The organism is Methylolobus aquaticus, assembly GCF_054172105.1.
This window is the reverse complement of the sequence record NZ_JBSYXP010000005.1, coordinates 115,343-173,013: the sequence shown is the minus strand read 5'-3', so window position 1 is coordinate 173,013 and position 57,671 is coordinate 115,343. Positions and strand designations below refer to the sequence as shown.

At 61.9% G+C, this 57,671-nt stretch carries 44 protein-coding genes and 1 riboswitch (1 of these 45 cut by a window edge); of the genes, 31 read left to right on the top strand and 13 right to left on the bottom strand.

The features are described 5' to 3' along the window. Window positions 1-367, bottom strand: partial view of a cyclic pyranopterin monophosphate synthase MoaC gene (gene moaC, locus ACW73L_RS08410; protein ID WP_498921303.1) — the 5' portion only. 125 nt of this gene lie to the left of the window's left edge; 367 of the gene's 492 nt are visible here — the first part of the coding sequence; it begins with the start codon at window positions 365-367; its stop codon lies beyond the left edge, outside the window. Window positions 368-431: 64 nt separating this feature from the next. Between moaC and ACW73L_RS08405 the strand changes: the two genes are divergently transcribed. The 11 genes from ACW73L_RS08405 (at window position 432) to ACW73L_RS08355 (ending at window position 11,728) form a co-directional block, all read left to right on the top strand. Then, window positions 432-932, top strand: a complete 501-nt coding sequence (locus ACW73L_RS08405; protein WP_139557260.1) for a flavin reductase family protein — start codon at window positions 432-434, stop codon at window positions 930-932. After that, on the top strand, window positions 929-1,888 hold the full coding sequence (locus ACW73L_RS08400) for a nucleotidyltransferase domain-containing protein (RefSeq protein WP_498921301.1): 960 nt from the start codon (window positions 929-931) through the stop codon (window positions 1,886-1,888). Before ACW73L_RS08405 ends, ACW73L_RS08400 begins: the two co-directional genes overlap by 4 nt. 93 nt (window positions 1,889-1,981) lie before the next feature. After that, window positions 1,982-2,260 (top strand): hypothetical protein, encoded by a 279-nt coding sequence (locus ACW73L_RS08395; protein WP_498921299.1) that lies wholly within the window; start codon window positions 1,982-1,984, stop codon window positions 2,258-2,260. 10 nt (window positions 2,261-2,270) lie between these two features. Beyond that, entirely contained in the window at window positions 2,271-2,984 is a 714-nt protein-coding gene (locus ACW73L_RS08390; protein ID WP_498921298.1) for an HAD family hydrolase, read from the top strand. A gap of 67 nt (window positions 2,985-3,051) precedes the next feature. Next, a complete protein-coding gene (locus ACW73L_RS08385; protein WP_498921296.1) occupies window positions 3,052-3,351 on the top strand; it encodes a hypothetical protein in 300 nt (99 codons plus the stop codon). 78 nt (window positions 3,352-3,429) lie between these two features. Further along, window positions 3,430-3,550: riboswitch (TPP riboswitch) on the top strand. A 52-nt stretch (window positions 3,551-3,602) separates the two neighbouring features. Further along, a complete protein-coding gene (thiC, locus tag ACW73L_RS08380) occupies window positions 3,603-5,477 on the top strand; it encodes a phosphomethylpyrimidine synthase ThiC (RefSeq protein WP_498921294.1) in 1,875 nt (624 codons plus the stop codon). 167 nt (window positions 5,478-5,644) lie between these two features. Next, window positions 5,645-6,271, top strand: coding sequence for a DUF2238 domain-containing protein (locus ACW73L_RS08375; RefSeq protein WP_498921292.1), 627 nt, complete (start codon window positions 5,645-5,647; stop codon window positions 6,269-6,271). Window positions 6,272-6,445: 174 nt separating this feature from the next. Beyond that, window positions 6,446-6,724: an RNA-binding regulator gene (gene rbp / locus ACW73L_RS08370; protein WP_498921291.1), complete on the top strand. Its 279-nt coding sequence runs from the start codon at window positions 6,446-6,448 to the stop codon at window positions 6,722-6,724. 435 nt (window positions 6,725-7,159) lie between these two features. Then, window positions 7,160-8,284: an efflux RND transporter periplasmic adaptor subunit gene (locus ACW73L_RS08365; RefSeq protein ID WP_498921289.1), complete on the top strand. Its 1,125-nt coding sequence runs from the start codon at window positions 7,160-7,162 to the stop codon at window positions 8,282-8,284. Window positions 8,285-8,287: 3 nt separating this feature from the next. After that, a complete protein-coding gene (locus tag ACW73L_RS08360) occupies window positions 8,288-11,392 on the top strand; it encodes an efflux RND transporter permease subunit (RefSeq protein WP_498921287.1) in 3,105 nt (1,034 codons plus the stop codon). 15 nt (window positions 11,393-11,407) lie between these two features. Then, entirely contained in the window at window positions 11,408-11,728 is a 321-nt protein-coding gene (locus ACW73L_RS08355) for a P-II family nitrogen regulator (protein ID WP_498921286.1), read from the top strand. Between the two features lie 2 nt (window positions 11,729-11,730). Here the strand turns inward: ACW73L_RS08355 and rlmM are convergent, their stop codons facing one another. Beyond that, a complete protein-coding gene (rlmM, locus tag ACW73L_RS08350) occupies window positions 11,731-12,837 on the bottom strand; it encodes a 23S rRNA (cytidine(2498)-2'-O)-methyltransferase RlmM (RefSeq protein ID WP_498921285.1) in 1,107 nt (368 codons plus the stop codon). Between the two features lie 113 nt (window positions 12,838-12,950). Here rlmM and ACW73L_RS08345 point away from each other — a divergent pair, with 113 nt between their 5' ends. The 4 genes from ACW73L_RS08345 (at window position 12,951) to ACW73L_RS08330 (ending at window position 20,142) form a co-directional block, all read left to right on the top strand. After that, on the top strand, window positions 12,951-14,165 hold the full coding sequence (locus ACW73L_RS08345; RefSeq protein ID WP_498921283.1) for an ABC transporter ATP-binding protein: 1,215 nt from the start codon (window positions 12,951-12,953) through the stop codon (window positions 14,163-14,165). Window positions 14,166-14,183: 18 nt separating this feature from the next. Continuing rightward, the gene (locus ACW73L_RS08340; protein ID WP_498921281.1) at window positions 14,184-14,666 is read left to right on the top strand and encodes a M67 family metallopeptidase; all 483 of its coding nucleotides are present in this window, start codon (window positions 14,184-14,186) and stop codon (window positions 14,664-14,666) included. A gap of 289 nt (window positions 14,667-14,955) precedes the next feature. Beyond that, a complete protein-coding gene (locus ACW73L_RS08335) occupies window positions 14,956-18,738 on the top strand; it encodes a PAS domain-containing hybrid sensor histidine kinase/response regulator (protein ID WP_498921280.1) in 3,783 nt (1,260 codons plus the stop codon). A 96-nt stretch (window positions 18,739-18,834) separates the two neighbouring features. After that, complete coding sequence (locus ACW73L_RS08330; RefSeq protein ID WP_498921279.1) at window positions 18,835-20,142, top strand: lytic transglycosylase domain-containing protein; 1,308 nt, start codon at window positions 18,835-18,837, stop codon at window positions 20,140-20,142. A 22-nt stretch (window positions 20,143-20,164) separates the two neighbouring features. Here the strand turns inward: ACW73L_RS08330 and ACW73L_RS08325 are convergent, their stop codons facing one another. Beyond that, on the bottom strand, window positions 20,165-20,644 hold the full coding sequence (locus tag ACW73L_RS08325; RefSeq protein ID WP_498921277.1) for a response regulator: 480 nt from the start codon (window positions 20,642-20,644) through the stop codon (window positions 20,165-20,167). A gap of 425 nt (window positions 20,645-21,069) precedes the next feature. Between ACW73L_RS08325 and ACW73L_RS08320 the strand changes: the two genes are divergently transcribed. Together ACW73L_RS08320 and ACW73L_RS08315 are read left to right on the top strand one after the other, a co-directional pair. After that, entirely contained in the window at window positions 21,070-22,599 is a 1,530-nt protein-coding gene (locus ACW73L_RS08320) for an OmpA family protein (RefSeq protein WP_498921276.1), read from the top strand. A 119-nt stretch (window positions 22,600-22,718) separates the two neighbouring features. Then, entirely contained in the window at window positions 22,719-23,408 is a 690-nt protein-coding gene (locus ACW73L_RS08315; RefSeq protein ID WP_498921275.1) for a hypothetical protein, read from the top strand. Window positions 23,409-23,481: 73 nt separating this feature from the next. Here the strand turns inward: ACW73L_RS08315 and ACW73L_RS08310 are convergent, their stop codons facing one another. Beyond that, window positions 23,482-24,843: a sigma-54 interaction domain-containing protein gene (locus ACW73L_RS08310; RefSeq protein ID WP_498921274.1), complete on the bottom strand. Its 1,362-nt coding sequence runs from the start codon at window positions 24,841-24,843 to the stop codon at window positions 23,482-23,484. Window positions 24,844-25,259: 416 nt separating this feature from the next. On the opposite strand from ACW73L_RS08310, the gene ACW73L_RS08305 reads away from it, so the two are divergent. From ACW73L_RS08305 to ACW73L_RS08285, 5 genes are all read left to right on the top strand, one after another. Then, window positions 25,260-26,534 carry an NAD(P)/FAD-dependent oxidoreductase gene (locus ACW73L_RS08305; RefSeq protein ID WP_498921273.1) on the top strand — a complete coding sequence of 425 codons (1,275 nt, stop codon included), beginning with the start codon at window positions 25,260-25,262 and terminating at the stop codon, window positions 26,532-26,534. 220 nt (window positions 26,535-26,754) lie between these two features. Continuing rightward, window positions 26,755-27,396, top strand: coding sequence for a hypothetical protein (locus tag ACW73L_RS08300; protein WP_498921271.1), 642 nt, complete (start codon window positions 26,755-26,757; stop codon window positions 27,394-27,396). Continuing rightward, complete coding sequence (locus ACW73L_RS08295; RefSeq protein WP_498921270.1) at window positions 27,397-28,173, top strand: HAD-IC family P-type ATPase; 777 nt, start codon at window positions 27,397-27,399, stop codon at window positions 28,171-28,173. 163 nt (window positions 28,174-28,336) lie between these two features. Further along, complete coding sequence (locus ACW73L_RS08290) at window positions 28,337-28,837, top strand: DUF1269 domain-containing protein (RefSeq protein WP_498921269.1); 501 nt, start codon at window positions 28,337-28,339, stop codon at window positions 28,835-28,837. 38 nt (window positions 28,838-28,875) lie between these two features. Further along, on the top strand, window positions 28,876-29,352 hold the full coding sequence (locus ACW73L_RS08285) for a ferritin-like domain-containing protein (RefSeq protein WP_498921268.1): 477 nt from the start codon (window positions 28,876-28,878) through the stop codon (window positions 29,350-29,352). 252 nt (window positions 29,353-29,604) lie between these two features. Here ACW73L_RS08285 and ACW73L_RS08280 read toward each other — a convergent pair whose 3' ends face one another. The 4 genes from ACW73L_RS08280 to ACW73L_RS08265 all read right to left on the bottom strand — a co-directional run bounded on the left by ACW73L_RS08280 (window position 29,605) and on the right by ACW73L_RS08265 (window position 33,315). Continuing rightward, entirely contained in the window at window positions 29,605-30,549 is a 945-nt protein-coding gene (locus tag ACW73L_RS08280) for an alpha/beta fold hydrolase (protein WP_498921266.1), read from the bottom strand. A gap of 40 nt (window positions 30,550-30,589) precedes the next feature. Beyond that, complete coding sequence (locus tag ACW73L_RS08275; protein WP_498921264.1) at window positions 30,590-30,994, bottom strand: pyridoxamine 5'-phosphate oxidase family protein; 405 nt, start codon at window positions 30,992-30,994, stop codon at window positions 30,590-30,592. Between the two features lie 113 nt (window positions 30,995-31,107). Beyond that, window positions 31,108-32,235, bottom strand: coding sequence for a MalY/PatB family protein (locus ACW73L_RS08270; RefSeq protein WP_498921262.1), 1,128 nt, complete (start codon window positions 32,233-32,235; stop codon window positions 31,108-31,110). A gap of 195 nt (window positions 32,236-32,430) precedes the next feature. After that, window positions 32,431-33,315, bottom strand: coding sequence for a sterol desaturase family protein (locus ACW73L_RS08265; RefSeq protein WP_498921261.1), 885 nt, complete (start codon window positions 33,313-33,315; stop codon window positions 32,431-32,433). 161 nt (window positions 33,316-33,476) lie between these two features. On the opposite strand from ACW73L_RS08265, the gene ACW73L_RS08260 reads away from it, so the two are divergent. Both ACW73L_RS08260 and msrQ read left to right on the top strand, forming a co-directional pair. Beyond that, the gene (locus ACW73L_RS08260) at window positions 33,477-34,475 is read left to right on the top strand and encodes a MerR family transcriptional regulator (RefSeq protein ID WP_498921260.1); all 999 of its coding nucleotides are present in this window, start codon (window positions 33,477-33,479) and stop codon (window positions 34,473-34,475) included. Between the two features lie 86 nt (window positions 34,476-34,561). After that, complete coding sequence (gene msrQ / locus ACW73L_RS08255; RefSeq protein WP_498921258.1) at window positions 34,562-35,206, top strand: protein-methionine-sulfoxide reductase heme-binding subunit MsrQ; 645 nt, start codon at window positions 34,562-34,564, stop codon at window positions 35,204-35,206. A gap of 245 nt (window positions 35,207-35,451) precedes the next feature. Here the strand turns inward: msrQ and ACW73L_RS08250 are convergent, their stop codons facing one another. Next, the gene (locus ACW73L_RS08250; RefSeq protein WP_498921256.1) at window positions 35,452-35,988 is read right to left on the bottom strand and encodes a hypothetical protein; all 537 of its coding nucleotides are present in this window, start codon (window positions 35,986-35,988) and stop codon (window positions 35,452-35,454) included. 593 nt (window positions 35,989-36,581) lie between these two features. On the opposite strand from ACW73L_RS08250, the gene ACW73L_RS08245 reads away from it, so the two are divergent. After that, a complete protein-coding gene (locus ACW73L_RS08245; protein ID WP_498921254.1) occupies window positions 36,582-39,080 on the top strand; it encodes a DUF937 domain-containing protein in 2,499 nt (832 codons plus the stop codon). A 286-nt stretch (window positions 39,081-39,366) separates the two neighbouring features. Beyond that, complete coding sequence (locus ACW73L_RS08240; protein ID WP_498921252.1) at window positions 39,367-41,784, top strand: arylsulfatase; 2,418 nt, start codon at window positions 39,367-39,369, stop codon at window positions 41,782-41,784. 39 nt (window positions 41,785-41,823) lie between these two features. On the opposite strand, the gene ACW73L_RS08235 is transcribed toward ACW73L_RS08240, so the two are convergent. Then, window positions 41,824-42,036, bottom strand: a complete 213-nt coding sequence (locus tag ACW73L_RS08235) for a helix-turn-helix domain-containing protein (protein WP_498921562.1) — start codon at window positions 42,034-42,036, stop codon at window positions 41,824-41,826. Between the two features lie 183 nt (window positions 42,037-42,219). Between ACW73L_RS08235 and ACW73L_RS08230 the strand changes: the two genes are divergently transcribed. The 5 genes from ACW73L_RS08230 (at window position 42,220) to ACW73L_RS08210 (ending at window position 52,820) form a co-directional block, all read left to right on the top strand. Beyond that, a complete protein-coding gene (locus tag ACW73L_RS08230; protein WP_498921250.1) occupies window positions 42,220-42,660 on the top strand; it encodes a glycosyltransferase in 441 nt (146 codons plus the stop codon). Then, window positions 42,587-43,297 carry a hypothetical protein gene (locus tag ACW73L_RS08225; protein WP_498921248.1) on the top strand — a complete coding sequence of 237 codons (711 nt, stop codon included), beginning with the start codon at window positions 42,587-42,589 and terminating at the stop codon, window positions 43,295-43,297. The genes ACW73L_RS08230 and ACW73L_RS08225 overlap by 74 nt, the downstream gene beginning before the upstream one ends. 1,203 nt (window positions 43,298-44,500) lie before the next feature. Beyond that, entirely contained in the window at window positions 44,501-49,438 is a 4,938-nt protein-coding gene (locus ACW73L_RS08220) for a glycoside hydrolase family 99-like domain-containing protein (protein WP_498921247.1), read from the top strand. Between the two features lie 67 nt (window positions 49,439-49,505). Continuing rightward, complete coding sequence (locus tag ACW73L_RS08215; protein ID WP_498921246.1) at window positions 49,506-50,282, top strand: sulfotransferase family 2 domain-containing protein; 777 nt, start codon at window positions 49,506-49,508, stop codon at window positions 50,280-50,282. Between the two features lie 450 nt (window positions 50,283-50,732). After that, the gene (locus ACW73L_RS08210) at window positions 50,733-52,820 is read left to right on the top strand and encodes an acyltransferase family protein (protein ID WP_498921245.1); all 2,088 of its coding nucleotides are present in this window, start codon (window positions 50,733-50,735) and stop codon (window positions 52,818-52,820) included. A gap of 65 nt (window positions 52,821-52,885) precedes the next feature. On the opposite strand, the gene ACW73L_RS08205 is transcribed toward ACW73L_RS08210, so the two are convergent. From ACW73L_RS08205 to ACW73L_RS08195, 3 genes are read right to left on the bottom strand one after another with little or no spacing between them, the layout of a single operon-like run. Further along, window positions 52,886-53,866 (bottom strand): glycosyltransferase family 2 protein, encoded by a 981-nt coding sequence (locus ACW73L_RS08205; RefSeq protein WP_498921243.1) that lies wholly within the window; start codon window positions 53,864-53,866, stop codon window positions 52,886-52,888. Then, window positions 53,859-54,626, bottom strand: a complete 768-nt coding sequence (locus ACW73L_RS08200; RefSeq protein ID WP_498921241.1) for a hypothetical protein — start codon at window positions 54,624-54,626, stop codon at window positions 53,859-53,861. The genes ACW73L_RS08205 and ACW73L_RS08200 overlap by 8 nt, the downstream gene beginning before the upstream one ends. Next, the gene (locus tag ACW73L_RS08195) at window positions 54,623-57,391 is read right to left on the bottom strand and encodes a glycosyltransferase (RefSeq protein WP_498921240.1); all 2,769 of its coding nucleotides are present in this window, start codon (window positions 57,389-57,391) and stop codon (window positions 54,623-54,625) included. Before ACW73L_RS08195 ends, ACW73L_RS08200 begins: the two co-directional genes overlap by 4 nt. Between the last annotated feature and the right edge of the window lie 280 nt (window positions 57,392-57,671).

The window sequence follows — 57,671 nt, the reverse complement described above, 5'->3', positions numbered from 1 at the left end:
CGGCTGTCAGCGCCTCGATCTCCACGCCCGTCGGACCCACGGTCTTGACGGTCGCCCGGCAGTGCACTCGGGAAGCGACGCCGTCGGTATCGAAGTCGATGCCGACATGCGTCAGCGCCAGCGGATGGCATAGCGGGATCAGATCGGCCGTCCGCTTGCTGGCCATGATCCCGGCGATGCGGGCGATCCCGAGAACATCGCCCTTTCGGTGACCGCCGTCGACGATCAAACGCATGGTTTCCGGCGCCATTCCGATGTAGCCTTCCGCGATGGCGACGCGCTCGGTGGCGTTCTTGGCCCCGACGTCGACCATGTGTGCGGCGCCGGCTTCGTTGAAATGAGTCAGGACGGGTGGCTTGTCAGCCATGATCGAACTCGCTCGCTGGGGGTCAAAACCGTGTACCGAGTCATTTTAAGCAGAGAGTGAAGCAATGAGCGTCGAAATTGCCGAAATGTTCCGGCGAGTCAGCCATGGTGTCTACGTCATCGGTGTCGCCGCGGGTGAGCGAAGAAATGCCTTCACGGCAGCCTGGGTGATGCAGGTCTCCTTCAAACCGTTGATGCTGGCCGTCAGCATCAACCCCGGCCATTCCTCCTACGGCCTCCTCAAAGAGGGCGGGCGGTTCTCGGTCGCCGTGCTGGCCCGCGATCAGTTTGATCTGGCCCTCCATTACGGCCAGTCCGCGGGGATCGACAAACTCGAAGGGCAGGCCTGGCATCCGAGTCCGCATGGCGTGCCGATGATCGACGCCGGAATCGCGCAATTCGAATGCGTGTTCGAGAGCGAGTGCACGGCGGGGGATCACCGCGTCATCGTCGGGCGTGTGATCGATGGGGCCTTGCTCGACAAGGACAAGCCGGTGCTGATCTACCGGGATACGGGAGATGCGGACGGCGCTGCGATGTTCTTTCCGGACGACTTCGACGCGTGAGCTCACGGATCCGGCCCCGCGACTTCGTCGAAGTCCCCGAGGGCCTGATTTTCGCCGTTGTCGATCCGGAGCCGGAGGACGGTAAGGTGCTCTGCTGGCTACGCTACCGGCGGGAGGGCAGGACGTCCCGGCCGGTCAAGCTGGAAACCGGGGGAGCCATGGAGTTGCTGAGGACAACCGCACCGCAGTACCTGCACCATTCCCCCCGCTTTGATGCCTGGGTACATGGCGTGCCGACGGACCACATCAGCCGGCACCACAGCGCCGCTGCGCGCTGTGGTGCCCTGCTGACCTCGGGTGGTGCGGAGCCAATCGAGGCTCGGTTATGCCGTCTCGTGGGATACTTCGTTGCCCGAGGCGTCCCGGCCGATCAACTCGGTGTGACGGGGTCGCTGCTGATCGGCGCCCAGACCGCGAATTCCGATCTGGATCTGGTCAGCTATTCGCGTGCCGCCTTTGCCGACTTGCGTCGGCTCATCGTGGCGGGTGTCGCCATCGGCGATCTCGCTGCGCTGGACGCCGTTGCATGGCGCGACGTCTGGGAACGTCGCGGATGTGACCTCGGTCTCGACGACTACGTCCGGCATGAGCGCCGCAAGGCGAACAAGGCCCTCTTCGAAGGTACGAAGTTCGACGTCACGCTGGCAGTCGGAGCCGCTGTCAGTGCGGCCGTTCGGAAATTGGGCGCCCGAAGGCTCCACTGTGTCGTCGTCGACGACACGGCGGCCTACGACTACCCGGCGCGCTACCGGGTCGATGATCCTGAGGTCGGTGAGATTCTCGTCTTCACGCACACCTATGTGGGCCAGGCTGCCAGGGGGGAAGTTGTCGAGGCGACCGGGCAACTCGAGGAAGATGCGTCGGGCCGTCTCCGCCTGGTCATCGGGTCGAGCCGGGAGTCGCCGGGGGAATACCTGCGCGTCGAGCGGCACGTTGCGGCGCACGGTCCCGCCTGACCGGCTGGGCCACGCTTGCGCATGGCGATGCTCGTGTGAGTTTGCTAGAGTCCGGGCCACGAAAACGATAGAAGTCGAGTGAGGAGGTGTGCGATGTTCGGAGGTCTGATTGCGGCGCTGCTGTGCTACTGGTTCTACCAGACGGCGATCAGGGTCAAGCTCAATCCGCTGCAATGGGTCATCGGCGCGCTGGTCATCTTTTATGCGGTGCGCTTCGCGTGGACCTTCGCCGTGTTGAAGCCGCTGATGGGGGCTGCGTTCAAGGCGCACGGCATGGTTTCCGGCGTCATGATCGAGCTTTCAGGTGCGGTGATTGCAGCGGCCGTGGTCGCGCTGTTCCACAAGAAGGTGATGTTGAAGCAGGCCCGCTGAGCCAGCCCTCATGATTGTTTCCCCTAACCCGACCGTGGGACTGGCGGAAGGGCCCATACTCCCCGCCTTCCGTGCCGTGGTGATGGATATGGATGGGCTGGCGCTGGACACCGAGGCCACGTACTGTGACGCCTGGCGCGCGGCTGCCGCCGCCCTGGGTTGCCAATTGAGTGAAGCGTTCTGCCACGGTCTGTTCGGACGGCATGCGGACGACGTCTATGCCGCCCTGGCGGAAGCCTGCGGCGAGGGTTTCGATCTACGGCGTTTTTTCGTGCTCGCCGAAGAGTTCTGGCACGTCCACATCCGCACCAACGGCGTCGCCAAGATGCCGGCGCTGGACCGATTCATCGGCCTGTTGAGGCAGCGCGAACTGCCCTATGCGCTGGCGACGAACAGTGACTCACCCTATGCCCGGGAGGTGCTGGAGCAGGCCGGAGTCCGGGACCTGTTTCCGATCGTTGTGACCCGGGACGAGGTCGCGCTGGGCAAGCCGGCGCCGGATCTCTTTCTGGAAGGTGCCCGCCGTCTGGGCGCCGACCCGGCTGAATGCCTGGGGCTCGAAGATTCGCTCGTGGGCCTGCAGGCCTGCCAGCGCGCGGGCCTGATTCCGGTGCTGATTCCATCGCGGGCGGCCAGCGCCTCCCGGCCTCCGGACGGAACCTGGGTCCTGCCGAGTCTGGGCGCGCTGGCGGACTGCATCGAGCGAAGCGGCGACGCCTCATGACGGGCGCTTTCCCTGAAGCCAGGTCGCGCGCCGGACACCCAATCCCGAGCCCCAACGAGGTCGAATCATGCTAGGCGCACTCGCCATTCTCGCTATTGCCGTTTGGTTCTACCGGACCGCCGAACGTCATTCCCTCCCCCCGCTGGCCTGGTGCGTCAGCGGTGTGATCGTCTACTACGGTGGGTTCGCGTTCTGGATGTATCTGGTCATGCGCCCGTTGCTGGGCGACGCCTTTCGGAACCATAGCCTCTGGCTGGGCCTGGGCCTGGACATCTCGTCCGTGTTCGTCGGTGTGGTTTGTGCGACGTTCTTCCGCGCGCTGGTCATGCTGAAACGTGGAACGCCCCCACAGCAGCGGACGTTTTGAGGCGCCCCATCGGGCGTCAGGCCGTTGCCCCGCCCGCCAAACTTGAAAAACCCAGCGTGATGCATTAGTTTTAATGCCCTCAGAGGCTAGGGGTGCCCCCTCCCGCTCATCGTGTTCGATGTGGCTGGCGCGGGGCTGAGACACACCCTTCGAACCTGATCCGGCTAACACCGGCGTAGGAAAGCCGCCCCGATTCGTTACTGCCGGGCCCCGATTCCTCCGCCTTTACAACGTCCACGAAGGTGAGAGCGATGAGCGCGATTCCCAAAGACTTTCTCCACGACGCGGTCCAGGAAAAGATCGCTTCGATCCAGCCCTTCGACAAGTCCGAGAAGGTCTACGTCACGGGCAGCCGACCGGACGTTCGCGTGCCGATGCGGTGCGTGTCGCAGTCGGACACTCCGGTAGCAATGGGGGCGGAAACGAATCCGCCAGTATTCATTTACGACACGTCCGGTCCGTTCACCGACCCGGCCGAACGTATCGACCTGCGCGAGGGCCTGCGGCCCTTGCGGGCCGCCTGGATCGAGGAACGCAGGGATACCGAGGCGCTGGACGGGCCGACCTCCGAATATGGCCGACTCAGGCAATCCGACCCTGCCCTGGCGCATCTGCGCTTCGAGCACCTCCGCGCGCCGCGCCGGGCGAAGGCGGGTGCCAACGTAACCCAGATGCACTATGCACGACGCGGCATCATCACGCCGGAAATGGAGTTCATCGCGATCCGGGAAAACCAGAGGCTCGAGGCCTGCCCCGACATCTACCGTTTCCAGCACCCGGGTGAGTCCTTCGGCGCGGCCATTCCGCCGGTGATCACGCCGGAATTCGTCCGGCAGGAAGTCGCCCGCGGTCGGGCGATCATCCCGGCCAACATCAACCACCCGGAATCCGAGCCGATGATCATCGGTCGGAATTTCCTGGTGAAGATCAACTGCAATCTCGGCAACTCGGCCGTGTCCTCTTCGATCGAGGAGGAAGTCGAGAAAATGCTGTGGTCGATCCGCTGGGGCGGCGACACCGTCATGGACCTGTCGACCGGCAAGCATATCCACGAGACCCGAGAATGGATCATCCGCAACTCGCCGGTTCCAATCGGAACCGTGCCGATCTACCAGGCGCTGGAGAAGGTCGACGGCAAAGCCGAGGAACTGACCTGGGAGATCTTCCGGGACACGCTGATCGAGCAGGCCGAGCAGGGCGTCGATTATTTCACGATCCATGCCGGCATCCGTCTGGCCTATATCCCGCTGACGGCAAAACGGCTGACGGGCATCGTGTCGCGCGGTGGTTCGATCATGGCCAAGTGGTGTCTGGCTCACCATCGGGAGAGCTTCCTGTACACGCACTTCGAAGAGATCTGCGAAATCATGAAGGCCTACGACGTGTCCTTCTCGCTCGGTGACGGCCTGCGCCCCGGGTCGATCGCGGACGCGAACGATGCGGCGCAATTCGCGGAACTGGAGACGCTCGGAGAATTGACGCAGGTCGCGTGGAAGCACGATGTCCAGGTCATGATCGAAGGCCCCGGGCATGTGCCCATGCACATGATCAAGGCGAATATGGACAAGCAGCTTGCGGTCTGCGACGAAGCGCCGTTCTACACGCTGGGGCCGCTGACCACCGATATCGCTCCCGGTTACGACCACATCACCTCGGCTATCGGCGCCGCGATGATCGGCTGGTTCGGTACGGCGATGCTGTGTTACGTGACGCCGAAGGAACATCTCGGCCTGCCCAACAAACAGGACGTGCGCGACGGCATCATTGCCTACAAGATCGCCGCGCATGCCGCCGATCTCGGCAAAGGGCACCCGGGCGCCCAGAGCCGCGACAACGCGCTGTCCAAGGCCCGTTTCGAGTTCCGTTGGCAGGATCAGTTCAACCTGAGCCTCGATCCCGAGAAGGCGCTGGAGTTCCACGACGAGACCCTGCCGCAGGAGGGTGCCAAGCTCGCGCACTTCTGTTCGATGTGCGGGCCGCACTTCTGCTCGATGAAGATCACGCAGGACGTGCGCGACTATGCGCGATCTCACCAGCTCTCGGAAGCCGAGGCGCTAGAGAAGGGCATGGAGGAGAAATCCCAGGAGTTCGTCGAAACGGGCGCGGAACTTTATCGGCGCACGTAGCGCGCCGCGAAGTCGTGGCCGGGCCGAACGGGGGGCTGCGATCGCCCCGCTTCCGTCGGTGTGACCAGTAGCCGCGACGTGCGACCGCGCCGTGACCCGGCCATGATCCGAATCCGAGTGTCGCCGATTCGGCCCTCAAGGTTCCCATGAGTCCAGGCTGGCATGCCTTGATCTGGGCGGCGGCGTTGTGGTCAGGATGGGCGCCGGCCGACCGGCTGACCTGGTCTCTGGAAGCCGCGCCCGCCCTGGTCATTTATGTCACGCTGATCGCCTATGGCCGCCGCTTCCGCCTGACGCCTCTCGCCGCCTGGCTGTGTCTGGCGCTGATGCTCGTCATTTTCGTCGGCGGCCATTACGGCTTCGCGGCAGTCCCCGGCTTCGAGGGGCCGCGATCGATTCCGGGGGGCGCCGGCCACCGCAACGAATTCGATAAATTCGCGCATTTCTTTCAGGGGCTGGTCCCGGCCATCGTGTTTCGGGAACTGCTGATCCGCTTTCGGGCGATAACCCTCCCCTCGTTGCTGCCGGTCGCCGTTCTTGCCCTGACGCTCTCGTTGAGCGCCTTGTATGAATTGTGCGAATGGGCAAGCCACCTCGTGCTCGGCGCACGCGCCGATGCCTTCATCGCGTCCCAGGCCGATCCATGGGATGCCCAAAGCGACATGGCGATGGCCCTTTTGGGGGCATTGGGCGCGCTGTGTGCCCTGTCCCGCCGTCACGACGCGGCGCTCGCCGCCCTCGCTCACGACCCCGCCGCGAAAAATTCATTTGACAAGGCGGCTATTCGCGGTTAATTGTTTTTCCATCGTAGGCGCAACTTGATTCACGTCGGTGGTGCTTCCCTCGATGGCCTGCGACGCGGTGAAAGCGATAGACCTGCTACGATCATCAGTTCTTGATACCTGTGCCATTGATTGAGCTGCTGATGTTGACGAGCGAAATGGCACGATTTCGAGCACGGGTCCGTTATGAATATCTATGTAGGGAATCTGTCGTATCAATTATCCGATGATGAATTGCGCCAGGCCTTCGAGGCTTTCGGCGAGGTGTCTTCCGCCACCATCATCATGGACAAAGCAACTGGACGCTCCAAGGGTTTCGGATTCGTCGAAATGCCCGATCAGGCTTGCGGCGAGGCGGCCGTCAAGAATCTGGACGGCGCGGATCTGAAGGGCCGCAACATTCGGGTTAATGAAGCCCGTCCCCGGACAGATACGCAGCCGATGCGTCGCACCCGCCGTTTCTGAACCGTCACCGGGCCGTCGGCCTCCCGGCTGACGGCCCGCTTCTCGTCCCCGGAACATCCGCGCCACCGATTCGGTGGTGCCGCCTTGGACATGTGCCCTGTCGCTGACCCATGCACGAGGGGTTACCGGCTAGTGGCATGTGTGTACTCACCTGGCATCTCGGTTGCCTCGTCCGGGGAGACACACTCGCTACCACGCCGGTTCGCGAGAATCGGCGGCAAATGGGAATCGGCCTGTTACAATCGGGCTTGATGAATCGAACCTACCCCTAATGCCCGGCTTCGCTGCTGAGCCGCGAACAAACGGAGCGTGGATGCCGATCCGGTCGTCATCCGCATCGTGCACCGTGATCGACGCGTTGACCACCGCTTGCCGCCCTCGAAAGCCACTCGCGTCGAACCGTCGCGCGTCGCCGCTGATCCGTCCCTTCCACGTATGAAAACTCCGACGTCATTGCCGTTCTGGCTGTTGTCACTGTTACTGCTGCTGAGCGCTCCGCTGGAGGCTGCAGACACATCCCCGCCTGCGGTTACGGCAAATGCCGCGCTGCTGGCAAAATTGAAGATCGTCGTCGTTGGCCAGACCGAGTTGCGTGACTCCTTGCGGGTCCCGGCGCGGGTCGAACTCGATCGACGTCGGCTGGCCCATATCGGCGCGTCGGTCTCCGGTCGGGTCGTCGAGATCCGGCGCTCGCTCGGCGATGACGTCAAGAAGGGCGATCTGTTGGCCGTGCTCAACAGCGCCGAGTTGGGCACGGCCCAGTCCGACTATCTGAAGGCGATCTCCAAACTCAAGCTCCGGCAGTCGGCCTACAACCGCGCGAAGCAGTTGTACGAAAACGGGATCATCGCGGTGGCGAACCTGCAGCAGCGCCAGAATGAACTGTCCGAAGCCGAGGTGGACCTGGATACCTCGCGCGACCAACTGAAGGTCATGGGCATGAGCGAGCCCGCGATCACGGACCTGGGCGCACGGGGTACGATCAAGTCGCTGTCGCCGATCACGGCGACCCTCACCGGCACGGTGATCGAACGGAACATCACGCTCGGTCAGGTCGTGCAACCGTCCGACGCGTTATTCACCGTGTCGGACCTCTCCCATGTGTGGCTGGTGGCCGATGTGTCGGAGCGCAATGCCCAATGGGCGCGCGAGGGCGATGACGCCGAGGCCGAAATCGCCGCCCTGCCGGGCAAACGTTTCGTTGGGCGCTTGATCTACATCGGCGACGTGATCGACCCGGATACACGGACGATGACCGTGCGCATGGATCTGCCGAATCCCGCGGACATCATCAAGCCGAACATGCTGGCAACCCTGATGATCCGCAAGCCGGCCACGCAGGAGGCGGTCATTCCGCTCGAAGCGATCGTGCGCGAGGGCGACAAGGACCATGTGTTCGTGGCGATCGGCAAGGATCAGTTCGCGCTGCGCCCCGTCACGCTGGGCGACCCGGAAGGGGGCGTGCGGCCGCTCATCTCGGGTCTGCAAGTCGGAGATAAGATCGTGACGAACGGGTCGTTTCATCTGAACAACGAGCGCCTGCGCTCGCAACTGGAATAGTCGATGATCTCGGCTCTGGTTCGCGGTGCGCTGCGACAGCGCATCGTCGTGGTCGTGCTCGCGGTGGCCCTGCTCGGCTTCGGCATGAAGGCCTTGCAGGCACTGTCCGTCGATGCCTTTCCGGATGTGACCAATATTCAGGTCCAGATCGCGACGGACGCCCCCGGGCGCTCGCCGGAAGAGGTCGAGCGCTTCATCACCGTCCCGCTCGAGATCGCCATGACCGGCCTGCCCGGCCTGACCGAGATGCGGTCGCTGATCAAGAACGGGCTCTCGATCATCACACTGGTTTTCACCGACAAGACCGATGTGTATTTTGCCCGGCAGCTGGTCATGGAGCGCTTGATGGAAGTTGCCGAGCGGATGCCAGAAGGAATCCGGCCCATCCTCGGGCCCGTTTCGACCGGGCTGGGCGAGGTCTATCAATACACGCTGGACCACCCGGACGACGGACGGCGGGAGCTCTCCCAAGACGAGCTGATGTATCGCCGCGAGATCCAGGACTGGGTGGTCCGCCCCCTGTTGCGCGGGATTCAGGGAGTCGCCGAGATCAACTCCCAGGGGGGCTACGTGAAGCAGTACCAGGTCCTGGTGAATCCGGACCGAATGCGGCACTACGGCCTGAACCTGGAAGCCATCTACCAGGCGGTGGCCCGTAACAATGCCAACAGCGGCGGCGGCGTGCTGCCGCATTATGCCGAGCAATACCTCATCCGCGGCATTGGTCTGATTCGCAACGTCGAGGATCTGGGGAATATCGTCCTGAAGGAGGAAGAAGGTATCCCGGTGCATCTGCACGATGTCGCCAAGGTCAAGATCGGCCACGAGGTCCGCGTCGGTGCCGTCATCAAGGATGGGTATACCGAGTCGGTCGGCGGAGTCGTGATGATGCTGCGCGGCGGCAACGCCAAGCGGGTCGTCAGCGAGATCAAGGCACGCGTGGCGGAGATCAACGGGAGGGGCATGCTGCCCGGCGGTCTGCAGATCGTGCCGTATTACGATCGGAGCGAACTGGTCGATGCGGCTCTGCACACGGTCACCAAGGTGCTGCTCGAGGGGGTCGTGCTGGTGGTCGTGATTCTGTTCCTGTTCCTGGGCGATGTCCGGTCCGCCCTGATCGTGGTCAGTACCTTGTTGCTGACCCCGCTGATGACCTTCATGGCCATGAACTATTTCGGCCTGTCGGCCAATCTGATGTCGCTGGGCGGGCTGGCGATTGCGATCGGGTTGATGGTCGACGGTTCGGTCGTCGTCGTAGAGAATGCGTTCACCCTGCTCGGCGAACGCCGCGGCCGCGGATACAGCCGCGTTCGGGTGATCAATGACGCGACCGCGGAAGTCGGGACACCGGTGCTGTTCGGCGTGGGCATCATCATCATGGTTTTCCTGCCCCTGATGACGCTGCAGGACATGGAGGGCAAGATGTTCTCGCCGCTCGCATTCACGATTGCGATTGCCCTGTTCATCTCGCTGGTCCTGTCGATGACCCTGACCCCCGCCCTGTGTTCCCTGTTCCTCACGGGCGGTGCCGATCACGACACCTGGATCATCGCGAAAATGAAGGCGCCGTACCTGCGACTGCTGCACTTCGCGGACCGGAATCCCAAGAGCGTCGTGATCGCGGCAATCGGCCTGTTGTGCGGAACCCTGGCGTTGATCCCATTGCTCGGCACTTCCTTCATTCCGGAGATGAAGGAAGGGTCCATCGTTCCGGGCATCAACCGTTTTCCCAACATCTCCCTCGATGAGTCGATCAAGATGGAGTCGGAGGCGATGCGCCTGGTCATGGAGATTCCGGGCGTCAAGAGCGCGGTGTCCGGCGTCGGGCGGGGCGAGAGCCCGGCTGATCCGCAGTCCCAGAACGAATCGACGCCTATCGTCAGCCTGAAGCCCCGGGATGAATGGCCCGATGGCTGGACCCAGGACACGATCGCGGACGCGATGCGGGAGAAGCTCGCCGCCGCGCTCCCGGGCGTGCAGCTGGTCATGGCCCAACCGATCTCGGATCGCGTCGACGAAATGGTCACCGGTGTGCGGTCGGACGTCGCGGTCAAGGTCTTCGGCGACGACCTGACAGCGCTAAGCGAGAAGGCGGCCGAAATCGCCCGCGTGGCCGGTACGATTCGCGGCGCCCAGGATATCCGGGTCGAGCGGATCACCGGGCAGCAGTATCTTGCGATTACCGTCGATCGCGACGCCATCGCGCGGCATGGCCTGAACGCGTCGGACATTCACGACATCATCGAGACAGCGATCGGTGGGAAAGTGGCGACCGAGATCTACGAAGGCGAACGGCGTTTTTCGACTGCCGTGCGCTTTCCTCAGGGTTTTCGGAACAGCGTGGAGGCGATCGGTAACATCCTCCTGACCTCGCCCAACGGCGCCCTTGTACCACTGAGCGCCGTGGCTGAAATTCGCCTGCAGGATGGCCCGGCGCAGATCAACCGCGAGACCGCGCGCCGCCGTATCGTCGTGGGCGTCAACGTCCGCGATCGCGATCTTGGCAGCTTCGTGGCCGAATTGCAGCGCGTCGTCGCCGAGAAAGTCACGATGCCGGAAGGCTACACGCTGGTCTGGGGCGGTCAATTCCAGAACATGGAGCGCGCACTGGGTCACTTGCAGATCATCATCCCGATCACGATCGCCGCGATCTTCTTTCTGTTGTTCCTGCTGTTCAACTCCCTGCGCTTTGCAGCCCTGATCATTCTGGTGCTGCCCTTTGCATCCATCGGCGGCGTGGTTGCGCTGTTCGTGACCGGCGAGTACCTTTCCGTACCCGCGTCGGTCGGGTTCATTGCGCTGTGGGGTATCGCCGTCCTGAACGGCGTCGTGTTGGTGTCGTGTATCCGAGGCCTGCGTGACGACGGCCTTCCTCAGGCCGAAGCGATCATTCAAGGCTGCGAGCAGCGGTTTCGGCCGGTCATGATGACCGCCACCGTGGCGATGCTCGGTCTGGTGCCGTTTTTGTTTGCCACAGGGCCTGGGTCCGAAGTCCAGCGCCCCTTGGCAATAGTCGTCATCGGCGGGCTGATCACCTCGACGCTGCTGACTCTCGTGGTCTTGCCGACGCTGTACCGTTGGTTCGAAGCAAAGCGCTACGAAGCGTGAGTGGGTTGTCGTGCAATGAAAGAAATCAAGGCCATCATCCAGCCGTCAAAGCTCGCGAAGATTCGCGAAGCGTTCAGCCACATGCGACAGTTTCCGGGCATGAGTATCTGCAAACTCGAGCGTTGCAGCTATCACGAAGACATCGTTGTCCCGACCAGTGTCCAGGACGCTCTGACCGACTCCTGGCCTCACGTGCGCTTGGAGATCGTCTGCCCTGACGATCAGGTCGACGAGTTGATTCGCATCATCGCCGACGTTGCTGAAGCTGGCAGGTCAGGAGATGAGTTGGTCTGGGTCACTCCGGTGGATTCGTTCCGGCGGTTCGGAAAGAATTAGGTTCAGCGCCTCGTCGACCGCGTGCCCGGCTCCGGCAGCCGCTGCAGATAGCCGGTCACCTCTTCCCGATCGTGATAGAGCTGTTTGATCCGCAGTCGATAGGGGCAGCCGGCGTCCTCGAGTGTCGTTGCGATCAGTTCCTGGCAGCGCAGCACTTCGTCGCGGCGCTTCTTCATCGGCAGCTTCAGATTGAAGACGCAATGTCGACACCAGCCTTCCGCGAGCCACCGGGCCACCAGTTGCGCGATGCGGATCGGTTGCTCGACGACATCGCAGACCATCCAGTCCACCGGTTTCGCGGGCCGGAAGCGAAACGCATCGGTACGGCGGTGCTCGACCAGTCCCGAGTCGAGCAGTTCGGCCTGCATGGGCCCGTTGTCGACAGCCGTCACCCGGAGGTGGCGGCGCACCAACTGCCAGGTCCAGCCGCCGGGTGCAGCGCCCAGATCGACCGCCGTCATCCCGGGTTGCAGCGCCTCGGGTGCGCGTTCGAGGAAGGTCAAGAACGCCTCTTCCAACTTCAGCGTGGAACGACTCGGAGCCCCGCGCGGGAACTTGAGACGCGGTATGCCCATCGGCCAGGGCGACCCATTGTCCTCCGGGCTCAGGCCGACATAGGCCTCCGTGGCACTCAGAAAGAACAGATGCAGCCGCGGCAGCTGGCTGCCTTCCGCGATGAGATTCCGACCTTCGGCGGCACGCCGCAGCGGTACCGCGAGTTTCCGCGTGAAGGTCGACAAGGCCTTGGCCTCGTTCGTATCGGCGGTTTCGAGCAGGATGTCGGAAAAACGGCGGGCAATGCTGAGAGCCTGCTCGAGTAGCGGGGTGATGCGATCCTCCGGTGGCAGCGGACCCGTGAGGCTGGCGGACTGGACCAACTGGCGCGCAAAGATCAGCTCGCCGAACTCGATGCCTCCGGCATCACTTAACCCAGCCGATTCCTGATACGGATGAAAAACAACGAATCCCGAACCGTCCGACGTCTTCGCGTAGCCGGCGTGGCCGCTGCGGTGGGCACAGGCGCTGATCTCGGCGGCACATTCCTTTTCGAAGCCGGCACGGCAGTAAAGGAGCAGGGCGTGGGTCGTGTGCGTGAGGCTGCTGTTCAAGGCCGGGGCAAACGCTGTGCGGTGGCAGGATACCGGGGTTTCGGAAGGAGCGCCCGGCAGGGCGTCAGGCGAGAGGACGGAAGGATTCTACGCGAATATTGGGGGCCGCCGTGATGGACGTCATGATCCGCATGGACGCGGTCGGCAAGACATTCTGCCGGTCACGGCACCATGCGCTATGGTACGGTGTCGCCGACGCAATCCGCCAGGCGCTCGGGCGACCCCGCCGTCCGGCCCCGCGCGCTCACGAGTTCTGGGCACTCGATGGGGTTTCCATCACCGTGCAGCGCGGCGAATGCCTCGGCGTCATCGGGCCCAACGGGGCAGGCAAGAGTACGCTGCTGAAGCTTATCGCCCGCGACTATCGTCCCGACCGGGGCAGCGTAGACTCGCGGGGACGCCTGCAGAGCCTGGTGCGGCTGGGTTCCGGCCTGCAGCCGATGCTGACGGGACGCGAGAATGTGTACGTGAAGTGTTCCCAGCTTGGCCTCAGTCCGTCCGAGGTGGACGCGCGCCTGTCCGGCATCGTCGATTTCGCCGGTTTGCACGAGGCAATCGACCGGCCGGTGCGGCAGTACTCGGATGGAATGTACGCGCGCCTCGACTTCGCGATCGCGACCTCCGGGCCCGTCGATGTGCTGCTCGTCGACGAGGTCCTGGCGGTTGGCGACATTGCCTTCCAGAAGCGCTGCCTCGATCGGCTGAACGCGCTCAAACGCGCCGGGACGGCGGTCGTGCTGGTGTCGCATGCGGAGATGAACGTCCGCTACGTGGCCGACCGCTGTCTGCTGCTGCTCGCTGGCAAGCCGGTCGTCTTGGGTGACCCTGAGGCAGTGATTCGGAAGTACCACGAGGCGGTCGGTTACCTGAACGCCCAGGGCGTACCCTTCGCGTTCGCCGACGAGCCTGCGTTCGACGTCGACGGTGCGGCGGCGATCACCCGTCTGCAGATCGGCCCCGCGCCCGTGTTGCCTGGCGACGCCATCCGTTGGCTGCTGGAGTATCGCTGCGCCGCAGACGAGTCCTCCCTGGAGTTGGTCCTGCAGTTCTGGAACACGGCCGATCTGTTGGTCGCGAGCATCGACAGCCGATACTCGGGCCGGTTGTCTTTGACGTGCGGAGCGGGCCGTCTTATCGTCAGCCTTCCGTTTCTGGGTTTGGCTCCAGGCAGGTATCGTGTCGCGGGCGGGTTCGTCGGCGCCGACGGCTTTGTCAGTTACGGTACGGCGCTGGCGGAGCTGCATGTGGCGGACTCGGACTACCGACGCTATGGCGGACTCACCGTGATGCCCGCCGCCATTACGCCGCCACCGCCGGGTTTGGACTGATTTTTCGAGAAGGCTCCAATGGCTATCCCTGCTCCCACCCTGTTTCCACGCGCGCTGATCAACAGGATCCTGCACCATGCCCAGGCGCAGGCAGCATGCGAAGTGTGCGGTCTGATTGGCGCCCGGGAGGGAACGCCAACGACGGTCTATCCGGTCGACAACGTCGCCGAGCAGCGCGAATCTCGATTTGCGCTGGACCCGCAACAACAGATTGCGGCGATGCGCACCATGCGCGAGCGCGGCGAAGTTCTCTTCGCCGTCTTCCATTCCCACCCGGCCGCACCGGCTGAGCCGTCGACGCTGGATCTGCAGCAACTGGGGTACCCGGACGCATTGCATCTGATCATTTCGCTAGGCACGCGCGGTGTCCTCGAACTCCGCGCTTTCCGCGCGCTGCCCGCGGGGGGCTGCGCGGAGGTTCCGCTGTTGCTGCAGCCGGAGCGTGAGCCCGACGCCATCGGGCGGCCTGGCGACACCGGCGAGCGCAGCGGTGGCGCTTGAGCGCCCGCCCGACTAGGCAGAAATACCGGCTTGCGAATTCCGCGGCGAATCCTTGACAATCGAACAATGGTTCATTCTTCGTCGGAGATCGCCTGATGACTAATCCAGGAGGGACGCAGGTCCGCTGGTTGTCCGGCTCCTTGGTCTACCCAGCCCAGTCGTCGCACCTGATGCGGCGCAATCGTCGCCCGCGTGCCGCGTCGCCGGTCGCTCTGGCCCTATGCGCGGTCCCGCCGTTGTGACCGCCCCCGTGGGTCACCCGGAGGGTGCGGAGCCCGCCGAATCGACCATGGCAGACCCGTATCGCGAACTCCTGGGGTTACTCCGGGAGTGCGGCGTTACGGAGCCCGAGACGTTGCGACGGACCATGGAACGGGTGACTAGGTGGGCGGCGCACCATTTCCCCGCGGAACATACGCTCATCGGTGATGCCAACCTCGACGCCGAGCCACCGGCATCGCGACGTCGTGAGCACGAAGACCTGCTGGTCCAACTGCAGCAATGGCGGCCCGAGGGCGCTTCCGATTTGACCGAGCGTCTCGTGGCGGCACAGGCCGCGCTGGCGAAGGCGACGGCACGGGACGAGGCCAAGGAAGCGCGCTACCGCGAACTGTTGGCGGCTTTGCCGGTCGGCGTCGTCGTGCAGGAGGCTGATGGCCGTATCGTGCTGAGCAATGCGGCGGCCGAACGCATCCTGGGCCTCAGCGGAGAACAATTGGCGATGCGGACCTCGGCGGATCCGCGGTGGCAGGCGATCGACGAAGGCGGTCACCCGTTGCCCGGAGACCGTCACCCCGCCATGATCGCTCTGGCAACCGGTGCGGCCCAGCGGGACGTGACGATGGGCGTGCGGAAGCCGGACGGCAGCCTGATCTGGATCTCTGTTTGCGCCGGTCTGCTGACTTCCAATTCCGATCCCGACGCACCCCGGCTCGTCGTCAGTTCGTTCATGGACATCACGGCGCGCAAGCGTTTCGAGGATGCTCTCACGGAAAGCCGACAACAGCTGGATATGGTCCTCGAAAGGACCGGCACCGGTATTTGGGATTGGGATTTCGAGTCCGGGGAGGTCTGGTTCAGCCCTGGCTGGTACACGATGCTGGGCTATGTGCCGGATGAGTTGCCCGCGAGCGTGGCCACATGGCATGAACTCGTTCATCCCGATGATCGCGCCGACGCCTGGAAGGTGATCAACCACCTGCGCTGCGCGCGGGACGACGGACCGCCCTATGATCTCGTGTTTCGCATGCGGACGAAGCAGGGCGGATGGCGCTGCATCAATTCCCGCGCGGCGGTGGTCCGGCGCGATGCTCAGGGCCTGCCCGCGCGTCTGGTCGGCACCCACGTGGATCTCACCGAGGAGAGGGAGTCCGAGCGTGCGCTGTTTGAGGAGCAGCGGAAGCTGGCCGGACTGTTCAAGATCGCGCCGATCGGCATCGCGATGGCCGTGGACCGGGTGTTGATCGAGGTGAACGATACCTTGTGCCGCCTGACGGGTTATTCGCGGGACGAAATGGTCGGACACGATACCCGCTTTCTCTATGCCGATCAGTCAGAATACGAACGCGCAGCGTTGTTCAAGTACCGCAAAGGGGGCGCTGATTACGGCAACGAGGTCGACGTTCGCTGGGTACGCAAGGACGGAGTCCTGATCGACGTCGTGCTGAACGCCACGTACCTCGATCGGCGTGAGCCGCGCCGCGGCATTACGTTCACGGTACTGGACATGACCGAACGCCGCCGCATCGCGGCCGCGCTGCGCGAGAGCGAAGAGACCTACCGGCTGGCGATGGAAGCTACGCAGGACGGCGTCTGGGACTGGAATGTCGAGACCGGCGCCGTGCGCTACAGCCCCGCCTGGCAGCGGATCGTTCAGGCACAGGACGTTCCGGCTCACTTCGACAGCTGGGCCGAGCGCATGCATCCGGGTGACTGGCCGGATGTCGAGCGCTCGCTGCAGAAGCATCTGGCCGGCGGTTGTACGCTCTGGCAGAAGGAGCACCGCCTGCGCTTGCCGAACGGCGAATGGAAATGGGTGCTAGGACGCGGCCGGGTCGTCAAGCGGGATCTGCAAGGCCGTCCGCTGCGGATGGTCGGCACCATGATCGACATCGACGAGCGCAAGGCGGCCGAACGCGAGCGGGCGGTGTTGAGCGATACGCTCGAGGCCAGCCTGAACGAGATCTATCTGTTCGACTCGGAAACGCTCCACTTCCGTTACGCGAATCAGGGGGCCCGATCGAACCTGGGCTATTCGATGGAGGCCCTGCGTGCGTTGACGCCGCTCGACCTGAAGCCGCAAGTGACCCCGGAATCCTTCATGGCCTTGGTCGCTCCGTTGTTGTCCGGGCAACGCACGGTGCAGGTGTTCGAAGCCAGCCATCGCCGGGCGGACGGCAGTCTTTATCCGGTCGAAGTTCATCTTCAGCTGTTTCGTCAGGGTGGCGAAGGCGTCTATCTTGCGGTCATCCAGGACATCACCGAACGCAAGCGGAGCGAAGCCTCGCTGCAGGCCAGCGAGCGGCGTTTTCGCTTCTGGGTCGAAGCCACCGAATCCGTCTTCTGGATGGCGGATCGGGGTGGTGCACTGGTCGAGCCTTCGCCCTCGCTGGAGCGGCTTACCGGGCTGAGCCGCGAATGCTGCCTGGGGCACGGCAGGCTGGCCGCGATACATCCCGATGACCGGGAGGGCTATGCAGCGGAACTGGGGCGTGCCGTCGCGCTGGGGGAGGCTTTCGAACTTCAGCTCCGTTACTGGGATGCCAGCGCGGGTGCCTACCGCTGGTACCTCGAGCGTGGGGTCCCGCACCGGTCTCGCGATGGGTCGATACAGGGCTGGCTAGGAGCAGGGGTCAGCATCGATCGGCAGAAGTGCGCCGAGGCCGCGCAACAGGACATGATGCGTCGCAAGGATGAGTTCATCGCCATGTTGGGCCATGAGTTGCGTAACCCCCTCGCGCCGATCCAGAACGCGAACGACATCCTGGGCGCGGTGGCCGGCAATGACCCGACGCTGCAATGGGTCCATGGCATGGTGGGCCGGCATGCGACGCACCTGATCCGCCTGGTCGACGACCTGCTCGATGTCGGTCGCTTGCTCCGCGGCAAAATCGCCCTCCAAACCGAAGCCATCGCTGTCGTGACGCTGCTGCGGCAGCTGGCCGAGTCGCATGGGCCGGAGATCACGGCGCGCGGTCAGCAACTGCACCTGTCCTTGCCTGAAGAAACCGTCGTGATCCCCGGGGATCCGGTTCGACTGACCCAGGTTTTCGACAATCTGCTGAACAATGCGATCCGCTATACCCCCGAGGGCGGGCACATCTGGCTTGAGGCCGCGGCCGAGGAGGGACAAGCTGTCGTGCGGGTCCGGGACTCGGGGATTGGCATCCCTGCCGACCTACTGCCTCATATCTTCGATCCCTTTGCCCAGGGACAGCGGGAGCTCGATCGTTCGGAAGGCGGACTGGGCATCGGCTTGACGGTCGCCCGTCAGCTGGCCGTCCTGCATGATGGCGACATCGAGGCGCGTAGCGTCGGAGTCGACCGGGGCAGTGAGTTCATCGTCCGCCTGCCGCTGGGCGACTGGACGGCAAGCCGCGGGCCGGTCGAGTCCGCGGCGCCGCAACCCGCGGAGGTGGCCCCTCTGCGGCCGCTTCGCGTGCTGATCGTCGACGACAATGTGGATGCCGCTCACAGTCTCACCCTGCTGCTCGAATACTTCGGCATCGAGGTGCAGACCGCGGCAGACGGTGCGGAAGGACTGGAACTGGCTAGCGGTGCTGCCCCGGATCTGGTCCTGCTGGACATCGGTTTGCCGGGCATGGACGGTTTCGAAGTGGCGCGGCGCCTGCGGCAGATGGACGCAACCCGGTCGGCGCGCATCATTGCGGTGACGGGCTATGCTCAGCCGGAATACCGGGTGCGGGCCCGGAAGGCCGGTTTCGACGGCTATCTGGTCAAGCCGATTCGCCTCGACCAGATCCGCGACCTGGTGGACTCATTTTCCGAAGGCCCCGGGCCCTCATCTCCGCGGGCGCCGGATTTCGTCGCGCCACAGAGTCGCACCGAATGAGTTCCCCGGCAGACGCGCCCGCCCTGCCCGGCGCGGACTCGTGTTCGTTAGCGCGGAGCCGTTAGAATTTGAGGCTCGGTTAAGGGAGGCCGTTCGATGAGACGCTTGACGTCGGTCTTGTGCTTAAGCGCGATGCTCTCGACCCTCGGGCTGGCAGGCTGCAGCAGTCCGACGCCGCCCCGGCAGCAGCGGCACACGGTTGCCGCGCCCGAGACAGCTCAGTCTCCCCCGCTCCGTGAGCCGGTCGCGGGGTTCCATCAATCAGGGGATGACGACTTTCCCCGCCCCGCTGAACTGGAGCCGCAGATCGATTTCTGGCGTCACGTTTACGGCACGTGGAGCCGCTCTCAGGTGGCCATCCACGACGACCGGTATCTCGGCGTCGTCTACGAGCTGATTGATCTCCCCGGACCGATCACCGAGGGGTACAACGCCCAACAGAAGGAACTCGTCCGAGAACGTAAGGACTACTGGCAGCAGCGGATGCGCGACCTGGAAGAGGCCTGGGTTCAGAACCGGAACCTCGGAGTGCCGGACAAGGCCATCCTGTCCCGACTCGAGGGGGCAGCCGCGCGGCCGGATGCGATCCTGGGCGCGGCCGATCGGGTCCGTGCGCAGCGCGGCTTGCGCGAACGCTTCAAGCGCGGCCTGGAGATCAGTGCCCGCTACGACCAGACGTTCCGTCGCATTTTCCGCGATGCTGGGCTGCCCGAGGATCTGGCGTATCTTCCGCATGTCGAGTCGTCGTTTCAGGCGCACGCCAAGTCATCGGCGGGGGCCGTCGGCATCTGGCAATTCACGCGTTCCGCGGCGGAACGGTTCATGACCATGAATGGCGTGGTGGACGAACGACTGGACCCGGTTGCGTCGGCGCGCGGCGCGGCCCGCTATCTCCGGTACGCGCTGGGCAAGCTCTCCGTATGGCCGCTGGCTCTGACCAGCTACAACCACGGCATTGCCGGCATGCAGCGGGCGCGGGAATCGGTGGGCGAGGATTTCGTGCGGATCGTGCGCCACTACGATCATCCGAAGTTCGGGTTCGCCTCCCGGAATTTCTATGCCGAGTTTCTCGCTGCCCGGGATATCGCGCGGCACCCCCAGCAATTCTTTCCGGAGGGTTTGCAAGTCGAGTCTCCGCTGGACTGGGAGCGGGTCGTGCTGGCGTCCGACCTGCCCTTATCCGAGGTGGCGCGGCGCTACGGTGTCGACCGAGACCGCCTGATCAGCATGAATGCCGCGTGGAGCGACTCGGTCACGTCGGAGACGGTGCCGGTACCGGCCGGCACCGAAGTCTGGTTGCCTCCGGGCATGGGTGCGATGTCGGGGATTGGTGCCGGTGCAGACCACGCCGAAGCGGCGGCCAACCGATCGTTCGGCACTCACCCCGCAGCCGCAATGGAATGATGCGCCGGCGCGGTGGCGCGCCTCAGGCGGTCGCAGCGTCGGTTCGGTGGCGATGCGCGGCCAACGCGTCTCGCAGTAAGGTCAGCGTGACGGGCTTGACCAGAAATTCATCGAAGCCGGCATTCCTGGCACTGTTCCGAAGCTCCCGTGAGGCGTAGCCCGTCATCGCGATGAGGTGGGCCGTCGAGCCACTGTCGATCGCCCGGATACGGCCAGCGACTTCGAACCCGTCCATGCCGGGCATGCTGATGTCGAGTACGATTACGTCGGGATGGAACCATGTCGCCGCCGCGATCGCCTCGCCGCCATCGGTGGCCGTTCGAACCTCGTGGCCGTCCATCCCCAGCAGGAACGCCAGCGTTTCCGCGGCATCCGGGTAGTCATCGACGACCAGGATGCGGAGGTGTCCGGGACTCGCCCGAAAATGGGGCGGCGCTACGGGCCTGGCTACAGGTATGCGGAAGGCTCCCATGCCCGTCAGCCGGAGAGAACGTCCGGGCATGAACCCGACAGCTCGCAGCGGGGCGTCGTCGGCCAGCCTCTCACTGCTACGAGGTCCGTTGCGGTCTTGGTGTCAGTCGACATGCTCATCCCGGTTACGCTGAAAGAAGTCGCCCTCGGCTCTGCCGATCGCGCGGCGGCAAACCCCTGGCCCCGCGCAGCCGCGCATCTTACCTAAACTCGAGCCGACTTGGAACAGAACCGACTCAGAGCCCGTCGCGGTCGACTCGGCTGGCGCGACCGGCGGAAATGCTGCGATAATCCGGCCCGGCAACTGCTCGTCCGAATCCTCGCCGACGGGTTCGTAGAGACTACACTTCGTGGACTCCCCGCACTGCTGCGATCCTTTCCGCCGTATGTCTCCATACCCACGATCCAGTGTCGCGACCCGCTTCAACCGTGCGTCCACTCATTGCTTCGAGCGGCATGGCTAGCGCATCCGACGCCATCCCTTCCCGTTTGGCCGGCGAACATTCTCGCCGGCGCGACGCCTTCCACCCGTGGAGTCGGGCCCCATGGCTCCCGACCGAGACATCAGGCCTGCTCGAACTCATCCGCAGTCGTCTCGACGAACCCGTAATGCAGCGCCTGGCCTGCCTGTTACGTTCCGGCCAGCCCCAGACCCGGAGTTCGGTCGAGGCCGTGCTCCCACCGCTGTTGGTCGGACTGATCGGGGTGGCCGCCCGGCCGGGAAAGGAGAGTCGCGTTGCCGAGGTGTTCGAGGCGATCGATGAGTCCCTGCTGGAACGCCTGGCGACCGCGCTCGACGCCCAAGGTCTGGAGTCCACCCAGGCCCTCGGCCGTCAGGCCATGAACCGCCTCGTCGGGCCCGCCGCCGCGGCCCGCCTCGTTTCGCGCGCGGCCCGCTACGCGCAACTCGACACCACCGCGGCCCGCGTGCTGCTGGAAACGCTAACGCCGGTCGCCCTGGCTGCTGCCAAGAGCCAGATGCGAGCGCGCGGCGCGCGTGTAGAAGGGCTGTCGGCACCGGCCGCGCTGCCTGCCGATGCATCGTACCAACTGATCCGGGCACTCGAACCGCCTTGCCTTCCTCCGGATTCCGCCCTGCCGGAAGCACGCGGTCGCTCCGCGCCGTTCCGCAAAAATTGGGTGGCTGCTGCGGTCAGCCTCGCCTGGTGCCTGTTGCTTGGCTACTGGGCGCTGTCGCCCGTGTCTCCGATCCGCCGGGCCGCGGTGTTTCCGAAAGCCACATCGGCAGCCCTGTCGTTGAGCAATGTCGGAGCCCAGGTGGAGTACGCCGGCGTGGTCGACAACGAACTCAGTCGAGCACGCGTGCTCGAGCTGTTGGTGGATCGGGTGGGTGAGAGCAACCTCGTTGGCGAACTCCGGATCGACGCACGTGTGCCGCCACCGCCATGGCTCGGCGCGCTGGATTCCGTGCTGTCGTTAGCCCGGCAGCCGGGTGTGGACCTGTTGCTGCGCGGCAGCCGCGTGGACGTGACCGCGGCGAGTCTCAACGACGGTGCCGGGATCGTGCATAGACTCCGTGCGTTATGGGGCGATCATCTGGCCATCGGGCTCCGCGATCGCCGGATCGATCCGATGCGACTGGCCGAACTCGACACCGGTGCCCCGCTCGCCGATCTCGAGACCATGCTCGGCGCCTGGGTGATCCATTTCTCCCCCGACAGCGACGAAGTACCGGCTGCGCACCGTCCGTTGATTCGCCGTGTGGCGCACCTGATGGACCGATTGCCGGAGGGGGCCGTCGTCGATGTTTGCGGGCATACCGACGATACCGGCGATGCCGCGGTGAATCTGACCTTGTCACAGGTCCGGGCGGAGTCGGTCCGCGAAGCCTTGATCGACGCCGGCGCCAACCCCGCCCGTTTGCGCGTCAGAGGGTATGGCAGTCAGCGGCCGGTTGCCGGGAATGAACGCCCGCACGGACGTTCGATGAACCGTCGGATCGAGTTCGTCCTTCGCCGCGATTGAGCGGGATCGGCGCCACGATGTTCCGTCTGAGCCGAATGCCCCGGATCGCCACCGGGATAGCGAGAGGGTGTTTTGGCGCGCTCGGGTTGACGTACCGCGCTGTCCGCCTAAGCCTCTCGGTGGGCGCTTCCGCCGCGGTTCTCGCGAGCGTCGGTTGTGGCGGGGCCGAACCGATCGCCCCAAGCCGTTATGAGGTGACGGCGCAGGTCATCGACAGCCGCACGGGACAGCCTGTTTCCCCGCCGAAGGCAGCCAAGCGTCCGACGCCCGAACTCCCCACGGTACGCGCTGCCGAGCCGGTGTTCCGGAAGCTCGACCCGATTCCGGACGTGGAGCCTGAACCCGGCGCGCAGCCCGCGCCGCAGCGAACTGCGGAGGAAGAGGCCCTGGTCGGGGTTGCCAGGGAACGACCTTTCCTCCCCGTTGAAGCGAGGGTCAATGGTCAGGCCGTCGTCATGAATTTCGTCGGCGGCGACGACCGGTGTCGCACCGTTGCAGTGACCTATCCGGCGCGGCGGGTCGCCGAGCTATGGCGGGTCTGCTCGGACGGCCAGTACACCTTGGACCGGGAAGCGGAGGCGATTCCCGATCTGCCGAACGATCCGGGACTGCAGGCGGCACGACAGGCCGCAGCGCATTGGGCCTATGCCAACGGACGCGCCGATTCGCCGTATGGCGAACTGATGGTTAGGGCCCAAGCGTCCGGACAGAAAGATCAGAACGGCTGTATGGTCGTTCGGAATGCCGTCACGTGGAATGGCGTCGCCATCGGTATGAACGACGACATCCTGTGTTCCGCGCCGGAGTGAGGCCGTTACACCAGAGCCAACTTCCTCCCGGGACGGGTCGTGTCGCGACTGCAAAGAATCCGCGCTGAGGGCGTCAGTTGAGTTGATATTTCTTCCGTTTGCGCCAGAAAGTCGCACGACTCATCCCGCAGATGCGCGCGGCTTCTTCCAGATTTCCGCCGGTGACCTGCAGGGCTTCGCGGATCAGCTCGGCTTCATCCTGGCGGCGAGCCGGTCGTAGCGGCATCGCCAACGCGGAGAGCGTTGCAGGTGTTGCTTCCCGAAATTCTGGCGGGAGATCCTCCAGTGTCAACTCGGTGCCGCGGCCGACGGCGAAGGCGTACTCGATCACGTTTTGCAGTTCCCTGACATTGCCCGGCCAGGCGTAATCCAGCAGTCGCCGCATCGCGCCGGGCGCGATCGTCTCGATGTGCCGCGGGCCCTGGCGATTATGCTGGTCGATGTACAGCCACAGCAGATGGCTGACATCCTGCCGACGCTCCCGCAGCGGGGGTAAAAAGAGGGGCACGACGCGCAGGCGGTACATCAGGTCCTCCCGAAAACGCCCGGCTTTGACCTCTTCGCGCAGCGCGCGATGCGTGGCGCCGATGATCCGGACATCCACCGTCACGGCCCGGTCGCTGCCGACCGGCATGAAGCTGCGCTCCTGCAGCACGCGCAAGAGCTTGGCTTGCAGTTCGAGCGGCAATTCGGCGACCTCATCCAGGAACAGGGTGCCGCCGTTGGCTTGCTGGAAAACGCCCGGATGATCCCGGACGGCGCCGGTAAAGGCGCCCTTGACGTGCCCGAACAATTCACTTTCCAGCAGGCTCGGGGTCAGCGCGGCGCAATTGATCGCCAGGAAGGGCTGGTTCCTTCGCTGACTTTCCCGGTGCAGTGCGCGGGCCACCAACTCCTTGCCGGTTCCCGACTCTCCGCGGATCAGCACCGTCGCGTCGGTCTCGGCCACGTTGCGTATGATCCGGATCGCCTCCTTCATGACGGGATCGCGCGACACGATTCCATGGAAGCTCTCAACGTCCGTCCGTGAGGGTGTGACCGGAACCTCTCCGGTGTCCGCCTGCAATAGTTCGATCGCGCCTGCGAACTCGCCCGCGGCATCGAAGAAGGCTCGCGCGGTTCGGCGACAGGCCATGGCTTTGTCGCCGGGGCGTTGCAGCGTTACCGGCTGGGCCTTGATCAGCCCCTGCGCGGCGAGTTCGGCCGCATCGGGCGCCGCATGACAACCCAGTGCCTCATGGCACGGAACGCCCAGCACTTTCTCCGACCCCAGGCCGAACATCCGTTCGGCGCCACTGCTCCAGAACAGAATCCGGCTGTGCGCATCGACAACGAAGACGGCCGCGTCGTCGATCAGATCGGTAAAGACATCGAAGGCGGTGTCGGGACCGATCTGACTGAGCCAGCGATTGAAGAAGGGTGAAGACTGGGCCATGGCGCGCGGCGTTTCGGAGATGTTTCATCTTTGCGCTGAAACTTTACCATAGACGTCTCGCATGTTTCATTATGAGATATCTCCCTGGAGCGCCACCGGTTGGTGATTCGGTGAAACCCGTGGAGCCGCGGGATGGCTCCCGATGGCAGCGATCTGGCACGGTCCTTGTTTCACACGCATTATCGATTGCTGATCTGCATGGACTGCGGAGACCTGCGCTATGATGCGCGGGCTCGGCTTTCGAGCCCGCGCAGGGCAGGAAGCTTACCGGCGATGCGATGTACTCGAGCTGCTCCGAGGGTTACGGAAAACCCGAGGCGGCACTGGCGTTGCCGGATTTAGGGGGCGTCCGGGTGTAGGTTCCCCGATTGCGTAGGCACGCGACCTCACCAATAACACAAAAGAGGAGATAGCTCGTGGCAAAAATAGTCATCATCGGGGCCGGCATCGGCGGTATTCCCATGGCCTTCGAAATGCGGGAGAACGCGCGCAAGGAAGACGAGGTCGTCGTCATTGCCGATACGCCGACCTTCCATTTCGTGCCCTCCAACCCGTGGGTTGCGGTCAACTGGCGCAAGCCGGAGGACATCAAGGTCGAGCTCGCGCCGGTCTTCAAGAAAAAGAAGATCGGCTTCATCCAGCAGCAGGTCAAGCGGGTACATCCCGAACGCAGCCAGCTCGAACTGGCCGACGGCAGTCAGGTGGCTTACGACTACCTGATCATCGCGACCGGCCCGAAGCTCGCGTTCGAGGAAATCCCCGGACTCGGGCCGGAAGGCCATACCCGATCGGTCTGCCACGTCGACCATGCCGCGGTGTCCGGGCAGGAATGGGAAAATTTCTGCGCCAATCCGGGCCCGATCGTCATCGGCGCCGTACAGGGCGCTTCGTGCTTCGGCCCGGCCTACGAGTATCTGTTCATTGCCGAGAGCGATCTGCGCAAGCGTGCGATCCGTGACAAGGTGCAGATCACCTATGTCACCTCCGAACCGTACATCGGTCACCTGGGCTTGGGCGGCGTCGGCGATACCAAGGGACTGCTCGAAAGCGCAATGCGCGACAAGCACGTCAACTGGATCTGCAATGCCAAGGTCGACAAGGTCGAGGCCGGCATGATGTACGTGACGGAGGTCGACGAGAACGGCCAGGAAAAGAAGAAGCATGAGCTGCCCTTCAAGCACAGCATGATGCTGCCCGCTTTCAAGGGCGTGGACGCGGTGTTCGGGATAGACAAGTTGACCAACCCGCGCGGCTTCATCCTGATCGACGAGCACCAGCGCAACCCGACCTACAAGAACATCTACTCGATCGGCGTCTGCGTCGCGATCCCACCGCTGGGACAGACACCGGTGCCGACCGGGGTGCCCAAGACCGGGTACATGATCGAGTCCATGGTGACCGCGACGGCGCACAATGTCCGGGAGGAGATCGACGGCAAGCAGCCATCCCACAAGGCCACCTGGAATGCCTTGTGTCTGGCCGACTTCGGCGATCGTGGCGTCGCCTTCCTGGCGATGCCGCAGATTCCGCCGCGTAACGTGCAATGGGCATCCGAAGGCCGCTGGGTGCACTGGGCGAAGATCGCGTACGAAAAGTATTTCATGCGCAAGGTCAGGAAGGGCATCAGCGAGCCGACCTACGAGCGGATGACGCTGAAGGCCATGGGTATCATGCGCTTGAAAAAGAGCTAATCCGACTCCGGTCTCTTCCCGCCGGAGCGGCGAAGCGAGCGCTGGTCGCGATCGCTTCGCCGCTCTTCTGACGGAGGACGTGCATGGGTTTCCTGCCCGCTCGGTCCGATCCCCGGGATCTCCGGGCCTCGGTGCCGCTGTTCGTCGGCGTGCCTCCCGGATTCGGCATCCGCCTTGGTCCGTCCCTGGCGGACACGCGGTCCGTCTGGCGGTCGCCCCGATGATGTTCGATCGGGTTGCCGGCGAGGATGCGCTCCGGCAGCTGGATGCCCGGATCCTCCGGCTGAGTCCCCACGGCGACCTGTTCCTGCTCCGGCGGATTGCCGCGCTCCCGCCCATCGTCTTCCTTGCGATGGATGCGATCTACGGCATGCCGTTCTTTTTCTGGCTGGGCCTGCCCTTCTACCTGGCCTGTCTCGCGCTGTATGCGCAGGCGCTGGCGAAATCGCTGGTGCTGATTTTCGTCACGGGCAGCCTGGACCGGATGGCGACTGCCTTGTCGGTGATCTGTCCCTGCGCGTGGGCGCTGGCGACGCCCACGGTGTTCGCCTCGGGCATCGGCCGCTCGGCCCGGCTGAACATCCTGGCGCGCGGCGGCGAGCCCTTGAGCCTGATGCGGGAGATCAGCACCGTGATCCTCGACAAGACGGGCACGGTCACGCTGGGTGAGCCCAGGGTCAGCGAGGTCATTGCCATCGGTCTCGCCGAAGACGAGTTGATCGAAATTGCCGCTTCGGTGGAGACCCGCTTCAGCCATCCCCTGGCGCGCGCCCTGCTGAGTTTTGCGCGGGAGCGGGGCATCACGCATTTCAGGCCGGTCAGCGACGCCGAAGATCTGCCGGGGCGGGGTGTCAGTGCCTGAGTGGCGGGCCACGAGGTCTTGATCGCCAGTCCCGAGACGATCGAGGGCTACGGTATTGACTTGCCGGAGCTCGAGCACGCGGGACGCGCCCTCTGGGTCGCCATCGACCGAGAGATCCGCGGACTGATCGTCGTGCAGGACGTCGTGCGCTCGGCCATGGCGAACCTTGCGGAAAGGCTGCGCAGCCTGGGTGTGGGCCGCGTGATCCTGGCGACCGGCGATCATGAGGAATCCGAGGCGAAACGGGTGGCCGAACTGATCGGCGCCGACGAGTACCGCTATCGCTGCAAGCCCGAGGACAAGGCGGCATTGGTCAGGCAGTTGCAGGCCTCGGGCAGGGTCGCGATGGTCGGCGACGGCGTCAACGACGCACCGGCTCTGGCCGCCGCGGATGTGGGGATCGCGATCGGCGGGCATAACAACGTCGCGCTAGCGGTCGCTTCTTCGGATCTGGTGATACTGGGTGACGATGCCGGCGATCTGCTCAAGATTCTCGAGATCAGCCGCACGATGGACGAGATCGGCAAGCAGAACTACACGTGGGCCATTTCCTTCAATGTCCTCGGGCTGGCCCTGGTAAGCTTCGGGTTCCTTAATCCGGTGCTCGCCGCGTTCCTGCACCACATCAGTTCGGTGTTCGTCGTCGCCAATGCGGCGCGGCTCTATGCCGGGGTGGACACCGCGGCCGATCTGTTCGAGCAAGCCGGCGCGCAACTGGACCGGTGGCGCGCCTCACTGCGGGAACGGGCGCAGTGGCTGAGCGAGGAGCATACCTAAGGGCTTCCTCGTCGGGACAAGTTGCCGCTCATCGCTCGGAAACCCGGGTGCACGGACGCAATCGGGATAGCCCGGGCTTACCCCAAGCGGGGTATTGGAACCCACCCCTCATCTGCCCAATACTGTTGGGCAAAGGTGATCTCATGAGGGTGAGAGGTGGGCCGTGCGTAGAATCTACTTTTTGGTCCCGACGATCGAGACCACACGAAAAATCGTCGAGGAATTGCTGCTCGCCAAGGTTGAGGAGCGCCATATCCATGTCCTGGGGAAGCGCGGAACGCCGCTGGACGATCTCCCCGAGGCGGGGTTCCTGCAAAAGACCGATTTCCTTCCGGCCCTGGAACAGGGGATTGCCCTCGGTGCCGTCACCGGGCTGATCGGGGGACTGATCGCGCTGGTGCTGCCGACCGGATTGATCCTGGGCGGCGGTGCGGTGCTGGCCATTTCGCTGGCCGGCGCCGGGGTGGGCGGTCTGATGTCGAGCATGGTGGGCAGCAGCATCGGCAGCCGGCGGATCGAGCAGTTTCAGCAAGCCATGGATCGGGGCGAACTGCTGGTGATGATCGACGTGGACCGGGATCGTGTCGAGGATGTCGAGGCGATCATCAAGACGCACCATCCTGACGCCGAGTGCGAGGGCGCGGATCCTCACACCTTTCCCTAGCCACTTCGGGGGCGCTTCGTCGAGAAATGGAGAGGATCATGGCGATTGAACTGCGAGAGCGATTGAGCGAGGCACTGGACGACGAATACAAGTCGCGTGCGACCTACCGCTGTGTCATTGAGAAATTCGGCCCAGTTCGGCCGTTCGTCAATATCGTCGAGGCGGAACAGCGGCATGTGTACTCGCTGATTTCGCTTTTCGACACCTATGGCCTGCCGGTGCTGGAAGACGACTGGGCGTCGCGCGTTGTCGCCCCCGCTACCATCGGGGACGCGTGCCGCGCCGCAGTCGAGGCCGAGCGGGCGAACATGGCGATGTATGACCGCCTGCTTGCCGCCACGCCGGAGCCCGATGTCCGCCGTGTCCTGTCGCAGTTGCAGTCCGCTTCGCGCGACCGTCATCTGCCCGCTTTCGAGCGCTGCGTCGCGCGGCGGCCGGAGCCGATGAGCGACGGTGCAGGGCTGCAACGTCCAGCGCGTGGCCAGCGCCGGTGCGGATCGCGTGTTGAGCGCTAGCAGGCGCTGGCGCGAACAGGGAGCCGTCAGGCAGTGTTGGGGCAGAGCGGCGCCCCGGTCTCATCGACTGAGCCGAGTCCACCTGGGTTTGGATAACGCCTTTCCTCTGCGGCTGGCGTATCGAACGGCCCCTGATCCCGCTGTCTGCCATGGAGGAATCTCCGGTGTCCGGGTCGGCTAAACCACCCGGCGGCGAACGATGCCAAGGCGATGGCGACCCTGACGGTGCCCGCTCAGCTTGCGTGCGTCGGCCTAATCGGCCCGCGTGGGTAAGCCGGCCGCAGACGATCGCAGGAAACGCAGGTAGATCGCCGCCACTGCGTCGGCATTCTCCATCAGCAGCAAATGCCCCGCCGCCGGCAGCGTGTGCAGTTCACTGTTCGGCGATGCCCGCTGCAGCGTCTCGGCTCCCGCGACCGGGTAGATCCGATCCTCCTGTCCCCACAGTATCAGTGTCGGGAGTTCCGGCATGGGCCGCCGCCGCAGTATGTCGTCGTACAGGTTCACGATGTCCCATACCTGCACGTAGTGCCGATTATGTGTCACATACTCGTCGACGATCGCCCTCTTCTCAGGCGTGGGTATCTTTGGGGGAGTCATGAACAGCAACCGGAGTTCGAGTTCGAACTGGTAGCCGGTAACCGGAATGAAGGCATTGATGCCGCGGAAAAAAGCGCGGCGAAGCTGAGGCCCCCAGCCGATCACGCCGAGCGGAGCGCCGATATAGGCCAGGCTGCGCACTTGGCTTCGGTACCGGTCGGCATACAGGGTCGCGATCGTGCCGCCCATCGAACTCCCGGCGACGTCGAGTTGTGCGATGCCGAGTTGGCCTGTGAAGTCGCGCAGCAGGGTCGCCTGCCGCTCGAGGCGATAGTCCTCCAACGAATAACCCGCGCTTTTCCCGTAGCCGGGCAGATCGACGGCGATGGCGGCGTAGCCGGCTTCGGCCAGCAGGCACAGCAGGGTATTCCATTGCTCCTTGTTGGCGAACAGGCCGTGGAGCAACAACAGGGTCGGGCCCGTCCCCGCCGAGTTGTAGACCATGGTCCCATCGCCAACCGGGGCCGTCTTCGTAGCGATGGCACACTGGGTCGCGGCCGTTTCCGCTACCGCTGCGGAGGCCGGATCGGCCCATCGGCAACCGATCAGGATCACGGCCAGCAGCGGCGCCATCAGGTGGAGTCGGGCGGATTTCATTCGATTCTGCAGAGCAGGCGGCTGGACGTGTACGGCAGCGTCAGGCGCAGGCCTGACCGGCGCCGTCTCCGGGAGAGCACTGGAACACCGCCGTGACGGTCAGGATCAGGAGCCCCTTGGCCGGGTAGTGAGCGCCTTTTGCCTTGATTTTCGTGCGCATCTGCTCGTACTCCGGTCCGCTGGTCTTCACCGCGACCGAGCCCTTGATCTGGAAGCAGCGCTTGTCGTCCGGGTCCCAGAAGAACAGCGCGGCGCGCGGGTTTTCCATGACATTCGCCAGCGTTTTCGCCATGTAGTTGTCGCCGATCCAGAGGGTATCGTCACCGATCAACTCGACCATCGACATCGGCGCGACGTTTGGAGTGCCGTCCAGCGATGCTGTCGCAAAGGAAAAGATTCTGTTCTTCGCAAAGACCGCCTTCATCTCGTCGGTAAGTGTCGCCATGGCATGAGTCTCGGCCCAGAAAATTCTGAGTCTAGCGTAACCGTTTCGGGAGAATACAGGCCAGTCCAACACGGATGACGCTGGTGGGTGCCGAGTGAGGTCCGTCTGGCCCGTTACCGCAGTGGCGCCAGACGCTCCAGCGCCTGCTCGAGTAGGGCTCGACGACAGGCGAAGTTGAGGCGTACGTAGCCGGGAAAACCGAAGTCCCGGCCGTCCGACGGGCCCACACCGAGCGTTTCGAAGTGCGGCAACGGGTTGGCTGGGTCGACGGCACGCGCGTCGATCCAGGCGAGATAGGTTGCTTCGGGTGTCGCTGCTTTCAGCCGCGATGACGCGCCGAGCCAGCCTAGCAGCAAATCGCGGTTTCCGCGCAGATAGACGAGCAACTCCGCCAACCAGGCGCCATCGTCCCGATAGGCTGCCTCCGCGGCCGTAAAACCCAGTGTGTTGACGTGCGGAACGAGTCCCGCCATGGCGCTGCGAAAACGGCGGCGCAGACCGCGGTCGGGAATCACCGCGAAGGAACAGCCGAGACCCGGCAGATTCCAGGTCTTCGATGGCGCCATCAGCGTGATCGTCCGGTCGGCGAATGCGGGAGCGATGCAGGCGAGCGGAGTGTGCCGCAGCGTGGGGTCGAGCAGCAGGTCGCAGTGAATCTCGTCCGAGCAGATGGTCAGCCCGTGACGCTCGGCCACATCGATCAAGCCGGCGAGTTCCTCGGACCGCCAAGCGCGCCCGACCGGGTTATGCGGATGGCAGAGCAACAACAACCGCGTGCGCGGGCTGACAGCCTCTTCCAGCGCACCGAGATCCCAGCGCCAGCCCTCGGCAGTATCCACCAATGGTACGGTCTGAAGGTTGCGCGCCGATTGGGCTGGCGCGTGGAGGAACGGTGGGTATACGGGTGTTGCGGTCAGTACGGTGTCCCCGTCCTGCCCAACCGCTCGGCAGGCGAGGTTGAGTCCCGGTACCAGACCTGGCAACCACACCAGCCAGTCGGCCTCGATCGTCCAACGATAGTGCCGTTCCGCGTAGCGCTGGACTGCGTCCACAAGCGAATCGGGTGCGTCGGTGTAGCCCAGGATTCCGTGATCGACTCTTTGATGAAGGGCCTCCAGTACGGAGGGAGGACTTGCGAAGTCCATGTCCGCCACCCAGAGCGGAATCACGTTCCGGTCACGATACTTGTTCCATTTGGTGCTGGAGAAGGGGGTTCGTACGATGGCGCGGTCGAAATCCACGGGAATGTGCCTCGGCCTCGTAGGGCAACTGCGAGATTCGACCTTATACCATGGGACGCGCGAATGTCGCTGGGGCACTGGCAATGCGCTCGAGTTGGCTCGCCCCAACCCCCTTGTGCGGGTCGCTCCTACGTCACCACGGCCCGCACGATGACTTGAGGACAGTCACGCGCCCGCTCGGAATGCCTCCGGCGGTCAAGCCTCCTCCGTGGACTCGACGAGTTTCGACGCGCGTCTGAAGGCATTGCGCGACATGAAACCGTACTTGATCAGGTCCGCGAAGCGTTGCTCGTCAACCTCCTTCAAACCGATTGCGTGTGGTTCGCCCTCGCGCAACGTTCCGAACAGTCGGTCCCAGATCGATAGTACGGCGCCATAGTTGCTGTCGTGTTCCTCGCGCAGATCGGAGTGATGCATCCGGTGCAGCCGAGGCACTATGATCACGCGAGACAGAAGTGCTTCGTGAGGGAATGCGACATTCGTGTGGTGAAACAGTACGAACAGCGAAATCAATGCCTGATTGAACAACACGAGTTCAGCGTCGACCCCGGTTACTGCGATAAACGCGACTCGCACGAAAACCTCTAGGATCAGCTCACCCATGTGGAACCGAAGCCCAGTCGTGACATTGAAACTGCGATCGCTGTGGTGGACCTTATGAAAGAGCCACAGCCAGTCGAAACGATGGGTGGCGTAGTGCCATGCATAGAGGCAAAGGTCGAGCAGCAGGAAGGTGACCAGCCACTGCATAGGCCCCTCGGGTAGGTGGCTCAGAATTCCCCGCCCGGAAAATTGCTGCGCAACCAAATATAGCGAGGGGATGGACAGGAGTGAAAGGGTGACGTCGTTGAACAGGTAGGTGCAGACGTTCGTGAAGTAGGAATGCTTCAGAGTCCGCAGCCCCGGACGTAGGAATGGACGCCGAAATTCGAGGTGGGCACATGCCACGACCGCCGTTATGAATACGAGCGCCAGCAGGTCCTGGACGCGTGCCGACGCGACCCATTCGGTAACCCGTGTTGCCGCCAGGTCTATGCCTTGGCCAACGATGAAGTTCAAGTCAATTGCGTGTCTGATCATCTTTCCTTCCCCGTGAACAGTCGTCGCGTTACTGCTTTGCCATGTACAGCCTTTGTACATTCTGGCTCTCGGAAGTTCCTTGTTGCACAGCTTTTGTCTAATGTTTAAGATCGGGGTGTAAAAGCCGACTAGAGGCCCAACAGGGCAGGAGAAAATAGGGCATGACGCGACCTGGGTCACATGAGGCAACCTACGGTATCAGTGCGGTCGCTCGCTTGACGGGCATACCTTTGAACAGCTTGAGGGCCTGGGAGCGACGTTACGCGCTCGTGGCTCCCCGTCGAGGTGAGGGAAACCAGCGGCAGTACACGCACGACGACGTCGTGCGGCTGCAACTCATCAAGCAACTCGTCGACCATGGGCATGCAATCAGTACCGTGGCAACCCTTGATGATGAGTCGCTTCGTGAACGGCTGGAGCTACACCGGGAAACCGCACGGCCAGCGGGGGCGGCAGCGACGGCTGCACCGGCAGCGCCGTCGCGCGTGCTCATCTACGGCGATGCGTTGCCCTTTCTAATTGAAGCGTGGCGCGAGGAACTGTCGCCGTTGGAAATCATCGGCACGACGACTTCGTACGCGGAGTTCGAACAACTGGCCAGTGCGGAACAACCCGAGGTGCTGGTGTTAGAGTGGCCTGCGCTGGACCCGGACGCACCGGCGCGTTGGTCCGAGTTGCAGGCTAGGGTAGGGGCGCGGCGGCTGGTCGTGGTGTACGGTTTCGCTCCGGCAGCGCTGATCGCCCGGCTGCAGCGGGGTGGTGTGGTCGCCTTGCGCGCGCCGGTCACGGCGGCAACTCTCCGCGAGGCCTGCCGCGTTGACCAAGCGCCTGCGGCTGCGCTCCAGGCGGCAGTCCTGGCGGCGGTCGCCGCGGCGAGCGACGTGCCGATCCCGCTCCGCCGTTTCGACAGCAAGACGCTGGCCGCCGTCGCCAACCTGCCTACCGGCATTCGCTGCGAATGCCCGCATCACCTGGCCGATTTGCTGTTCCGCGTCACGGCGTTCGAGACGTACAGCGCGGATTGTGAGAGTCGCAACGAGCGGGACGCTGCGCTGCACGCCCATCTACATCGCGTCGCGGGTCAGGCCCGGGCGCTACTGGAAGACGCGTTGGAGCATTTGATGGTATGCGAGGAAATCGATCTAAGCGTATATTCCTAACCGCTTGGTAGGAAGACAAAGGAGCGCCGCTCCTCCGTGCCTGGGGGGGCCGCGTCGGATGGCCTTACGGACGTGTGAATTCCGTGATGAAACAATTGGCACCCATGTCCGTGATGCGCCTGAAGGTGGCGACGTTCATTGCCTGTATGGTGCCGCTTGTCAACATTCTGTGGCGGGTTCTGACCAGCTCTGCCGGAGCCGATCCGGTCGAAGCGCTGACCCACACGACGGGCCTGTGGGCGCTGCGCCTATTGCTGTTGACGTTGGCCCTGTCGCCGCTGCGGAAACTGACCGGTTGGTCTTGGGTGTTGCGCCTGAGGCGAATACTCGCGCTCTATTCATTCTTTTACGCAATGCTCCACACGCTGGTCTACCTGGCTTTCGAGCAGAGTTTCGACTGGATATCGATTGCGAGCGACATCATCAAACGCCCCTGGCTGACAGCCGGATTTTTTAGCTTCGTGCTGATGATTCCGCTCGCGGCGACGTCGACCAACGGCATGATGCGGCGTCTCGGACGGAACTGGCAGCGGCTTCACCGCCTCATTTATCCCATCGCTGTCGGCGCAGTCCTGCACTACTTCTGGCTGGTCAAGAAGGACATCACGGCACCGTCGATCTATGCCGTGGTGCTCGCGATATTGTTCTGCGCGCGCCTGGTTGATGGCCGCAAGGGAAGGTCTACCCGAACTCCCGTGTCACGCCCGGGGGCCGTACCTTTCGTGAAGTAGGCTCGTCGGGCCGTTTCGTCAGCAATGGCGGAGGGCTCGCGGTTTTCGAAAACGGGGGAATGAGCGGCGGTCTTGAGCAAACCGCGATGTGGGAAAAAGCCGAAGGTACTGTGGAACGCTGCGCGTCAGAATGCATTGTCCCGCGGAAGTCAGGTCGGCGGCGGCGACATCGTGATGCGCGCGTTCTCAACCCTTAGGGAAGGTGGAGCAGGAAGCAGACCCCCCTGCTCCGTACCGTGGCTTGCTCAGCGCTGTTCGATGCCTTTCAAGTATTTCGCCACGCCCGATTCCCTGACTGGCGGTGGCATGCTGCTCAGGTAGCGGTCGACGCTGCTTTTCTGCTTCGGCGGAAATTCCGGCATGGGCAGATTCTTGAGGTATTTCGCCACGCCCGTCTCCGGAACGCTGGCAGCCGTTTCGGTTGCGATCTCCTTCAGATATTTCGCCACACCGGTCAGCACCGGCGGCGGTGGGAGGTCGCGCAGGTAACGGGTTACCCCGGTCACCACCGGCGGTTCGGGCAGAGTTTTCAGGTAACGTGCCACGCCGGTTTCCAACGGGGTCGCTTCGACAGCCTTCGGCGCGGGCGCGGCAGGCTCCGGAAGTGATTTGAGATAGCGCGCGACACCCGTTTCGCCGGCCGCTGCCGGTGGTGGTGCCGCGACAGCCGGCGCGGCAGCGGATGCTTGCGCATCGTCTCCGCGGGTCTTCGAACGGCCGAACCAGAAGGTGAATCCGGCCAGGCCAAACAGAATCAGCATCACTGGAAGATTGTCGATCATGTACTTTTCTACTTTGGTTTCTTGGGGTGTGTCGCTATCGTGCGGACCGTCCGCAAGTCTCCCGGCCTCTTCTCTGGATCCATGTACCCCGCGACCGGCTCCGCGCGGCAGCATGCACGGGCACCTGCAGGCTGTCAACCTGGTCACCCAGTCATTCCGGGCACCAGCCTCTTGAAATGTGCCGCAACAGTATACTCCGTTCGCGTTCCCGACTCTTCCTTCCGCTCCGCCTCGACTCCCTTTTGACGGCGCCGGAGGTTTGTCGGCCCCAAGAACTCCGTCTCAGGGAAAACAGGGCTGCACCAACCTGGATTCTCGGCCGGTCGCGCAGCTTGACAATCGCAAAGTCACCATCAATGATCTGCCGCAGTCGGCGGTATTGCGGATCGGCGATCGGCGGGGTGCCACGGGGCGTCTGCCACACCGCTCGCGAGCAACCAAAGAGAGGCGGCGCTGCCCCAGGTGAAACACGTCCTGGACAGGCGAGGCCGTGAGAATAACGAATGCAGACGATAGCCGTCGGGCTGCGGGAGCTAGGGCCCCGGGCGCGTCGCTATCGCCTCAGAAAATCGACACACTTCGGAGGGTAGTACATGGCGATGCATCTCGTTGCCGCGGGAATCAACAGGTTACACGGGCCCATTATCGATCGGTTCGGCAGCCTGACCGGCGAGGATCAGGAAAGGTTGCTGGCGGCAGCAGAGCGGGTTGTCCCAACCATGTTCTCCGGGCTGATCGAACGGGTCTCCTCACCCGGCGGTCTCGGTGTGCTGTCCTCGGCACTGGAAACCATAGACGAAACCATCTTCGACTGGCTGGCAGCGCTCAAGGAAGGTGACGAGGCGAAGGCGGCCGCCGAGGCGGGTAGCCAATGGTTGAACGCGATCTTTTCTCCCGATGGAATTCGGTCGATCCAATCGGCTGCGCGTTCCGCGGGGCTGGGTTCGGAGGCTGCCCGGCTGCTGCCCGAGTGGCTGGTTCCGGTCGTGTTGGGAACAGTTAAGCATGCGAGCAAGGGTGTCAGCGTCGAGCAACTGCCCGAATTGCTGTTGAAGGAGCGCGAAGCGATTGCATCGGCAGTGCCCGATGCGCCGATCCCGCAGCGCGAAGCCCGACCGACCCCGGTGCTGGCACTCGTCGGCGCCAGCGCGCCGCCCGTCGCCGCTGCCGTGACGCCGGCAGTCGCTCCGCGGGCCGAATCGTCGGTCGCCGTAAGAGGGGACGTCGGGCCGGCGGGGCCTCAGGGTATCCCAGGGCCGGCCGGACCGAAGGGCGAGCCGGGTCCCAAGGGTGACCCGGGCCCGGCAGGTCCTCCGGGACCTCAGGGTGTCGCAGGCCCGGCCGGACCGAAGGGCGAACCCGGCCCCAAGGGCGAACCCGGCCCCAAGGGCGACACAGGCTCAGCCGGTGTTGCCGGGCCGCAGGGCGTGGCAGGCCCCAAAGGCGACCAGGGTCTGAAAGGGGACGTTGGCCCCGCGGGTCCCAAGGGTGAGCCCGGTGCTAAGGGAGTTGCGGGGCCCGCGGGTCCTCCCGGTCCGCAGGGTGCGACCGGTCCGGCCGGTCCTGCTGGTGCGAAAGGCGATCCCGGCCCGATCGGCTGGAAGGGCGATGCCGGTCCTGTGGGGCCGAAGGGCCCGCCCGGTCCGGCCGGACCGAAGGGCGAGCCGGGCGCACAAGGTGAACGGGGTTTGGTTGGTCCGGCCGGCCCCCAGGGAATTCCCGGTCCCCTCGGTCCCAAGGGTGAGCCTGGCGCCAAGGGCGCGTCTGGCCCAATGGGCCCGGCGGGTCCGCAGGGGCCGATCGGCCCGATGGGCCCGGCTGGACCGAAGGGCGCGCCCGGGCAAAAGGGCGACCCCGGCCCGATTGGCTGGAAGGGCGATCCGGGTCCCGTTGGTCCAAGAGGGCCCGCCGGGCCCGTGGGGGCGCCGGGTCTGCCCGGTCCGATAGGGCCGATGGGGCCGAAGGGAGCGGTAGGCCCTGCCGGTCCTGTGGGGCCGAAGGGTGACGCCGGTATCGCCGGTGCCAAAGGGCCTGCCGGACCCGCAGGTCCGCCCGGTCCGCAGGGTGTGGCGGGTGTTGCCGGACCGGTGGGTCCCATCGGCCCCAAGGGTGAGCTGGGGCCGATAGGGCCGAAGGGAGCGATAGGTCCTGCCGGTCCGGTGGGGCCGAAGGGTGACGCCGGTATCGCCGGTGCCAAAGGTCCTGCCGGACCTGCAGGCCCGCCCGGTCCGCAGGGAGTGGCGGGTGTTGCCGGACCGGTGGGTCCCATGGGCCCCAAGGGTGAGCCTGGGCCGAAAGGCGCGACAGGTCCAGCCGGTCCGCAAGGACTCCAGGGCGTGCCCGGTGTGGCGGGCCCGATGGGTCCGAAAGGCGAAGCGGGTGTTGCCGGTGCCAAAGGTCCTGCCGGACCAGCAGGACCCCAGGGCGTGGCAGGCGTTGCCGGACCGGTCGGCCCCATGGGTCCCAAGGGGGAGCCGGGGCCGGTGGGGCCGATTGGGCCGAAAGGCGAGCCGGGTCCGATAGGGCCGAAGGGTGCAGTGGGTCCGGCCGGTCCGCAAGGGCTCCAAGGCCTGCCCGGTGTGGCGGGCCCGATAGGTCCGAAGGGCGAAGCCGGTGTTGCCGGTGCCAAAGGGCCTGCGGGACCCGCGGGTCCGCCTGGTCCTCAGGGCGTGGCGGGTGTTGTCGGTCCAGCCGGTCCCATGGGCCCCAAGGGCGAGCCCGGTGCGATCGGGGCAAAGGGTCCGGCTGGTCCCGCGGGTCCGAAGGGGGATCCCGGTGCGGTTGGGCCGGTAGGCCCCAGAGGACCCGCAGGCGAAACCGGGCCGGCCGGTCCCAAGGGTGAGCCCGGCCCGCAGGGCGTGGCGGGTCCAGTCGGTCCGCAGGGCGAGCCGGGATTGGATGGACAGGCGCTCATCGAGGGGGGGCGGCCTGGTGAGGTGCTCGCAAAACGTTCGGACGACGATTTTGACTACGAGTGGGTTTCCATCGGTGCCTCCGGTGACACGTCGGAACGTCTTTCCGCGGCCCTTGGGCGGATCGCGGACCTCGAAGACCGTTTGGAGAAGCTTGAGCGCCTGCTCCAGGAAAAATAGGGCCAATTGAGTCTTTAGACGCTCGCGCGCAGGCACGGCGAGATCGGCCCACGCTTTGGCTGGCTCGCACGGCGCCGCACGCCCCCGCAGTTGGGCCGCTGGGATGCTGCCGCCGCTGGCCGCTTAGCTGAGCTGTTGAGCAGGGTGGGCTTGCACTTGCCCTGCGGCTACGGAACCCTCAGTTGGCCGCGCCATATGTGACGCCGCTGGGACGCTCGGACACCGTGCCGGGCGTCGCGCCATGGCCGTCTGCCGGAAATCTCCGGCGATAATCCGGAGTTGGTTGATGAGCCGAACCGAAGCATTTCAGTCTGTTGTCGTCGTAGTGCTGTTCCTGGTGGCGTCGTTTGCCGGCGCTCAGGACGTGCTGCCGCATCCGCCGCAGCCATTTCAAGGGCGTATTGGGCTGGATGCACGTCAATCCAAGCCGGTTTTCCCGCAACCGATCCAGCCACCCAAGGACGCGCCGAACATACTGATTGTGCTGCTGGACGATGTCGGCTTCGGTGCGACCAGCACGTTCGGTGGTGTTATCGAGACGCCAACGCTCGACGCATTGGCCCAGAACGGGCTGCGCTATAACCAGTTCCACACGACCGCCTTGTGCTCGCCAACCCGGGCCGCCTTGATCACGGGCCGCAATCACCATTCCGCACACACCGGCGTCATCATGGAGGCGGGGACGGGGTTCCCGGGCTATGACAGCGTCATGGGAAAGGACACCGCGACCATCGCGGAAGTGCTGAAACAGAACGGCTGGAACACGGCCTGGTTCGGCAAAAACCATAACGTTCCGGATTGGCAGACCAGCCAGGCCGGTCCGTTCGATCTGTGGCCGACCGGTCTCGGCTTCGACACGTTCTATGGGTTCATCGGCGGCGACACCAGCCAGTGGCGGCCAGCCGTGATCGATGGCACCCGCCCGATCGAGCCTTATCTAGGCAAGCCCGATTACAACTTCGATTACGACATCGCCGATCAGGCCATTCGCTACATCCGCATGCAGAAGGCAGTCGCGCCGAGCCGGCCGTTCTTCGTCTACTACGCGCCCGGTGCGACCCATGCGCCGCATCACCCGAAAAAGGAATGGATCGACAAGTACCGCGGCAAGTTCGACCAAGGGTGGGACAAATTGCGCGAGGAGATCTTCGCCCGCCAGAAGAAACTCGGCATCGTGCCTGCGGACGCCAAGCTGACTCCCAAGCCGACGGGCATCGGCGATTGGGACCTGCTGCCGCCGGATCAGAAGCGGCTTTATGCGCGGATGATGGAGGTTTACGCAGGCTACCTCGAGCAGACCGACTACAACGTCGGCCGCGTGATCGAGGAAATACGCCGTACCGGGCAACTCGACAACACCCTGGTCATCTACATCGCCGGCGACAACGGGGCTAGCGCCGAAGGGAGCCCGCAGGGGTTGCTGAACGAAATGACCTTTTTCAACGGCATCCCGGAGGATCTGAAGCAGATTCAGAGTCGGATCGACGAACTCGGCTCGTGGACCACATTCAATCACTATCCCGTTGGCTGGGCGCATGCGATGGACACGCCGTTCCAGTGGACCAAGCAGATCGCCTCGCATTACGGCGGCACCCGCAACGGCATGGTGGTGTCCTGGCCAGCGAAGATCCGCGACAAGGGCGGGCTACGTTCCCAATGGCACCATGTGATCGACATCGTGCCGACCATCCTGGAGAGTACGGGTTTGCAGATGCCGTCCAGCGTCAACGGTGTCGCGCAGAAGCCCGTCGAGGGCGTCAGCATGGCCTACAGCTTCAGCGATTCTCGCGCGCAGTCGGCCAGGACGACACAGTATTTCGAGATGCTCGGGAACCGGGCCATCTACAACGACGGGTGGGTGGCTGCGACGACGCCGGTCGCCGCGCCCTGGGACCCGAGCGGGTCTACGGTCGATGTGATCAATGGCTACCAATGGGAGTTGTACAACGTCGAGCGTGACTTCAGTCAGGCCGACAACCTGGCCGACAAGCAGCCGGACAAGCTCAAGGAACTGCAACTGTTGTTCTATGCGGAGGCCGCCCGCTACAACGCCCTGCCGCTGGACAACAGCAAGACCGAGCGGCTCGATCCGGCGATCCGGCCCAGCCTGACGCGCGGTCGCGACACCTTCGAGTTCTTCCAGGGTATGACCCGCATTCCGGAAGGCGCGGCGCCCGACATCAAGAACAAGACGTTCAGCGTCCGGGCCGAATTGGTCATCCCGGAGGAAGGTGCGAACGGGATGATCATCACGCAGGGCGGCCTGTTCTCCGGCTGGGCGCTCTATGTCGACCGCGGCCGGCCGGTATTCCACTACAACACCGCCGATGTCTTTCACGCCGAGATCGCCGCGACCGAGACACTGCGGCCGGGCAAACAACTGGTCCGTGTGGACTTCAAGTACGATGGGGGCGGAATCGGCTTGGGCGGGCTGGCCACCCTCCGCGTCAACGGGAAAGTCTGGGCCGAAGGGCGCATCGAACGGACCATCCCCATCCGCATCACGCTGGACGAGGGCCTGGACATCGGCGAGGACACCGGCACACCCGTGGTGCGCAGCTACGATGTGCCCTACAGGTTCAACGGTACCATCGAGAACGTCATCGTGGAGTTGAAGGAGCCGGAGGCGCCCGCCGCTCCGACTCCCGCCGCAGCGCCCGTTTCGGGGCGCGGTGCCGGCGAGCGGGGGAGGACGGGGCGTTGAGGCTTCCTCGTGTCTGTTTGCTGGACCATCCCTCTACCGTTAGGCGGCCTGAACTCTGACCAGCCGACTCCCCCCGTCAACCGGTACTGCGCCATAGCTTACGGCGGGCTGATTGCGGGCGACTTCCCGCGCTACCGTCGAGGCTGGACGTTTCAGTTCTCGGGCCACGGCGCCAAGGCTCGCGCAGTGCAGCCGTCGGCCGTTAATTGTGTGCCGCTCGTCCATCGTCAGATGCTTGTAATGGGTTCTCATAGGCATACCGTAACAAAGGTCCGGTGTAGCACTTCATTTTGCAGCCCGCCCTGTCAAGGGCTGACGGGTAAGCGGACAGCGCAAGGGCGCCCGGCAGGACGCGGTTGCGCGCCTTTTCCGGGGGACGCGCGTGTACAATAGCGAGTGGATAATCTGTGACCACTTAGGGGATCGTCAGGATCCATGTCAGCACCAAGCATTGTTGTAATCCTCCCTGCCTACAACGAAGAGCAGACGATTACCGATACCATTGCAGGTTTCGCCAAGGCGTTGCCCGACGCTGCGCTTTACGTGGTGAGCAATAACTATAGTGACAAGACGTCGGAACTGGCGCTGCAGACCCTACGAAACCTCGGCCGCGTCGGCGGGGTCATCGACGAGCTGCGACAGGGCAAAGGGAATGCACTACCCCGTGCCTTCCATGAAATCGATGCGGACGTATATCTTCTTGCGGATGCGGACATGACCTACCCCGCCGACCGGGCGCGAGACCTGATCGCTCCAATAGTCGAGGGTGTGGCCTACATGGTGGTCGGAGATCGCCACACGGGTGGGGCATCACGCGCAGCAGAACCGACGCTCCTTCTACGAGTTCGGCAACCGTCTGGTCCAAGCGCTGGTTAACACCCTATTTCAAGCGGATTTCAAGGACATCATGAGCGGTTACCGGGCCTTCAGCCGGAGCTTCGTGATCAATTACCCAATCTTGGTGGAAGGATTCCAGATCGAGACTGAAATGGCACTCCATGCCCTATGCCGGAGATTCAGGGTCATCGAGATCCCAATCGAGTACAAGGATCGTCCCCTGGGGAGCCAGTCGAAGCTGAGTACATTCGCCGATAGGGCCCGGGTGGTATTCGCTATAGGCCAGATTTTCCGTTTCTACCGCCCGCTCCTGTTCTTCACCACCGTTTCAGCCTTGTTCGCCCTCTGCGGGCTGCTTGCTGCCGTGCCGGTGTTCCAGGACTGGTTTACGATCCGATACATCGAGCATATACCACTGTCGATATTGGCGTCTGCGCTCGGGATCGTCGCTCTGCTCATGCTCAGCGTAATGCCTTACATCTATGGCTATACGGCCTGGATCGTTGGCACTGGTGGTGCCTACCCTTTCCTGTTCGACTTACAATGTGTATTGAGCGACCTTCACCCCTTGGGTGAAAGCTTAACCCTTTGTGAAGCCGTGAGCAGGGAGTGGATGCTCATCTCGATCGCAATTTCGAACCGAGCAGGGCATCTGCCTAGTGTTTGGCACCAATAACGGTAGTGACCCGCATGCTGCAGAAATGGTGGCGATGATGGTATCGGTCTTTATCGCGGGGGTTTGGGGCCTTATTTCATATCGTCGTATCGATCCAGCTATCAGTGTCCTCGGCGCCATCGTTCTCTACGCGCCGCTCGCTCTTCCTTTCGCTTCTAGGATATGGGCGAATGACTTTGTTCTATTGACGCCGCTGTTATACATCGGAGGAACGGCAGCCCGGGCGCGACTGTTGCCCCGTAGATCCGAGGGAGACGCCAATCCCCGACGGCTCACGCCTACTGGCAGTCGATCTCAACGTCGGCCGTTTCGGGCATTCTCTTTTTTCTATTCGCGACGAATGTCTGGGAGCACTCGCTGTTTCTGCGTCAGCTTCTGGCCACCCGGGGTGTCGGAAAGCTTTCAGATGCGATCAACCTTCTCGCTAGCGATGCGTTGCGTCAGCCCGGTCTGGTCTACGCCTTCCCTGAATGGGGGTTCTCAACCCCGCTGGCTTTCTTGGCCGCTGCCGCAGTTGATCTCTCGAATGAAAGCAATGTGTCACATTTGCGTAGCCTCTTGTGCGGCTGGCGGCCGCTCGCGAGCGCCCATTGGTCGGGCGTGGATCTCGAATCTCGGCATCCATGCCATGCGCGATCGCCTTGGGCGCGGTAGAACAGTACCGACGCGAGAATCGCCAAAGCGGCGGCGCGACGGCATTTGTTGTTGTTGGCTTCGAGCGTCCCCCCAAACCGGATTCACCAGATTCGTGTGTCAGTTCCTGCAACTGTCGAAACGGTGTCCCAAATTCTTGGGTAACACAGTGCCCAATCTAGGAGATGCCCAAGACCCGCCAGTTTCACCCATGACAAGATTAACTCCAGCGATCAAGGGCGTTCCTGCTGAAGTGAGCCCCGGTGACCTCTTGTTCCAGCCTCTCCGCCGCGCGTTAGCTCTTGGGCTCATGCGACCTTACACTCAACTCTGCACAGGTCGCCACGTCGACTCCATCCGGCCGGTGATAGACACACTATGGCCTGTCGCGAGAGATGTTGAACTCAGCGCTGCAAAAGGAGTCGTCCGATACGCGACCGAGCGTCCTAAGCCGAAATCCCGTCCCTTCTTTAAATGCCTCCGCCCGAATGGAGGGACGAATGACATTCCAGGGCCGATGTGGTGAACAAACAAACTATCTCGCCCCAACCCTAAACTCTAAGCCGAAAAATGACGATGGTCACCACGACAGAACAGCTCAGTGCACAAGGGCACGCGAACGAGCAGGTCACCCCCTATTCAGTTAGCAACCCTATGGCCGCGCCTGATGACGGCCTGAGTAATACCAAGAAGGTCATCGTCGTCCTTGGTATGCACCGAAGCGGCACCAGTGTTCTTACCCGAGGCCTACTTGAACTCGGTGTCGGCCTTGGCGAAAGACTTGTACCCGCAGACCAAAATAATCCCAAGGGTTATTGGGAAGATAGTGACATCTGCGCCCTCAATGAGCGATTACTGGAGGTCGCCGGTCTGCGGTGGAATAGCTTCATGCCAAGTGGCGATCTTCCTTTGAACCCGTCCCAGTGTCCGGATCTATTCATTGAAGCCGTAGAGCTCCTGTCCAAAAAGACGGCGGGTCACCTGTTTTGGGGCTTTAAGGACCCCAGGACCGCGCCCTTACTAACTTTCTGGACTGAAGCGTTTACAGCCTCAGGCCTTCAACCCTGTTATGTACTCGCGGTCCGTAACCCATTAAGTGTGTCGCGCTCCCTCCAGACTCGAGACGGTCTGGCTCCAGAAAAATCAGGGCTACTTTGGGCGCAGCACATACGAAGTGCGGTAATCGGGAGTCGTCGCTCTCGAAGGGTGGTAGTTGACTATGATTTATTGCTGGCTTGTCCCGCCCGCGAACTAGCTCGCATCGCCAACGCACTAGGCCTTGAACCTGTAAGTGAAGAGGCGTTGTCTGAGTCTGACTACTGCCGGACCTTCATTTCCCCGGGTTTACGGCACTCCCGTCATGGGGCCTCGATGCTCTCAACCTATCCGCTCTTGGAGAACCTCACCGCTCCCGCGTATCAGCTTTTGCTCAAAGTGGCAAGAGATGAGGCCGACTTGGCGACCGTTGAGGAGACAACCGACTGGCTAGATTTTCTAAGCAACGTCGAGAGCCTAACCGCCTTTTCGACCTATGTGTCTCACCTAGAGAGCCGTCTGGAGATTGCACTAAGCGAGGCCGAACAGTTGGAGGCACGTCTTGCCACTGGCGAGAGAACATTGTTAGATCGGGAAGGAGAAATTAAACGACTCCATGAAGAGTCTGACGCGCTGCTCGCCGAGAAGTGTCTCTGGGAAGAGAATTTTAAAACGACTAGAAACGAGAAAGAAGAGGTTAAAAGCCAGTTCGAACAGCAGGGTCAGTTGTGGGATGGCCGCTTCCAGTCACTATTGCGCTCGTTAGAGTCTCGCGATGCGAAGCTAGGAAGGCACGAGGAAGAGTTGGCGTCCCTACTTCGCGAGATGGCCTCTAACGCCGCCGAGTTAGGAAAGCTAAATCATCTGCTGTCCCTTACCTCAGAAGAGCGGGATCAGCTTCAATTCGCCATAGAGAAGCGACAACGCGAGTTGTCATCGCTATACGCATCCACCTCATGGAAACTCAGTGGACCGTTACGACTGGCGAAACGCAGGCTCCCGTCCATCGCAGCCGGTTTAGGTCACTGGTTGAGAGTGATCTATCTCGTTGCTCCGCTTCCGGTCAGCCTGAAGCTAAATCTGAAGTCCATCCTTTTTGCTGTCCTAAGCCCGCTGATCAGACACACTCGCGCCTATCAGGCCTGGTTGCTATTCGAAACAAAAAGAACCAACAGCAAAGTCGCTCTTTCAAAGCTTGCTCCGGCCAATCGAAAGGTTTCGTCAGATGCTTACGATATAACGTCAGAACCCGAGGTCCCTTTGGCGCCCTCTGACCCGGCAATGGAAACGGAAGGGGACCGAGTTGAAAGAAGTGAGGTGTCTGCTTCAAGTGACGCCGCCAGGGACAACGTCGCAGGCTTCGAAGAGACTCGCAGTCTGGCTGCATCGATATCCTTTCACGACGCCGGAAATCCTTGGGTGTCGATCATCATCCCTGTCTACAATCAAATTGACCTGACGGTAAAATGCCTGAAAGCGCTCAGTGACGTAGGTTCCAGATACAGCTTTGAAGTTATCGTTGTCAACGATTGTTCTACGGATGGTACCCAGAGCATTATATCGGACATACCTGGCCTACATTTTCTCTCTAATGCGCAGAATGTCGGGTTCACGAAGGGGTGCAACCGCGGGGCGCGATCGGCCCGCGGAAGATATCTGGTTTTCCTAAATAATGACACGATAGTCCATCCGGGCTGGCTTGATTCCCTCGTTGAAGCCATGCAGCAACAGCCCTCGGCAGGCCTTGTAGGCAGTAAGCTCATTTTCCCGAATGGAAAACTGCAAGAGGCGGGGGGAATGGTGTGGAGCGACGCTTCAGGGCACAACTTTGGACGGAATGATGATCCCCGCAGGCCCGAATACAATTATTTGAAGGAAGTGGACTATTGTTCCGGCGCCTCTATTATCATTGAGCGCGATCTATTTGTTAGGCTGGGTGGCTTCGATGAACGCTACGCTCCCGCGTATTATGAGGACACTGACCTGGCTTTCAAGGTTCGCCAGGCAGGTCTACGGGTTCTCTACCAGCCACTTTCAGAGCTGACCCATTTTGAAGGCGGTACTGCGGGCACGGACGTGACTGTCGGTGTTAAGGCGCACCAAGTTTTGAATGCGGAAAAATTCTACGAGAAGTGGAAGGTAGAGCTCAGCAGTCATCCCTCCCCATCTGAGAATGGTAAGCCGCATCGGGACCGATATGCGGTGGCAAAGGCTTTAGTTGTCGATGTTTGGCCCACGCCAGACAAAGATTCTGGTTCCATTGACGCGCTTAATCTTTTGAAGACTTTGCTTGCATTCAATTACAAGGTAACCTTTTTTCCAGACAATACAGTCAGTCATTTTGGCCATTACACCACGGCCCTGCAGGGCCTTGGTGTTGAGTGTCTCTATGAGCCGTACGTTGAAAGTCTTTTGCAATTCCTTGAGGAAACGGATATTGAATTTGACGTCATATTTTTGAGGCGCGCAAGTTCCGGCGGCAGACATCTCGAATTAGTACGCCGCTTCCAGCCTAAGAGTAAGATCATCTTCGACACAGTCGACCTTCACTTCGTAAGGGAAACGCGACGGGCCGAGCTCGAAGGCTCTTGGGAGGTCCAGTTGGCCGCTGAAGCGACAAAGGCGTTGGAATTGGAGTACGTAAGGCGAGCCGATGGCACCATTGTCGTGAGTCCAGCGGAAAAGGAGGCTCTAGAAGCAGAGGTTCCTGGCTGTCGTGTATGGTGTGTTCCCTTTTCCAGAGATATCCCCGGCCGAAAGGCGTGTTTTTCGGAAAGGACAGATATACTTTTCGTCGGCGGGTTTTTGCACGAGCCGAATGTCGACGCGGTCCGGTATTTCGTACAGGAAGTGTGGCCACGTGTTAAAACACGTCTCCCCGATGCTCGTTTCCTTATTGTCGGTAGTAACATTCCTGCTGAATTTCAGCGGTGGGATTGTGAGAGAATTGTACCGGTTGGATACGTAAAAGATCTGGCCCCCTATATGGAGCGGAGTCGCATCACGGTAGCTCCGCTTCGATACGGGGCGGGCATAAAAGGAAAGGTTGCAACGAGCCTATCCTTCGGCGTTCCAGTAGTCGGTACGCCTATTGCGTTCGAGGGGATGGGCTGCCACCACCAGGGTGAAGTGCTTCAGGCTGAAGCGCCGGAAGAATTTGCCGATGCGGTGATTGAAGCGTACACGCAACCCGCCTTGTGGAATCGGCTTTCTGAATCCGGTCTCCGTCTTGTTGCTTCGCTTTATTCCCATGATGTGGGGCGAGCGAAATTATCCGAGATATTGGGCTATTTCGGAAAACCGTCCGTCAACGGCTACCACGTCTCGGCCTCAGTTGATGATCCCGCCGGGAACGGTGCCGCAACAGGGCGTGACTCGGCGGGGGTCGGCGTTCTCCCCGCCACACGCGTGATCGCCTTCTATCTGCCCCAGTTCCACCCAATTCCGGAAAACGACATATGGTGGGGTAAGGGGTTTACCGAGTGGACCAACGTCACGCGCGCGCGTCCACTTTTTCCCGGTCATTACCAACCACATCTGCCGAGTGACCTTGGTTTCTATGACCTACGGGTTCCCGAGGTTCGCGAAGCGCAGGTTGAACTCGCACGGCAGTTTGGGGTTTATGGATTTTGCTATTATTATTATTGGTTTGCGGGCCAGCGACTACTGGAACGGCCACTCAACGAGATGCTGACGAGTGGCTCGCCCGATTTTCCTTTCTGCCTATGCTGGGCGAACGAAAGTTGGACCCGGCGGTGGGATGGCAGGGAACAGCACATTCTGATGGAGCAGCGCCACTCAAATACGACGGACGTTCGCTTTATCCGGGACGTGATACCAGCATTTCGGGACGAACGCTACATCCGAATCGGCGGTCGGCCGTTACTTCTGGTTTACCGAACTGAGCTCTTGCCAGACCCCAAACGCACCGCCGAGGTTTGGAGGGAAGAGTGTCGACGCGCCGGAATAGGGGATATTTTTCTATGCCGGGCCGAAGCATTCACCCGCTGCGATCCGGCAAGTGTTGGATTCGACGCCGCATATGAGTTCCCACCGCTGCAGGCCGATGTACCCGAGCTTGACCCGCGCGAGTTTTTTGGGGGAAGCCACGATCTGGAGCGGGGAAATTTTTCGGGCAAGATTTTTCCCTATGAGTCCCTCGTGGAGGGAGCTTGCGCTCAAGAACGCCCACCATACCAGCGTTTCCGGGGTGTGATGGTAAGTTGGGACAACTCGGCGCGTCGGGGAAACACCGCATACATCTGGCAGGGCAGTACCCCAGAGCTATATGGGCGTTGGCTCCGAAACGCTTGCGATGAGGCAGAGCGTGTCTATTCCCGCCCAGATGAACGCCTCGTGTTCGTTAATGCTTGGAACGAGTGGGCGGAGGGGTGTCACCTGGAGCCGGATCAACGATTTGGGCGCCTATACCTTGAGGCGACGTGGAGTTCTCTGCAGCCCAGGCACACCTGATGTCGTGAGGATTTTGGATAGACCAGCCGTGTTATGGAAGTTTTGACGTTCGATGTGTAGCAGTTCAGTGACCAACAGTGGAGCGCGCCCGCTTCTCGTCCATTTCCACATATTCAAGAATGCCGGAAGCACGATTGAAGACATCCTGCGGCGGAATTTCGAGGATCTCCATCTCGCCTATGACTTGGCGGACCCCACAGGGCAGATTGGTAACGACGATGTTCTTCGGTTTATCGATAGGGAGCAGCAGATGGCGGCCCTCAGCTCACATCAAATTTCCTATCCGATCTTCTGCGGGCGCGAGTTAGAAATCTATTCCCTGTTTTTTCTGCGACACCCAATCGACAGGATAGCGTCAAGTCTCCGCTATCTATTTCAACGCATGGCCCACGAGGACCCGCCACGGTATGCTGAGTATTCGAGTCTGCAGGATTACATGAAACGCTCCATAGATGCGGGGGTTTGCGACAATTTTCAGGTCTATCTTCTTTCTCGTAGTACCATCATGAAGGCTGGGCTGCCAGACGCAAGCTGGGAGGCTCGGCGCGATATCGCGATCGAGAATATAGTGACCAGCAGGTTCTTCGGCTTGGTGGAACGGTTCGAGGAAAGCCTTTTGTTGATGAGGCGGTATCTCGAGCCTGTCTTTCCGGACTTCAGGTACGACTACGAACGGCAGAATACCTCCAATGAACAGTCGTCTCTTTCGTTGAGGATAGCTGAGTTCGAGGAGTCAATCGGATGCGATCGCATGCGTAGGCTAACAGTGGAGAACGAATTCGACCTCGCCGTCTATGAATTCGCCTGGAAAGAGTTTCAAAGGCGGCTCGTGGAATTGGGCTGACTCGATCCCAATTGAGTCGCCTAGCGCTGGCGGAGCCGCGTTGGAGCCGGATTTCTTCCTTTTGTTGCCTTCGCTGAACAGCAGACGACTGCGTGCTCTCCCTGTGGACCTCGCCTTTTAAATAAGAAGTCAGTCGACAAGGGTCAGTTGAAAAAGGCCTGACATGACGGAAGTTCGCTGCCAGGGAGTCGAGGATGTCCCGACTTTGTGAAGCGGCGGATCATGGTCGCGGAACCACAAGCCTAGGCAACTGACTTGACAGCCCTTTTGAGCGGCCAGGAATCAACCAGGTAGGGAGAAACTAAGGGCAGTGAATACCCTGCGCATTTGGTAACTCCGGTCTATGTCGAACACCGTTAATGAGACCCGCCGGGTTGGTAAACCGAACGGCCTTAAAACACTGCCGCGGGTACCACCGTCCATGTCAAGCGACGTAAGAGATGCCACCGCATGAGTGAGAGTCCCGGAAATTACCGTCCTGATATCGATGGCCTTCGCGCTATAGCCGTTGCCTCGGTCGTCAGTTTCCATGCGTTCCCCTCATCCCTCGGGGGTGGCTTTGTCGGCGTCGACATTTTCTTCGTAATCTCGGGATTCCTAATTACTCGTATTCTCCTGAAGGCCCTTGATCACGGGAGGTTCAGCGTCTCCGAGTTCTATTATCGGCGGATCACTCGGATTTTTCCCGCACTCTGTCTTGTCTTGGCGGCCACCTTGGGCATTGGGTGGGTGAGTTTACTGGCCCATGAATACCAACAGCTCGGGAAACATACTGCGGGGGCTGGAGTTTTCGCCTCCAATCTCATTCTCTGGAGCGAGAGTGGGTACTTTGACAACGCTGCATTGACTAAGCCGTTGCTTCATTTGTGGTCACTGGGTATCGAAGAGCAGTTCTATATTTTCTGGCCGATTCTTCTGGCTTTAGCGTGGAAAAGCAAACGAGGACTAGGTGGCTTGACCGCTGGTCTTGCTGTCGCCTCGTTTCTTTTGTGCGTGATTCAAACGAAAGGGAATCAAACCGCCGCGTTCTACTCTCCCGCAGCCCGATGCTGGGAGCTCATGCTTGGCGCACTCCTGAGTCAGTTCGCGATGCGCAGTGCGGTGCCCGCACGAGCCGAAATGTATGAGTTTCCTAAGTTGTTTGGAGTGCGGCGATCGGGAGGAAGTCAAAGGCAGGCTATTCGTCAGTTAGCTCGGAATGGCGCCTCGTTTACTGGTGTACTACTCATCGCATTGGCTGTGCTCTTCGTGAGAGAGAGCGATTTTCCAGGTACCGCTGCTCTTTGGCCGGTTCTGGGTACAGTGCTGGTTATCGCGGCCGGCGACACCGCCTGGATTAACCGGCATATTCTTTCTGCAAAGCCCTTAGTATTACTCGGTCTCGTTAGTTATCCTTTATATCTTTGGCATTGGCCTCTGCTCTCGATAGTGAACATAATGCAAGCTAGCCCGACGCCCCTGATGCGCGCAGGCCTCGTCGCGGGCGCTCTGGTTTGCGCTGTTCTAACTTATCTCTTGGTCGAGCGGCCGATGCGATACGGACCTAAGCGCCACGCCTACGTGGGTGCGCTTGTCTTGTCTCTGGCCGCTGTCTCCTTTTTGGGGCTTTGGGTCTTTCTAAATCACGGGGTGGCCTCGCGCGCCGCGGTTGTAGAGAACCTGAGTCTGGACTCAGGCCTTGACGGGGGTTGGCCGAACAATGCCTCGCCCTGCGACTTTTTACACACAGAGGAACGGAAATTGGTGAACTGCGCGGTTGACCGACGAAGAGTCAGCCCTAGGTTTGCATTGGTTGGCGACAGCAAGGCGGGCGCCATTTTCCCAGGCTTATTCCGGACCGCGCCGGAAGGAAGTCCTTGGATTTATTTCGGCTCTGGGGACGCCGGTCCACTTTTGCCAGTGTTCTCGTCCGACCCTCTATATGCATTTTACAATCGAAAAGCGGCGACGATTGCTATGGAAAGTGTCTTACGCGAACCTAGCGTGAGTACGGTGGTCATTGCCGCCGCAACTAGGGCACTTTTTCAACTAAAGAACGACTATTCGATCGACGACCTGCCCGAGAGCGCTCACCTGAGCGTCGCCCTCGATGGCCTCGATCGGTTCGTACAACGAATTGTTTCGGGCGGTAGGCGGGTCGTATTGGTCGAAGATAACCCGACATTGCCACATATGGAGGACTGCCTAGATCGCAAAACTAGCCTGACGTGGCTTGATAAATTGATCGCGAAACCTTCGAGTCCAGCCTGTTATCTTCGCCTAGACAGACATCTTCAATTGTCGGAGCAATACCGCCGCATGTTGGCGAGCATTCAGGAAAGGCACCCTATGCAGGTTCAAATCTTCCGGACAATGCCGATCCTATGCGACGTTGAGAAAGGCGTGTGCCCACCAAGTCGAGAGGGCCGCCTTCTTTATGGCGCCACTGACCACATTTCGGACTTTGCGTCAACCCTTGTCGGCCAGGCGCTGAATAGGTTCGTGCTTTCGGAGGGCGGACCGGGCTCCGGAGCGGGCGCACTCGACAAATTCCCATAGTGATATGGGGGCGGATCAGGGTTGATGCAGCGGCGAGCTATGGCGACGCTTTGCAATGTTGCATATCAAAGGGTTCCGAGATGTTCCCGGAGCTTCCCCACTATACCTTGGCAGTTCGCAACATTAAAGGCGCGGTGATATGCCGAGCGCAAGGTTTGAATCACATGCTCATTCGCTGTTAGGCCTTGGCGCCGAAGCATAATAACGAAGTTGTGCAGGGTGAGCGTACTTTGAAAGACTGACTCAGCTAAGGGTTGAATGCGTCGCCATTCAGTTTCGGAATTTAGGACTTTCGAGTATCGAAGGATTTCAGGTTTGAGATGCTTTTGGCTGAGCACATACTGCGCGGCCCCGCGTAGTCGGATTCGTTCAATGAAGTTTTCGAGCTTGACGCCGCGTATTATGTGGCTACGCGCTTTCGGATGATAGACCACTGTGAGGCCAAGGTCCGAGAGCCGGTAGCCCAGTTCGATGTCCTCACAACCGAAGCGGAAGATGGGATCAAATACGCCGTTCAGCAACAGGAAATCCCGCTTGCAAGAGGTGCGTCCACGCCAGAAGTGCTGATAGTCCAGTTCTTCACCTTCCGTCAAGTGCTCATAGGAAAGCAGGTAGTCGCCTGTTCCTGTGAGGAAATCCATTAGCGGATCGTCAGCGATTTCGGGCGCCAGATCGGTGTGGCCCAGCACGGCATGGTGTGGCCCTGGGTATGCGCGATGTGCGATAAGGTGCTCCTCGAGCAGCCGCGGATCGGCAACATGATCGTCATGTAAGAACAGGACGATCGGCGCTTGGGCCAGGAAGACACCATGGTTCTTTGCGGCGGCAAGCCCAGAATTGTTTTGAAAAGCGTAACGTACTCGGAAGCGGTCGGTGAAGCCGTTGACTATGGGGTGTGTATTGTCCCAAGAACCATCATCGATGATGACCACTTCAAATTGGTCCGGATACAGTGTCTGGGCGGCAAGGGCCCTCAATACCCTGGGAAGATATGCATCGCGGTTGAATGTGGTGACGATCGCGGAAATCAGCGGTCGGTCAGACATCGGTTTGTCCTACGTTCTCCTCGCCAATCCGCGCCTCATGCACGGTCGCATAGGATTCGACGATGGAAAACGCTTCGCGGATGTCAAGATGCCTTCGTTGAGTGAGGAAATCCTGCATCTGCCGTTCCGCATCCGGGAGACGGCAGTGGCTCACTGGTTTTCGCAGGTCTCGGGCGATCGGGACCTTGTCGACGATCCCTAGCCGCAGCGACCGCTGCGCGAGAACTACCGGCCAAATAGAGTCATAGCCCCAGCCCATCGGTGATTCCTCGTCGAACGGTATCAGGGAGTCGAAAGCTGCGCGGCTAATCGAGAACAGCGGGGCAGTCCCGACGAAGTTTGTTTGGCGAGCGTCGAGTCCTGGGAATTGCCTCACGAAGCAGTGATCAATAAAACTCTGTGGCGTAAGTGCCGGTTGTGCGAGGGAGAACCTGCAATGGGAGACGACATCAAGGTATTCGTCGAGGAATTGCGGCGGGAGGCGGATGTCGTCATCCATGACGAGGACGAACTCATACTTCTGAAATTTCTGCTCAGCAAGCAAACGGTTCAGCAGGGTGAATTTCGGAGTTGGTCTCCGTGCGATCAAGGATGTCACGTTGCTCAGTGACGCGGAGACTGAACCGCTACCGAGCGCGGCCCACGATTGTTCGACTTGCCAGCATCTGGCTGAAGAAAGCTCGTGCGTAATCGTACCCGCATAGCTTTCATGATCGAGCAGGTAAACGCCGACGACTAGGGCGCAGCCGCTCTTTCTCATCGTGATTGCCCGAAGTCGGTTGCTATATCCCCATCGTCGGAAGCTGCGGAGAGCAACTCAGCATTGGACGATGTGCCGGACAATAGGGAACTGATATTCTGCTTGATTGAACGAGTTGAAAACATCTGATCGAGATGTTTCAACCCATTCGCCGAGATTTGTGCCCAAAGTAGTGGATCGTTGTACAGTGACAAAACCGCTCTCGCAAAGTCGCCAGGTGAGTCAGCGATCAGGGTATGCTGGCCGTGCTCAAGAAGCATTCCCTCAGCGCCAATGGAAGTCGTCACTGAGGGCAGTCCATAGCTTAAGGCCTGCCCCAACTTCCCCTTCATGCCGGCCCCGTAACGCAGTGGAACTATGAACACACGGCTGGCCTCAAAATAGGATGATGCATCCTCGACATAGCCGAGCGCGCGAATCCCGGAACCTTGAAGGCTACGGATCGAGTCGGGCATGTTGCTGCCGACGATCACGCATTCGATATGCGGAATGTCCTCGCGGATCAAGGGAAAAATGTCAGTCGCGAAATAGTGAACTGCGTCGACGTTCGGACGATGCGAAAACCCGCCTATGAAAAAGAGGTCCTTGCGCTCGGAAAAGGCAGGGATATGTGTGGCAAGCTCGTGGACATTTGGTACCACTGTGACGCGACTTCCGGGCGCGAGCTCCCTCAGTAAGTCTCGCTCTCGCTCAGTTATTGCGACGGTGACATCGGCGCAGCCCGCACAAACTGTTTCGATTTTCCGATAGTAGCTTGCCAGCTCCAACTTTTCCGGATTTCCAGAGACTTCCGCCTCGCGCGCCAAACGCAGATAATGAAGGTCGATGGAATCGAAAATAACCTGAGCGTTGGTCGCATAGGCGCGTATCCACGGCAAATACTCAAAAGCAATCTCCGGAAAGCAGAGCCACACATTCGCATACAGATGACCGGTTGTCACCAGTTCGCGGAGTCCTTGTGCTGCGCCATAGGTGACCTGCACGCCGATACTGCGCAATGCTCCCTCGTATCTCCCGAGTTCCGCGGCCGACAGCTGGATAGCCGGATGCAGATGGTGCTCGTCCTTTCGATGGTGGAGCAATAGGTCAACCGAGTATCCGCTCTGATGCATGAACTTCAACAGCGCATACTGGCGGGCCGAGCCGCTTGAGCGGTCTGGGGTCGGGAGCCAAAGATCTATCATTAGTACGCGCCGCTTTCCTGGGCATGCCTCGGGCATTCGTGGTAGTCGGGCCAGATGTGAGCCTAAAGTGTCACCATTGGCTACCCGAGCGCTGAGGATAGGGGCGAGGAGTTCGGGCAGCGATGTTGGCGATCGAGCGGATGCCGGGCTGGTGTGCTCATCCGTCGTTAGTGCCGTGCTTTCGGTAACGCCGACTTCCCTGCTGTGCCTCATCCTTTCGAATGCGACCCACGCTTGATAACTCGCGGTTCGTGAAAACACAGGCCGTAAGGTGGAGAACACGAAAGACTTGGCCTGGAGTTTATGTTCCACCTTCAGCGGGATGGCGATATAAAAGTCCCGGATCAGCCTGCCGAGCCGGCCCTTGGTTATCTTTAGGGTTTCGGAGATCCCGCGTATCGGTGCGGTGGCGCGCCAGGATCGCGATTTCGTAAGCGACTCGATTCGCCGCTGCGTTTCGGTGAGTTCGCGCGACAAATCGGCCACCCGTTGCTCGCGCTCCTGGGCTTCGGTCAGGGCGGCGTCCGCCGCTTTTTCACGCTGCCGCAGGTTAGTCTCAAATGTTCTGTAGCCCTCTTCGAGTTGTGCTTTGGCTTCATTTAGGTTCCTGAAATTCCCAAGCGAATGCTCCAGCCGCCGTTCTCTATCGCCCAGGTAAGGTAAGAAACGGCTCAGATCTTGCCACGTGGACTCAATTCGCCGCCATTCCGGGGTCTCAGGCAAGGAATCTATGCTCAGGCTACTGTCAGCGACACGCAGCAACGTTTCGTATACCAGTTCGACGATGCCGCCGAACGCCGGTTGCCCCGACAGGCTTCGTGGCGGGTAATGCGTATGGCGCATGCTGGGTGTCAGAAACCGGCGTACATAGACCGAGCGCGCGAGCTTCTCCGCCGAGGGCTTCTTCCAACCAAAAGCGTCGGCAATCCGACCCATCTCGCGTGGCGGGTTGTCCAACAGTCGATCGTAATCAACGATTACCCTCGGGTGCCCGACGGTATCGGACACTGCGGCGAGAAGGTGCTGCAACCAAAGCAAACAGGATTTTTCTGCCGCGAACTGATCGCGGGTGTGCAGCGAAGCCGCCACGCTGAGAGGGTTGCGAAGCGCGATCACATATCCGGGTTGCATGCCAGCGGCACGGAAGACGTCGCGCCAGAATGGTAACAGCCTTGTTGTACGGGGATCCTTGAACCCGAATGGGCGAGACGGGCCCGCGGTGCGTGAGAGGGTTTCGACTGCAAGGGCGTGTAGATCCGCTATCGCCGGATCGTTGACCCGCCAGTCGGTGATCGGAGCGATTGCATCCCACCGAGAGTCCAAGGCACCCAACAAGCGCTCATTCAAGCCCACGACGTCGAGGTTCTCCCAAAACCCCTTGACGTTATAGGCGTTCACCGCCTCCATCAGATTATCTCCGAGATCGACGCCCAACTCGATGAGGCCGCGCGCCAGGGCACTCGTGCCGCATCGGTGCATGCCCAAAACGACGGCCAGATTGACTCCAGAGCTCATCGGCGCGATCACATCTGAATGTTCGCGGTAGTTGGAGCGGCGATGGGGGGGGGCTATGGAAGACATGACAGGAAGGTGGTGTCGAGAATCTGTAATCTTAGGCGGAGCGGCCTATGCCTTGACGACTGTAACCGTTCTCTCCGGCACGGGGTTGCCGGAGAAAGAGTGCTCCAATCTGAACGCCGATCCGCGCCCGATTCAAAGGCCTATCGCAAGTTGTGGAGATAAACCCCGCCATCAGGTTAGCATGAAAAACCTTGTAAAGTATTTCCCCACGATGGGTGATGTCGTTCCCTTTTCGCGTCAACTGGGCTCACCCCCTTTCCGTCATGAAGAGTCAGAACTA

Coding starts and splice junctions, on each gene's coding strand:
- ACW73L_RS08205 (WP_498921243.1), bottom strand. CDS start 53,866: ATGTCTGACCGACCGCTGATTTCCGCGATCGTCACCACATTCAACCGC.
- ACW73L_RS08220 (WP_498921247.1), top strand. CDS start 44,501: ATGACGATGGTCACCACGACAGAACAGCTCAGTGCACAAGGGCACGCG.
- ACW73L_RS08390 (WP_498921298.1), top strand. CDS start 2,271: ATGATTGTTTCCCCTAACCCGACCGTGGGACTGGCGGAAGGGCCCATA.
- ACW73L_RS08245 (WP_498921254.1), top strand. CDS start 36,582: ATGGCGATGCATCTCGTTGCCGCGGGAATCAACAGGTTACACGGGCCC.
- ACW73L_RS08405 (WP_139557260.1), top strand. CDS start 432: ATGAGCGTCGAAATTGCCGAAATGTTCCGGCGAGTCAGCCATGGTGTC.
- ACW73L_RS08335 (WP_498921280.1), top strand. CDS start 14,956: ATGGCAGACCCGTATCGCGAACTCCTGGGGTTACTCCGGGAGTGCGGC.
- ACW73L_RS08395 (WP_498921299.1), top strand. CDS start 1,982: ATGTTCGGAGGTCTGATTGCGGCGCTGCTGTGCTACTGGTTCTACCAG.
- ACW73L_RS08320 (WP_498921276.1), top strand. CDS start 21,070: ATGGCTAGCGCATCCGACGCCATCCCTTCCCGTTTGGCCGGCGAACAT.
- ACW73L_RS08200 (WP_498921241.1), bottom strand. CDS start 54,626: ATGAGAAAGAGCGGCTGCGCCCTAGTCGTCGGCGTTTACCTGCTCGAT.
- ACW73L_RS08280 (WP_498921266.1), bottom strand. CDS start 30,549: ATGAAATCCGCCCGACTCCACCTGATGGCGCCGCTGCTGGCCGTGATC.
- ACW73L_RS08260 (WP_498921260.1), top strand. CDS start 33,477: ATGACGCGACCTGGGTCACATGAGGCAACCTACGGTATCAGTGCGGTC.
- ACW73L_RS08325 (WP_498921277.1), bottom strand. CDS start 20,644: ATGCCCGGACGTTCTCTCCGGCTGACGGGCATGGGAGCCTTCCGCATA.
- ACW73L_RS08310 (WP_498921274.1), bottom strand. CDS start 24,843: ATGGCCCAGTCTTCACCCTTCTTCAATCGCTGGCTCAGTCAGATCGGT.
- ACW73L_RS08195 (WP_498921240.1), bottom strand. CDS start 57,391: ATGTCTTCCATAGCCCCCCCCCATCGCCGCTCCAACTACCGCGAACAT.
- ACW73L_RS08385 (WP_498921296.1), top strand. CDS start 3,052: ATGCTAGGCGCACTCGCCATTCTCGCTATTGCCGTTTGGTTCTACCGG.
- ACW73L_RS08345 (WP_498921283.1), top strand. CDS start 12,951: ATGGACGTCATGATCCGCATGGACGCGGTCGGCAAGACATTCTGCCGG.
- ACW73L_RS08230 (WP_498921250.1), top strand. CDS start 42,220: ATGTCAGCACCAAGCATTGTTGTAATCCTCCCTGCCTACAACGAAGAG.
- ACW73L_RS08210 (WP_498921245.1), top strand. CDS start 50,733: ATGAGTGAGAGTCCCGGAAATTACCGTCCTGATATCGATGGCCTTCGC.
- thiC (WP_498921294.1), top strand. CDS start 3,603: ATGAGCGCGATTCCCAAAGACTTTCTCCACGACGCGGTCCAGGAAAAG.
- msrQ (WP_498921258.1), top strand. CDS start 34,562: ATGAAACAATTGGCACCCATGTCCGTGATGCGCCTGAAGGTGGCGACG.
- ACW73L_RS08355 (WP_498921286.1), top strand. CDS start 11,408: ATGAAAGAAATCAAGGCCATCATCCAGCCGTCAAAGCTCGCGAAGATT.
- ACW73L_RS08250 (WP_498921256.1), bottom strand. CDS start 35,988: ATGATCGACAATCTTCCAGTGATGCTGATTCTGTTTGGCCTGGCCGGA.
- ACW73L_RS08330 (WP_498921279.1), top strand. CDS start 18,835: ATGAGACGCTTGACGTCGGTCTTGTGCTTAAGCGCGATGCTCTCGACC.
- ACW73L_RS08265 (WP_498921261.1), bottom strand. CDS start 33,315: ATGATCAGACACGCAATTGACTTGAACTTCATCGTTGGCCAAGGCATA.
- ACW73L_RS08365 (WP_498921289.1), top strand. CDS start 7,160: ATGAAAACTCCGACGTCATTGCCGTTCTGGCTGTTGTCACTGTTACTG.
- ACW73L_RS08240 (WP_498921252.1), top strand. CDS start 39,367: ATGAGCCGAACCGAAGCATTTCAGTCTGTTGTCGTCGTAGTGCTGTTC.
- ACW73L_RS08300 (WP_498921271.1), top strand. CDS start 26,755: ATGATGTTCGATCGGGTTGCCGGCGAGGATGCGCTCCGGCAGCTGGAT.
- ACW73L_RS08360 (WP_498921287.1), top strand. CDS start 8,288: ATGATCTCGGCTCTGGTTCGCGGTGCGCTGCGACAGCGCATCGTCGTG.
- ACW73L_RS08275 (WP_498921264.1), bottom strand. CDS start 30,994: ATGGCGACACTTACCGACGAGATGAAGGCGGTCTTTGCGAAGAACAGA.
- rbp (WP_498921291.1), top strand. CDS start 6,446: ATGAATATCTATGTAGGGAATCTGTCGTATCAATTATCCGATGATGAA.
- ACW73L_RS08340 (WP_498921281.1), top strand. CDS start 14,184: ATGGCTATCCCTGCTCCCACCCTGTTTCCACGCGCGCTGATCAACAGG.
- ACW73L_RS08235 (WP_498921562.1), bottom strand. CDS start 42,036: ATGAGAACCCATTACAAGCATCTGACGATGGACGAGCGGCACACAATT.
- ACW73L_RS08285 (WP_498921268.1), top strand. CDS start 28,876: ATGGCGATTGAACTGCGAGAGCGATTGAGCGAGGCACTGGACGACGAA.